The sequence below is a fragment of the Cellulosimicrobium sp. NPDC057862 genome (assembly GCF_042797035.1).
In the GTDB taxonomy this organism is placed as follows: domain Bacteria; phylum Actinomycetota; class Actinomycetes; order Actinomycetales; family Cellulomonadaceae; genus Cellulosimicrobium.
Genome location: NZ_JBHVMH010000024.1, coordinates 1 through 52,734, shown reverse-complemented (window position 1 = coordinate 52,734; position 52,734 = coordinate 1). Strand labels below are relative to the sequence as shown.

At 72.9% G+C, this 52,734-nt stretch carries 32 protein-coding genes; 23 read left to right on the top strand and 9 right to left on the bottom strand.

Annotated elements, in window-relative coordinates:
• Positions 1-341 precede the first annotated feature (341 nt).
• Entirely contained in the window at positions 342-677 is a 336-nt protein-coding gene (locus ACFVN3_RS19335; RefSeq protein ID WP_378234610.1) for a hypothetical protein, read from the top strand.
• A gap of 7 nt (positions 678-684) precedes the next feature.
• Here ACFVN3_RS19335 and ACFVN3_RS19330 read toward each other — a convergent pair whose 3' ends face one another.
• The gene (locus ACFVN3_RS19330; RefSeq protein WP_378234609.1) at positions 685-2,913 is read right to left on the bottom strand and encodes a prolyl oligopeptidase family protein; all 2,229 of its coding nucleotides are present in this window, start codon (positions 2,911-2,913) and stop codon (positions 685-687) included.
• 209 nt (positions 2,914-3,122) lie between these two features.
• Between ACFVN3_RS19330 and adhE the strand changes: the two genes are divergently transcribed.
• Positions 3,123-5,867 carry a bifunctional acetaldehyde-CoA/alcohol dehydrogenase gene (gene adhE, locus ACFVN3_RS19325; RefSeq protein WP_378234608.1) on the top strand — a complete coding sequence of 915 codons (2,745 nt, stop codon included), beginning with the start codon at positions 3,123-3,125 and terminating at the stop codon, positions 5,865-5,867.
• 114 nt (positions 5,868-5,981) lie between these two features.
• Here the strand turns inward: adhE and ACFVN3_RS19320 are convergent, their stop codons facing one another.
• Both ACFVN3_RS19320 and ACFVN3_RS19315 read right to left on the bottom strand, forming a co-directional pair.
• The gene (locus tag ACFVN3_RS19320) at positions 5,982-6,725 is read right to left on the bottom strand and encodes a response regulator (RefSeq protein WP_378234607.1); all 744 of its coding nucleotides are present in this window, start codon (positions 6,723-6,725) and stop codon (positions 5,982-5,984) included.
• Positions 6,722-7,945, bottom strand: coding sequence for a sensor histidine kinase (locus tag ACFVN3_RS19315; RefSeq protein ID WP_378234606.1), 1,224 nt, complete (start codon positions 7,943-7,945; stop codon positions 6,722-6,724). The genes ACFVN3_RS19320 and ACFVN3_RS19315 overlap by 4 nt, the downstream gene beginning before the upstream one ends.
• A gap of 196 nt (positions 7,946-8,141) precedes the next feature.
• Between ACFVN3_RS19315 and ACFVN3_RS19310 the strand changes: the two genes are divergently transcribed.
• Positions 8,142-8,720: a M15 family metallopeptidase gene (locus ACFVN3_RS19310; protein ID WP_378234605.1), complete on the top strand. Its 579-nt coding sequence runs from the start codon at positions 8,142-8,144 to the stop codon at positions 8,718-8,720.
• An 18-nt stretch (positions 8,721-8,738) separates the two neighbouring features.
• Here ACFVN3_RS19310 and ACFVN3_RS19305 read toward each other — a convergent pair whose 3' ends face one another.
• Positions 8,739-9,692: an alpha/beta fold hydrolase gene (locus ACFVN3_RS19305; RefSeq protein ID WP_378234604.1), complete on the bottom strand. Its 954-nt coding sequence runs from the start codon at positions 9,690-9,692 to the stop codon at positions 8,739-8,741.
• A gap of 113 nt (positions 9,693-9,805) precedes the next feature.
• Between ACFVN3_RS19305 and ACFVN3_RS19300 the strand changes: the two genes are divergently transcribed.
• Complete coding sequence (locus ACFVN3_RS19300; RefSeq protein WP_378234603.1) at positions 9,806-10,777, top strand: helix-turn-helix transcriptional regulator; 972 nt, start codon at positions 9,806-9,808, stop codon at positions 10,775-10,777.
• A gap of 119 nt (positions 10,778-10,896) precedes the next feature.
• Positions 10,897-13,269 carry an NAD-dependent DNA ligase LigA gene (ligA, locus tag ACFVN3_RS19295; protein WP_378234612.1) on the top strand — a complete coding sequence of 791 codons (2,373 nt, stop codon included), beginning with the start codon at positions 10,897-10,899 and terminating at the stop codon, positions 13,267-13,269.
• A gap of 59 nt (positions 13,270-13,328) precedes the next feature.
• On the opposite strand, the gene ACFVN3_RS19290 is transcribed toward ligA, so the two are convergent.
• The 4 genes from ACFVN3_RS19290 to ACFVN3_RS19275 all read right to left on the bottom strand — a co-directional run bounded on the left by ACFVN3_RS19290 (position 13,329) and on the right by ACFVN3_RS19275 (position 16,665).
• Positions 13,329-13,796: an NUDIX hydrolase gene (locus ACFVN3_RS19290; RefSeq protein WP_378234602.1), complete on the bottom strand. Its 468-nt coding sequence runs from the start codon at positions 13,794-13,796 to the stop codon at positions 13,329-13,331.
• A complete protein-coding gene (locus tag ACFVN3_RS19285; RefSeq protein ID WP_378234601.1) occupies positions 13,793-14,707 on the bottom strand; it encodes a dihydrodipicolinate synthase family protein in 915 nt (304 codons plus the stop codon). The genes ACFVN3_RS19290 and ACFVN3_RS19285 overlap by 4 nt, the downstream gene beginning before the upstream one ends.
• A gap of 40 nt (positions 14,708-14,747) precedes the next feature.
• The gene (locus tag ACFVN3_RS19280; protein ID WP_378234600.1) at positions 14,748-15,413 is read right to left on the bottom strand and encodes a ThuA domain-containing protein; all 666 of its coding nucleotides are present in this window, start codon (positions 15,411-15,413) and stop codon (positions 14,748-14,750) included.
• A gap of 70 nt (positions 15,414-15,483) precedes the next feature.
• Complete coding sequence (locus tag ACFVN3_RS19275) at positions 15,484-16,665, bottom strand: ROK family protein (protein ID WP_378234599.1); 1,182 nt, start codon at positions 16,663-16,665, stop codon at positions 15,484-15,486.
• A gap of 409 nt (positions 16,666-17,074) precedes the next feature.
• On the opposite strand from ACFVN3_RS19275, the gene ACFVN3_RS19270 reads away from it, so the two are divergent.
• The 16 genes from ACFVN3_RS19270 to ACFVN3_RS19195 all read left to right on the top strand — a co-directional run bounded on the left by ACFVN3_RS19270 (position 17,075) and on the right by ACFVN3_RS19195 (position 49,062).
• Entirely contained in the window at positions 17,075-18,595 is a 1,521-nt protein-coding gene (locus tag ACFVN3_RS19270; RefSeq protein ID WP_378234598.1) for a sugar ABC transporter ATP-binding protein, read from the top strand.
• A 23-nt stretch (positions 18,596-18,618) separates the two neighbouring features.
• Entirely contained in the window at positions 18,619-19,632 is a 1,014-nt protein-coding gene (locus ACFVN3_RS19265) for an ABC transporter permease (RefSeq protein ID WP_378234611.1), read from the top strand.
• Between the two features lie 100 nt (positions 19,633-19,732).
• Positions 19,733-20,800, top strand: coding sequence for a substrate-binding domain-containing protein (locus ACFVN3_RS19260; protein WP_378234596.1), 1,068 nt, complete (start codon positions 19,733-19,735; stop codon positions 20,798-20,800).
• A 110-nt stretch (positions 20,801-20,910) separates the two neighbouring features.
• Positions 20,911-22,083 carry a Gfo/Idh/MocA family protein gene (locus tag ACFVN3_RS19255; protein ID WP_378234595.1) on the top strand — a complete coding sequence of 391 codons (1,173 nt, stop codon included), beginning with the start codon at positions 20,911-20,913 and terminating at the stop codon, positions 22,081-22,083.
• Positions 22,084-22,363: 280 nt separating this feature from the next.
• Positions 22,364-27,349 carry a ThuA domain-containing protein gene (locus ACFVN3_RS19250; protein WP_378234594.1) on the top strand — a complete coding sequence of 1,662 codons (4,986 nt, stop codon included), beginning with the start codon at positions 22,364-22,366 and terminating at the stop codon, positions 27,347-27,349.
• Between the two features lie 256 nt (positions 27,350-27,605).
• Positions 27,606-28,328: a hypothetical protein gene (locus ACFVN3_RS19245; protein ID WP_378234592.1), complete on the top strand. Its 723-nt coding sequence runs from the start codon at positions 27,606-27,608 to the stop codon at positions 28,326-28,328.
• Positions 28,329-28,369: 41 nt separating this feature from the next.
• Positions 28,370-29,371 (top strand): sugar phosphate isomerase/epimerase, encoded by a 1,002-nt coding sequence (locus tag ACFVN3_RS19240; protein ID WP_053369958.1) that lies wholly within the window; start codon positions 28,370-28,372, stop codon positions 29,369-29,371.
• Between the two features lie 272 nt (positions 29,372-29,643).
• Positions 29,644-30,891 carry a Gfo/Idh/MocA family protein gene (locus tag ACFVN3_RS19235; RefSeq protein WP_378234591.1) on the top strand — a complete coding sequence of 416 codons (1,248 nt, stop codon included), beginning with the start codon at positions 29,644-29,646 and terminating at the stop codon, positions 30,889-30,891.
• Positions 30,888-32,540, top strand: a complete 1,653-nt coding sequence (locus ACFVN3_RS19230) for a sugar ABC transporter ATP-binding protein (protein ID WP_378234590.1) — start codon at positions 30,888-30,890, stop codon at positions 32,538-32,540. Before ACFVN3_RS19235 ends, ACFVN3_RS19230 begins: the two co-directional genes overlap by 4 nt.
• Positions 32,537-33,583 (top strand): ABC transporter permease, encoded by a 1,047-nt coding sequence (locus ACFVN3_RS19225; RefSeq protein ID WP_047234093.1) that lies wholly within the window; start codon positions 32,537-32,539, stop codon positions 33,581-33,583. The genes ACFVN3_RS19230 and ACFVN3_RS19225 overlap by 4 nt, the downstream gene beginning before the upstream one ends.
• Positions 33,580-34,662 (top strand): ABC transporter permease, encoded by a 1,083-nt coding sequence (locus tag ACFVN3_RS19220; protein ID WP_378234588.1) that lies wholly within the window; start codon positions 33,580-33,582, stop codon positions 34,660-34,662. The genes ACFVN3_RS19225 and ACFVN3_RS19220 overlap by 4 nt, the downstream gene beginning before the upstream one ends.
• A gap of 146 nt (positions 34,663-34,808) precedes the next feature.
• Positions 34,809-36,038, top strand: coding sequence for a substrate-binding domain-containing protein (locus tag ACFVN3_RS19215; RefSeq protein WP_378234587.1), 1,230 nt, complete (start codon positions 34,809-34,811; stop codon positions 36,036-36,038).
• Positions 36,039-36,275: 237 nt separating this feature from the next.
• Positions 36,276-37,181, top strand: coding sequence for a sugar phosphate isomerase/epimerase family protein (locus tag ACFVN3_RS19210; RefSeq protein WP_378234586.1), 906 nt, complete (start codon positions 36,276-36,278; stop codon positions 37,179-37,181).
• A 99-nt stretch (positions 37,182-37,280) separates the two neighbouring features.
• Positions 37,281-42,863 carry a ThuA domain-containing protein gene (locus ACFVN3_RS19205; RefSeq protein WP_378234585.1) on the top strand — a complete coding sequence of 1,861 codons (5,583 nt, stop codon included), beginning with the start codon at positions 37,281-37,283 and terminating at the stop codon, positions 42,861-42,863.
• A gap of 110 nt (positions 42,864-42,973) precedes the next feature.
• Entirely contained in the window at positions 42,974-43,867 is an 894-nt protein-coding gene (locus tag ACFVN3_RS19200; RefSeq protein WP_378234584.1) for a hypothetical protein, read from the top strand.
• Between the two features lie 203 nt (positions 43,868-44,070).
• Complete coding sequence (locus tag ACFVN3_RS19195) at positions 44,071-49,062, top strand: ThuA domain-containing protein (protein WP_378234583.1); 4,992 nt, start codon at positions 44,071-44,073, stop codon at positions 49,060-49,062.
• Positions 49,063-49,143: 81 nt separating this feature from the next.
• On the opposite strand, the gene ACFVN3_RS19190 is transcribed toward ACFVN3_RS19195, so the two are convergent.
• A complete protein-coding gene (locus ACFVN3_RS19190; RefSeq protein WP_378234582.1) occupies positions 49,144-49,749 on the bottom strand; it encodes a GNAT family N-acetyltransferase in 606 nt (201 codons plus the stop codon).
• An 80-nt stretch (positions 49,750-49,829) separates the two neighbouring features.
• Between ACFVN3_RS19190 and ACFVN3_RS19185 the strand changes: the two genes are divergently transcribed.
• Together ACFVN3_RS19185 and ACFVN3_RS19180 are read left to right on the top strand one after the other, a co-directional pair.
• Positions 49,830-50,624 carry a LamB/YcsF family protein gene (locus tag ACFVN3_RS19185; RefSeq protein ID WP_378234581.1) on the top strand — a complete coding sequence of 265 codons (795 nt, stop codon included), beginning with the start codon at positions 49,830-49,832 and terminating at the stop codon, positions 50,622-50,624.
• Positions 50,621-52,294, top strand: coding sequence for a 5-oxoprolinase/urea amidolyase family protein (locus ACFVN3_RS19180; RefSeq protein WP_378234579.1), 1,674 nt, complete (start codon positions 50,621-50,623; stop codon positions 52,292-52,294). The genes ACFVN3_RS19185 and ACFVN3_RS19180 overlap by 4 nt, the downstream gene beginning before the upstream one ends.
• Positions 52,295-52,734 lie beyond the last annotated feature (440 nt).

Sequence of the window (52,734 nt, the reverse complement as noted above, 5' to 3'; positions counted from 1 at the left end):
TCTACCATCCGCCGCTCGTTCCTCGCGGCTCCCGCCAGGCCCGCCACGACGCGGCACCACCACCCACCCCGCCCGGCGTCGTCTCGCCCTGGTCGTCGCGCACCCGGGCGACCGCCCGCGGTGTCGGTCTCGCCCCGAGACCACCCCCGCCGCGGACCCGGCCTGCGGGCTTGAGAGCGAGCGCACGCCGCCGGCCCGATCACGCCGGCACCGGACCTGGCCACGCGCCGGGGGCGCTCCTCGGGAACTGCCCGGAACGTCCCCGCGTCGTCCCCGGTCGCGGTGCGCCGACGGCGGTAGGTTGCCGACGAGAGTGGGTCGGTCGAGCGCAGGGGGAAGAGATGAACGGTCGTCGGTACGGGCGCGCGTGGGTCGTCGCGGTCGCGGTCGTCTGCGTGGGGGCGGTGCTGTCGGCGTGCGACGGCGGCGGGGACCTGGAGGTCGCCAACGACAGCGGGGGTGACGTGATCGTCCGTACGGGGGACGAGGAGGCCGAGGTGACCGCCGACGGCGGCGTCGTGCTCCTCGACTACGGCTGCACGCCGGGTGCCGTGACGGTCGTGCGGGCGTCGGGCGCCGAGGAGGTCGTCGACGGGCCGGTGTGCCCGGACCAGAGGATCGTGGTCCGCGACGACGAGGTGGTGCTGGTCCCCGTCGTCGCGGACGACGACTCCTGAGCCGGGTTCAGGCGAGGCGCTCCGCGAGGAAGCGGTAGTGGACCGCGGCCATGTGCGCGGCCTGGGCGTTGTTCGCCGCGCCGCCGTGACCGCCCTCGATGTTCTCGTAGTACGTGACGTCCTTGCCCTCGCCGAGCATCTTCGCGGCCAGCTTGCGCGCGTGGCCCGGGTGGACGCGGTCGTCCTTGGTCGACGTCGTGAACAGCACGGGCGGGTACTCGCGCTCCGCGTCGAACAGGTGGTACGGCGAGAAGGTGCGGATGAACTCCCACTGCTCCGGGTCGTCGGGGTCGCCGTACTCCGCGGCCCACGACGCCCCGGCGAGGAGCTTCGTGTACCGGCGCATGTCGAGCAGCGGGACGCCGACGATCACGGCGCCGAAGAGCTCGGGGTACTGCGTGAGCATGTTGCCCGCGAGGAGGCCGCCGTTGGAGCGGCCCTCCATGCCGAGGTGCTCGTGGGTCGTGATCCCGCGGGCCACGAGGTCGCGCGCGACGGCGGCGAAGTCCTCGTACGCGCGGTGCCGGTTCGCCTTGAGCGCGGCCTGGTGCCAGCCGGGGCCGTACTCGCCGCCGCCGCGGATGTTCGCGACGACGTACACGCCGCCGCGCGAGAGCCAGGCGCGGCCGAGCGCGCCGGAGTAGGCGGGGGTCAGCGAGATCTCGAACCCGCCGTACCCGTACAGCAGGGTCGGCGCGGTCCCCGCGCCGTCGTCACCGACGCCCTCGACGAGGTCCGCCCGGCCCACGACGAAGTACGGGACGCGCGTGCCGTCGGCGGACGTGGCGAAGTGCTGGGCGACGGTCATGCCGTCGGCGTCGAAGAACGCGGGGTTGGACTTGACGACCTCGGGCGTCCCGGCGTCGCCGGGGTGCTCCCCGAGAGAGAGGAGCGAGAGCGTCGTGGGCGTGAGGTAGTCGGTCGTGACGAGCCACAGGTCGTCGGTGTCGACGGGGTCGACGGCCCCGACGGCGACCGTGCCGAGCGCCGGCAGGCCGGGGATCTCGGAGCGCACCCACGGCCCGTCGGCGGTCTCCTGCCCGACGGCGGTCCCGGCGCCCCCGGGAGCGGCGGCGTCGGGCGGCGTCAGCACGTGCAGGCGGTTCTTCACGTCGTCGAGCACGTTGACCACGAGGTGGTGGCGCGTCCACGTGGCGCCGGCGAGCGACGTCGTGGCCGTGGGCTCGAACAGCACGGTGAAGCCGCGGTCGCCCGCGAGGAAGTCGTCGAACCGGGCGACGAGCAGCGAGCCCGCGCGGTAGGTCGTGCCGCCGACGGTCCAGTCGTCGCGCAGCTCGACGAGCATCCACTCGCGCCGCACGCCGACCTCGGCCGAGTCGGGCACGTCGATCTTCGTGAGGCGCTGCTCGGGCGTGCCGGTGCGCTCGGCGAGGTAGAGCTCGTCGGAGTAGAACGCCTTGGAGCGGTGCACGAAGTCGCGCTCGAAGCCGGGCGTGTGCGAGCGCCAGGCGGAGATGTACATGTCCTCCTCGGTGCCCGCGTAGACGGTCACCGCGGCGTCGAGCGGTGTGCCGCGCGTCCAGCGCTTGACGACGCGCGGGTACCCGGACGGCGTGAGCGTGCCCTCGCCGAAGTCGGTGAAGACGTAGACGGTGTCGGCGTCGATCCAGCCGAGCGAGCCCTTGGCCTCCGCGCGGTGGAAGCCGCCGTCCTCCGGAGCGACGAACCGCTTCTCGACGAGGTCGAACTCGCGGGTCACGTCGGCGTCCGAGCCGCCGGGGGAGAGCTCGACGAGCGCGTGGCGCCACGGCTCGCCCGCGGCGAGCTGCGCGGGCGTCGGGCGCAGGACGCTCGCGCCGTGCCAGACCCACGACTCGTCCTCGGACGCGGCGAGCGCGTCGAGGTCGAGCACGGTCTCCCACTCGGGGTCGTCCGTGCGGTAGGAGTCGAGGGTCGTGCGGCGCCAGAGCCCGCGCTCGTGCTGCGCGTCGCGCCAGAAGTTGTAGTACCGGTCCCCGATCTTGGAGACCTCCGGGATCTTGGCGTCGGAGTCGAGCACCTCGCGGATCGCGCGCTCCGTCGTCGCGAACTCCTCCGCCACCTCGAGCGTGTCGGCGACCTCGGCGTTGCGCGCGCGGACCCAGGCCAGGGCCTCGTCGCCCTCCACGGCCTCGAGCCAGAGGTAGGGGTCGTGGGGCGCGCCGTCGTCGGGGAGAGCGGTCTCGGTGGGGTTCTGGGGCGCGGGCGCAGGGCTCGTCGTCTGCTCGGCGGTCATGGTCCCCCACCCTACGGCGGCGCGGACGGTGGTGCGGAGGTCACCGGGGGACCGGGACCTTGGGCCTCGAACGGTCGCCGGGCCTTGTCGGACCCGGAGGCTTGTGAAAACATTCACAAGTAGAGAGACCGCTGAAGGAGCCGGGGCAATCCGGCCCCGGCAGCACCCGCGGCCCGACGCCCGGCCTGACCGGGCACCGGAGGGGACGCATGAGCGCGAAGAGCGCCGGCACGAAGGTCGAGAACCGCACCGAGGACACCCGCACGACGCAGGAGATCGACGTCCTCGTCGAGCGAGGCCGCAAGGCGCTCGACCAGTACATGAGCCTCACGCAGGAGGACGTCGACCGCATCGTCCTCAAGGCGTCCGTCGCGGGCCTGCACCAGCACGGCCACCTCGCCCAGATGGCCGTCGCCGAGACCGGGCGCGGCGTCTTCGAGGACAAGGCGACCAAGAACATCTTCGCGTGCGAGCACGTGCCCAACTCGATGGCGAACCTCAAGACGGTCGGCATCATCGGCCGCGACGAGCTCACGGGCGTCGTGGAGATCGCCGAGCCCGTCGGCGTGGTGTGCGCCGTGACGCCGGTGACCAACCCGACGTCGACCACGATCTTCAAGTCGCTCATCGCGCTCAAGACGCGCAACCCCGTCGTGTTCGCCTTCCACCCGAGCGCGCAGCGCTCGTCGGTCGAGGCGGCCCGCATCGTGCGCGACGCCGCGGTGGCGGCCGGCGCGCCCGAGGACTGCATCCAGTGGGTCGAGCACCCGTCGATCGAGGCGACCAACACGCTCATGCACCACCCGGGCGTCGCGCTCATCCTCGCCACGGGCGGCAACGGCATGGTCCGCGCGGCGTACTCGGCCGGGAAGCCCGCGCTCGGCGTCGGGGCGGGCAACGTCCCCGCCTACGTCGAGAAGAGCGCCGACCTCGGCCGTGCGATCAACGACGTCGTCATGTCGAAGGCGTTCGACAACGGCATGGTCTGCGCGTCGGAGCAGGCGCTCATCCTCGACGACGTGATCTACGACGACGCGATGCGCGAGCTGGCCCGTCTGCACGCGTACCGCACGACGCCCGCCGAGAAGGCGATGCTCGAGCGCCTCATCTTCGGCGTCGAGGCGAGCGGCGCGAACTGCGCCGGCGCCAAGCTCAACCCGAAGGTCGTCGGCAAGTCGCCCGTGTGGATCGCCCGCGAGGCCGGCTTCGAGGTCCCCGACGACACGTCGATCATCCTCGCGGAGATCGACGACGTCGGCCCGGACGAGCCGCTGAGCCGTGAGAAGCTCACGCCCGTCCTCGCGGTGCTGCGCGCGCGGGACACCGAGCACGGCGTCCGCCTCGCGGAGCGCATGGTCGAGCTCGACGGCCTGGGCCACTCGGCCGCCATCCACACCGCCGACCAGGAGCTCGTCGAGCGGTACGGCTCGCGCGTCAAGGCCGTGCGCGTGCTGTGGAACAGCCCGACGTCGCTCGGCGGCATCGGCGACATCTACAACGCGCTGCTCCCGTCGCTCACGCTCGGGTGCGGCAGCTACGGCGCGAACTCGGTGTCGAACAACGTGTCGGCGGTCAACCTCATCAACGTCAAGCGGATCGGGCGGCGCAACAACAACATGCAGTGGTTCAAGGTGCCCGCCAAGACCTACTTCGAGCCGAACTCGATCCAGTACCTCGCGCAGATGCGCGACGTGCACCGCGTCACGATCGTCACCGACAAGGTCATGAGCCGCATCGGCGTCGTCGACCGCGTGCTCGACGTCCTCGCCCGCCGGGAGGAGAAGGTCGCGATCCAGATCATCGACGCCGTCGAGCCGGAGCCGAGCGTCGGCACCGTGAACCGCGGTGCCGAGTCGATGCGGGACTTCGAGCCCGACACGATCATCGCGATCGGCGGCGGCTCGCCCATGGACGCGGCCAAGGTCATGTGGCTGCGGTACGAGCACCCGGAGATCGAGTTCTCCGACATGCGCGAGAAGTTCTTCGACGTGCGCAAGCGCGCCTACAAGTTCCCCGAGCTCGGCGGCAAGGCGAAGCTCGTGTGCATCCCGACGTCGTCGGGCACCGGCGCGGAGGTGACGCCGTTCGCGGTCATCACCGACCCGGAGACGGGCTTCAAGTACCCGCTCGCGGACTACGCGCTGACCCCGACCGTCGCGATCGTCGACCCGGTGCTCACGGACACCATGCCCGCCAAGCTCGCTGCCGACTCGGGCTTCGACGCCCTCACGCACGCGACCGAGGCGTTCGTCTCCGTGTACGCGAACGACTTCACCGACGGGCTGTGCCTCCAGGCGATCAAGATGGTCTTCGAGCACATCGAGGACTCGGTCACGCAGGGTGCGGCGGCCCCGAAGGCGCGCGAGAAGATGCACAACGCGGCGACCATCGCGGGAATGGCGTTCGGCTCGGCGATGCTCGGCATCGTGCACGCCATGGCGCACACCGTGGGCTCGACGTTCCACCTCGTGCACGGGCGCACCAACGCGGTGCTCCTGCCGCACGTGATCCGCTACAACGGCCAGGTGCCCACGAAGCTCACGAGCTGGCCCAAGTACGAGCGCTACGTGGCCCCCGAGCGCTTCCAGGAGATCGCGAAGCACCTCGGTCTCCCGGCCTCCACCCCGGAGGAGGGCGTCGAGTCGTACGCGAAGGCGGTCGAGCAGCTGCGCGCCAAGGTGGGCATCGAGTCGACGTTCGCCGCGCAGGGCGTCGACGAGACGGCGTTCCTGAGCCGCCTCGACGACCTCGCGCTCCGGTCGTTCGAGGACCAGTGCGCCCCCGCGAACCCGCGGATGCCGGTCCTGGAGGACATGCGCGACATCCTCGTCGCGGCCTACCGCGGCAGCAGCCGCGAGGTCGTGCGCGCGGAGCGGCTCGCGGCCCACGCGGCCGCGAGCGCCGAGGACGGGCAGGCGGCGACCCCGCCTGCCGAGACCGTGGCGGCCGGCTGACGCGACCAGCGACAGGGTCCGACCCCACGAAACCCGGAGCCCGACGGCGCGAGTCCCCTTCCGCCGTCGGGCTCCGTGCGTCTTCCGGGCGTCCTCTGCGCGCTCCCGGGGACGTCAGTCGCGCGTCCCCGGGCGCACGAGCCCGGCCTCGTAGGCGAGGATGACGAGCTGCACGCGGTTGGTCAGCCCGACCTTGGTGAGCAGCGAGCGCACGTGGCTCTTCACGGTCGCCTCGGTGAGGTGCAGCTCTGCGCCGATCTCGCGGTTCGACAGCCCGCGCGCGACGGCGAGCAGCACCTCGCGCTCGCGGGGTGTCGCCGCGTCCAGCCCGGTCGCGGGCGCGCCGGTCCCGGCCGCGTCGGGCGCGAGCGGCGCCGTCCGCGCGAGCTCGACGTACGTCGAGATGATGCGTCCGGTGACGGCCGGGTCGAGAAGCGAGTCGCCCGCGCGGACGCGGTGCACGGCGTCGACGAGCGTCTGCGGGTCCGCGTCCTTGAGGAGGAACCCGGCCGCCCCGGCGCGCAGCGCGCCGTACACGTACTCGTCGTCGTCGAAGGTCGTCAGGACGAGCGTGCGCACCTCGGCGAGGTCGGGGTCGGCGACGATGCGCGCGGTCGCCTCGATGCCGTCGAGCCGCGGCATGCGGACGTCCATGAGCACGACGTCGGGCCGCAGCGCGCGTGCCATCGTCACCGCGGTCTCGCCGTCCCCGGCCTCGCCGACGACGGTCACGTCCGGCTCGTTGTCGAGGATCATGCGCAGGCCGAGCCGGATCGTCGACTGGTCGTCCACGACGACGACGCGGACCGGCCCGAGCGTGTGGTCCTCCCCGGTCGTGGCGGGCGACGTCGCGCTCACGCCGCCTCCCGGGGGATGCGCGCCTCGACGGTCCAGCCGCCGCGCCCGTCCGGCCCGGCGGCCAGCTCGCCCCCGGCGGCGAGCGCGCGCTCGCGCATCGACGTCAGGCCGTGCCCCTGGCGCCCCTCGGCGCTCGGCAGGGGAGGGCCCGGGTCGTGGACGCGCAGGCGCAGGTCGGGGGCGTCGTCGGTCAGCGTCACGGTGACGTCGCGGGCGAGCGAGTGGAGCAGCACGTTGGTCAGGGCCTCCTGAGCGATGCGGACGACCGCGAGGCCGGACTCGGCGCTCGTCGTCGGCCACGGGCGGGGGAGCGTGAGGTCGACGTCGCGGCCCGCGTCGCGCAGGCGGCGCGCGGCCGCGCGGAGCTCGTCGGGTGCGCGGGCGCCGTCCGGTGTCGGCGCGAGGGCCGCCGTCCCGCCGTCCGCCTCGGTGCCGCGGCGCAGCACCTGCACGACCGAGCGCATCGCGGTCAGCGCCTGCTTGCCCTCGTCGCTGATCCAGCGCACGGCCTCGGCGGGAGCCTCGGGCTGGTTCGCCGCGACGCGGTCCGCGGCCTGCGCCCGGACGACGATCGCGGACATGTGGTGCGCGACGACGTCGTGCAGCTCGCGCGCGATGCGCGTGCGCTCGGCGAGCACGGCGCGCTCGGCCAGCTCGGCCTGGAGCGCCTGGAGCTCGGCGTTGCGCTCGCGCAGCCGGTCGGACGTCTGGGCGAGGCGGCGGAAGAAGTAGCCCGCCGCGACCGCGCCCAGGACGAGCGCGAGGGCGAGGAGGACGTCCGACGGCGACTGGGCGAGCCCGGTCCATCGTGGGAAGAACGGGGTCGGGGGGAACGTCAGGTGCGGGCGCTCCCAGAGCTGTGTCGCGAACGCCGAGAGCCCGCCCGCGAGGCCGGCGAGCGCCCACGGGACGGCGCCCGAGCGGGTCGCGGCGAACCCGGCGACCAGGAGCGGGAGGAGCTCGAACGGCGTCTGCATGGTCCACGGCAGGGCCAAGGGGTAGAGCATCGCCGTCGCCCAGAAGAGCGGCCCCGGCACGACCCGGCGCAGGGCGAGGGTCAGGACGATCCAGAGCCCCGCCACGCGGTACGACTCGGGGTGGCGGGGGTACCAGTAGTCGCCGCTCTCCATCACCGTGATGACCGCGAACCACACGAGGCCCGCGGCGAGCGCGGTCATGAGGTCCTGCGCCCACACGGGCAGACGGGTGAGCCGGTGCACCCGACCACGGTAGCCGGGGCCCGGTCCGCGCGGCACCGCCCGGGGTGGGAGAGCCCGCCGCGGACCCTCCGCCCTGGGGCGGACCGGCGTCGGGCCGGGGACGGACCCCGCGGCGCGCCCGTGCGCCGGACGGCGGGGCCGAGGAGTCGCCGTCGGGCCGATGCGACGACGGGTCGCGGCGGGCGAGCCTCGGTGCATGACCACGACACCCCTGCGCCCCGCCCGCCCTGCCCGCCACGTCCCGGGTCGTCCCGGTCCCCGCCGCGGCGCCCGCTCCGTGGCCGGCGTCCTGGTCGTCGGGGCGCTCGGAGCGGTGGGGGCGTTCACGTACCTCACCGTGACCCGCGACGGCAGCGCCGTCGCCGACCCGTCGCCCACGCTGCGCCCGCAGACCGCGACCGGTCTCGACCCCGAGCTCGAGCGCCGCTTCGACGCGGCGCGCTCCGCCGCGGACGCCGACGGCGTCGAGCTCACCCTCACGTCCGGGTGGCGCACCGCGGCCGAGCAGCAGGAGCTCGTGGACGCCGCGCTGGAGCGCTACGGCTCCGCCGAGGAGGCGCACCGCTGGGTTCTGCCACCCGAGTCGTCCGAGCACGTCGCGGGGCTCGCGATCGACGTGGGACCGACGGACGGCGCGCTGTGGCTCGAGCAGCACGGCGCGGAGTTCGGGCTGTGCCGCACCTACGCGAACGAGCTGTGGCACTTCGAGGCCGCCGCCGAGCCCGGAGGGACGTGCCCGCCGATGCACGACGACGCGTCCCACGGCTGGGGGTGACCGCGCGTCGGCCGGGTGTCACGACCTGACGGCGACCTCTCGCCGCTGGAGCCATCCGAGGATCAGGCGACTGGTCTCCTCCGGGAGCTCCTGCTGGATCCAGTGGCCGCAGTCCAGCTCCACGACCTCGACGCGCGGGACGAACGCCTCGAGGTTCGGCGCCCTCATGACCGTGTCCCGTGCGCCGTAGACCATCAGCGCGCGCTGGCGGACGACCGGGTCGACCTCCTTCATCAGCTCCCAGTTGCGGTCGACGTTGCGGTACCAGTTCACGCTCGGGGTGAAGCCCGACGCCTCGAACGCGTCGACGAACACCGCCAGCTCGGCGTCGGTCATCACCGGCTCGCCGCGCGGGGTCTCGGCGTGGGCGAGGTCGAGGAGCCACGTGCCCGGTTCCGGCTCGGAGGCGGGCTCGCTCGTGCGGTACAGGTTGCGCAGGAACCGGCGGGCGTTCGCGTCGAAGACGGCGTCCGCCACGCCCGGCCGGCGGTTGAAGTGGACGAAGTACGAGTCGCTGCCGACGACCGCCTCGATGAACGCGAGAGGCGGGACGTCGCCGGGCTCCAGGTACGGCACGCTGAGCGCGACCACCTCGTGCACGCGGGTCGGGTGCAGCACGGCAGCGCTCCACACCACGTTCGCGCCCCAGTCGTGGCCCACGAACGTGGCGTCCTCGTACCCGTAGTGGTCCAGGAGCCCGACGAGGTCGCCGGTCAGGTGCACGACGTCGTAGTCCGAGACCTCGGCGGGGCGGGACGACCTGCCGAAGCCGCGCTGGTTGGGGGCGATGACGTGGTAGCCGGCGGCGGCGAGCGCGGTCATCTGGTGGCGCCACGAGTAGGCCAGCTCGGGCCAGCCGTGGCAGAGGACGACGGGTCTGCCCGCGTTCTCCTGCCCCGCCTCGAAGACCTCGAGCTCGATGCCGTTGACGGCGACCATGGTCGGTTCCGGGAAGTCGATGGCGTGTGACACGGGTGTGGGTCCTTCCGGTGACGTGCCGATGCGCGCGGTGCGGCGATCGATCGGTGCGACCGTAGAGACCATCGCGGACAGGAGCTGTCCGCGGTGCGCGGGAGGCTGAGCACATGTCGACGGATCCCACCGGCCGCGCGCTCGCGCTGCTCTCGCTGCTCCAGACCCACCGGTTCTGGCCCTGCGCGGAGCTCGCCCGGAGGCTCGACGTGACCGAGCGGACGGTGCGCCGCGACGTGGACCGTCTCCGGGGGCTCGGGTATCCCGTCGCCGCCACCCCGGGCAGGTACGGGGGCTATCGCCTCGAGTCGGGAGCGCACCTGCCGCCGCTCGTGGTCGACGACGACGAGGCCGTCGCGCTCGCCGTGGGGCTCGGGTGCGCGGCGGTCGCCGCCGTCGACGGCATGGAGGAGACGTCGCTGCGGGCTCTCGCCAAGGTCGAGAGCCTCCTGCCGCACCGGCTGCGCCGGCGGGTGGCGGCGCTGCACTCCAGCGTCCGGTCCGTACCGTCGCCGACCGACCAGGACCGGGTCGACCCGGGGTCGCTCAGCGTGCTCGCGGCCGCGTGCCGCGACCACGAGCTCGTCCGCTTCGCCTACCGTGCCGGCGACGGCACGCCCACCCGACGCCTGGTCGAGCCGCACCGGCTCGTCACCGCCGACCGCCGCTGGTACCTCGTCGCGTGGGACCGGGACCGCGACGACTGGCGCACCTTCCGGCTCGACCGGCTCGCGCGTCCGCAACCGACCGGTGGCCGCTTCACGGCCCGGGAGATCCCTCGCGGTGGTGCGGCCGCGTTCGTCGCCCACGCCCTCGGCGCGACCCCTCGAGAGCGGGTCGCCACCCTCGTCCTGGACGCCGGGCCCGACGACCTCGCCGAGGTGCTCCGATGGGTGGACCACGACGTGGTCGACGCCGCGTCGGGGGCCGTGGTGGTCCAGGTCCGGGGCGAGGACGTCGGGCGGCTGGCCATGACGGTCGCGCGGTTGGCCCTCAGCGTCCCCGTGCGCGTGGTCGAGCCCGACGACCTCGCGGAGGCCGTCGACCGCCTCGCCGCCCACCTCGCGAACCGGCGTCGACCCTGAGCGCGACGACCTCGCGGTGGCTCCGCCCGACGGAGAGGGCGGCGGATGTCGGCGGTCCGCGCGATGATGTGCGGGTGAGCGAGAGCACCCCCGCGACGTCCGCCCCGACCCCCCCGACCGTGACGGACGAGGAGGTCCCCACGGCCACGTCCGCCGCCGAGCTCGACGAGGCCGCCGCGCAGCGGCGCTGGGCCGAGCTCGTGGCCCAGGTCGAGGCCGACCAGCGCGCGTACTACGAGGAGGACCAGCCCGTCTCCTCGGACGCCGAGTACGACGCCCGGATGCACGAGCTCCAGGCGCTCGAGGCCGCGCACCCCGCGCTCCAGTCGCCCGAGTCGCCGACGCAGCGTGTCGGGGGCCGGGCCGCGGCGGGCTTCGCGACGGTCCAGCACCTCGAGCCGATGCTGTCGCTCGACAACGCGTTCAGCGAGGAGGACCTCGCGGCGTGGGCGGCGCGCGTGCACCGCGACCTCGGCGTGGCCGCCGACGCCGAGGTGGACTACCTGTGCGAGGTGAAGATCGACGGCCTCGCCATCGCTCTGCTCTACGAGAAGGGCCGGCTCGTCCGGGCGGCCACGCGCGGGGACGGGCGCACGGGCGAGGACGTGTCCGCCAACGTGCGGACGATCGAGAGCATCCCGCAGCGTCTCGGCGGCGACCCGGCGACCCACCCCGACGTCATCGAGATCCGCGGCGAGGTGTTCATGGGCGTCGCCGACTTCGCGGCGCTCAACGAGAAGCTCGTCGCCGCGGGCCAGGCGCCGTACGCCAACCCCCGCAACACCGCGGCCGGGTCGCTGCGGCAGAAGGACCCGGCGGTCACGGCGAGCCGCAACCTGCGCATGTACGCGCACGGCGTCGGCGCGCTCCAGTGGGAGGCGGGCGAGCACGCCGAGCTCGCGCGGCAGTCCGACGCGTACGCGCTGTTCGAGCAGTGGGGCGTGCCCGTCTCGCCGCACAACCGGGTGGTGCGCGGGCTCGACGAGGTGATGGAGCGCATCGCGTACTTCGGCGAGCACCGGCACGACATCGAGCACGAGCTCGACGGGATCGTCGTCAAGGTCGACGAGCTCGCGCTCCAGCGCCGGCTCGGCGCCACGAGCCGTGCGCCGCGATGGGCCATCGCGTACAAGTACCCGCCCGAGGAGGTCAACACGCGCCTGCTCGCGATCCAGGTCGGCGTGGGTCGCACGGGCCGCGCGACCCCGTACGCGGTCATGGAGCCGGTCAAGGTCGCGGGCAGCACCGTGCGCCAGGCGACCCTCCACAACCAGGACGTCGTCCGGGCCAAGGGCGTGCGGATCGGCGACATGGTCGTGCTGCGCAAGGCCGGCGACGTCATCCCCGAGATCCTCGGGCCGGTCGCGGCGCTCGCGGACGACGGGTACCCGCGCGAGGACTTCGTCATGCCCGCGGACTGCCCGGAGTGCGGCACGCCGCTGCGGCCGATGAAGGAGGGGGACGTCGACCTGCGGTGCCCCAACGCCGAGTCGTGCCCGGCGCAGGTGCGTGGCCGTGTCGAGCACGTCGGCTCGCGCGGGGGCCTGGACGTCGAGGTGCTGGGCGAGGTGACGGCGGCGGCGCTCACGCAGCCGCTCGAGCCCGCCGAGCCGCCGCTGCGGACCGAGGCCGGGCTCTTCGAGCTGAGCGTGGACCAGCTCGTGCCGATCCGGGTCGTGGTGCGCGACTCGGAGACGGGGCTGCCGCGCGAGTACGACGGCGCGGGCGAGCCCGCCGAGATCACCATGCCCGACGGCTCGACCGCGACCGTCAAGTCCGTCTGGCCGTTCCGCAAGAAGCGCAAGCTCTCCAAGGCCGCGGAGCGCGAGGCGGTCGAGGCGGGGGAGCCGCTCTTCGAGGCGTCGACGAACGCGACGAAGCTCGTGGAGGAGCTCGAGCTCGCCAAGACCAAGGACCTCTGGCGCATCCTCGTGAGCCTCAACATCCGCCACGTCGGACCGGTCGCTGCGCGCGCCCTGGCGGACTGGTTCGGCTCGCTCGACGCGATCCGCGCGGCGTCGCGCGACGAGCTCGCGGCGGTCGAGGGCGTGGGCCCGGTGATCGCGGACCAGGTCGTCGAGTGGTTCACGGTCGGTTGGCACGTCGAGATCGTCGACCGCTGGCGCGCCGCGGGCGTGCGGTTCGACATCCCGGGCCACCCGGGACCCGGTGCGCGCCAAGAACCGACGGGCCCGCTCGCGGGCCTGACCCTCGTCGTCACGGGCTCGCTCGAGGGCTTCAGCCGGGACGGCGCCAAGGAGGCCGTGATCGCCGCGGGCGGCAAGGCGTCGGGATCGGTCTCGAAGAAGACCGACTTCGTGGTCGTCGGTGCGAACGCGGGGTCGAAGGAGACGAAGGCGCGCGACCTCGGCCTGCCGATCCTCGACGAGGCGGGCTTCGCCGCGCTGCTCGCCGGGGGCCCGGACGCCGTGGCCGACCGCGTGCGCACCGGCGACGCCTCCGACGAGGAGGGTCCGGGCGCGGACGGCTGAGCCGGCCGGACGTCGCGCCACGGTGCCGCGGACAGACTGACGTCGCCGAGCGAGATCCCCTACCCGACGAGCGGCCACCAGTGGCGCTCGACGAGGTCGCCCGGTGCTGCCAGAGGTACCCAGGCGCCCGGGACACGCACGTCGGCGGTGCCGGAGCGGAAGACGACGAAGTGCGCGTGCGGACTCGGCCAGGGGTAGTCGGGGTATCCCGGGCCCGGGCGCACCGTGTTGCGGACGTAGCCGACGACCGTGAGGTCGCGGGCGGTGCCGAGCACGTCACCGGCCAGCCGTCGCGCCGCGCTCCACCCGGACTCGCCGGTCGCGACCCGCGTGGTCGGGAGGTCCAGCTTCCCGGTGCCGTCCCGGGGGACGCAGAGCACGGCGTCGTCGCGCGCGACGAGGAGCCGGACGAGGCTCGTCGGTTCGGGGCAGCTCCCGCCCCCGGTCCGCACGACGTCGGCGCGCCCGCCGGGCGGTAGCCACGGCGCGTCCGCGACGGTCCGGACGATCTGCTCGGACGCCGTCATCCGGCGGCCCGGCGTCCCGGCCGCCGGGCCACGACCTCGCGCAGCCGCGCGACGCCGTCGGGCGGGACGGGGAGCGACGGGCCGCGCGGGGGAGCGGTCGGCACGCCCAGCAGGGTTGCGAGCGCGTGGAGACCGCTCACCGGGCGCAGTCCGGCGAGGACCGCCGCGAGGTCGCGCAGCCAGGCGACGAGCGGCGCGTCGGGCTCTGCGCCCGCGGCCCGGGCCCGCCGGAGCGCCACGTACTCCGACGGGACGAGCGCGGCGAGACCGGTGTGCCAGGCGTCGGCCGCCTCCGCCCCGCCGACGATCGCCGCGTCGCCGCTCAGCCCGACGCTCACGCCGAGGCCCTCGGTCGCCGCCCGGAGCGTCGCGACCCGGCCGATCGGTCGCGCGGGCGTGGACGCCGGGTCCTTGACCGCCGAGACGGTCGTGGCGCGCGCGAGCCGGGCGAGCGCCTCGGGCGAGAGGTCGTACGCGGTCTGCACGCTCCGGTTGTAGTAGCAGACCGGCAGGTCGACGGCGGTCGCCACGGCCTCGAAGACCGCGACCACCTCGTCCTCGTCGAGGGGGAGGTAGGAGAACGGCGCGAGGACGAGCCCGTCGGCCCCGTCGTCCCGCGCCGCGCGGGCGCGCGCGACGACCTCGCGTGTTGACGCGCCGCTCACCGCGACGTGCACGGCGACGCGCGCCGAGGCCGCGACGGAACCGGCCGCGACCGCCGCGCGCACGACGGCGTCGCGCTCCTCGGGCGCGAACGTCACCCCGGCACCCGACGACGCGAGCACGACGACGCCGTCGACCCCTGCACGCGCCGCGTCGCCCACGAGGGCGGCGAGCGCGTCGAGGTCCGGCGCGTCGCCGGAGGTGAGGGGCGTGATCGGGTAGGCGAGGAGGCCGCGGAACGAGGTCACGCGCCGAGTGTAGGGAACGCTGCGGGCGGCAGGCAGGGCGTCAGCGGCTCGCCCAGAGGATGCCGCGCTCGACGATCGTGCGGACGGGCGGCACCTCGAGGTCGGCGAGCTGGTGCCCCGCCGCGCACACGAAGATGCGGCCGGCGCCCCAGCGACGCGTCCACACGGCGGGAGAGACGACGGGCTCGTGCCAGGGGTCGCCGTCGCGCGGGACGATCGTCGTCGTCGCGAGGACCTCGTTGTAGGAGTCGGCGAGCACCCAGTACTGCTCGGAGTGCAGCGAGATGGAGCTGATGCCGGCGACGATCGGGTGGTCCGCGTGCTCGGGGGCGATCTCGATCGTGTGGTCGATGAGGTCGTGCGCGTGGGCGGCGAACTGCCCGCCCACCATCTGCAGGTAGTCGGTCGCGAGCCGGAACGAGTCCACGATCCCGCCGTGCCAGCCGGCGAACCCCGTGCCGTTGGAGATGGCGGTGCGCAGCCCGCGCATCTCGTCCGGGAGGATCTCGCCCATCGTCCAGCACTGCACGACGAGGTCCATGCCCGCCATGAACTCCTCGTCGGCGTACGACTCGAGCGATCCCTCGAGCGTCACGTCGTAGCCGGACGCCTCGAGGAACGGGACGAACAGCTCCGCCGCCTCCTCGGGTGCGTGCCCGGGCCAACCGCCCCGGACCACGAGCGCTCGACGGTCCCGCTCGGTCATGACTCCTCCTCGTGCCTCGTCACACTCGTCACGCCCACGTGTCGCGGGCAGCGGCCCCCGGCGACCGCGCTCAGGCGATGAGCGCGTCGATCGCTGCGGGCGAGAGTACGTGATCCACGGCCATGGCGCTCGCACCGAGCACGCCGGCCTGGCCGCGGGCCTGCGAGGTGACGATGCGCAGGTGCTGCGTCGCGAGGGGGAGCGACCGCTGGTACACGATCTCGCGGATGCCCGCGATGAGGTGCTCGCCCGCCTCGGCGACGATGCCGCCGATGACGATGAGCGAGGGGTTGAGCAGGCTCACGCAGGCCGCGAGCACGGAGCCGATGTCGCGTCCGGCCTGGCGCACGGCCTGGCTCGCGGCGAGGTCGCCGCCGCGCACGAGCGCGACGACGTCGGAGCTGTTCGTGGCGTCGAGGCCCGCGGCCGCGAGAGCCGCGGCGACCGCCTGGCCGCTCGCGACGGCCTCGAGGCACCCGACGTTCCCGCAACGGCACGGGACGTCGGCGGCGCTCGGGACGGCGACGTGGCCGATGTCGCCCGCGGCGCCCTGGGCGCCGCGCCGCAGCTCACCGTCGGCGATGATGCCGGAGCCGATGCCGGTGGCCACCTTGACGAACAGCATGTCGGTGACGGCAGGCCAGGCGGTCCGGTGCTCTCCGAGCGCCATGATGTTCACGTCGTTGTCCACCAGGACGGACGCGTTGAACCGCTTCTGGAGGATCCCGGGGACGTCGACGTCGTCCCACGCGGGCATGATCGGCGGGTTGATAGGCCGACCGGACGAGTGCTCGACGGGGCCGGGCAGGCCGACGCCGACGCTCACGAGGTCGTCGAGGCTGCGTCCCGTCGTCGCGACGAGCTTCTCTCCCGTGTCCGCGACCCACGACAGCACGACGTCCGGGCCGTCCGCGATCGCGAGCGCGGCGTCGGTCTCCGCGAGCACGTTGGACGCGAGGTCGGTCACGGCCAGGCGAGCGTGCGTCGCCCCGAGGTCGACGGCGAGCACGATGCGTGCCTCAGGGCTGAAGGCGAAGGTCACGGGCGGTCGACCGCCCGTCGAGCTCGCCTCTCCCGCGGGGGCGATGAGACCCGCCGACATGAGGAGGTCGATCCGGGCAGCGATGGTCGACCGCGCCTGCCCCGTGATCGCTGCGAGGTCCGCGCGGGTGCGCGGCTGACCGTCCCGGAGCAGCTGGAACATGTCGCCGGCGCCGGTCGGGCGCGGCGCGAACTTCAGCAGTTCCTCCATGGGCACAGTGAATCACGGGGCCTCTCGTCGGTCGTCCGTACGTGCCGGACGAGTCATCGGCTTTTGCTTGACGATCGCCAAAAGGTACCCTACTGTCCCCTCCCAAGGCGACATAGACGTCGTCGGAAGGTGTGGAGGTCCGAGGAAGGGCCTCTCGTCCGGGCGGGCACCGCCCCTCATCCTCTCGTGCAGACCCGACCGCAGGCCGACTTCCCGCCCGTCGTGGCTCGTCACCGCCCCGTCGTGGCGTCACCCCGTCCGTGCTCCGCCCCGGCTCGCCCCGCCGCGGGGGAGCGTTCCCACCGGGCGTCCAGGGCTGCTCACTTTTGCTGGTAACGAAGTTGTAACAGCGGCAAAAGACCGAGACCTTATGATTGACCGTCGTCAAAAGGTCCGCTAGGTTCACCGCATGGTCACCGCAGACCCTCCCCAGCCGCTCCTGCAGATGCAGGGCATCGTCAAGGTCTTCCCCGGGGCTCGAGCGCTCGACGGCGTCGATCTCGAGATCCTCCCGGGCGAGGTCCACTGCCTCCTCGGGCAGAACGGCGCAGGCAAGTCCACCCTCATCAAGGTGCTCGCCGGTGCCCACCAGCCCACCGAGGGTCAGATTCTCCTCGACGGCGAGCCCATCACCATCTCCGATCCCGTCGCCGCGCTGAAGCACGGCGTCGCGACCATGTACCAGGAGCTCGACGTCGTCGACGGCCTGACCGTCGCGGAGAACGTGTACCTCGGGCACGAGCTGTCGACGCTCGGGTTCTCCCAGCGCCGCGAGGCGGTGCGCAAGACGCGCGAGCTGCTCAAGCGGCTCGGGCACTCGGAGATCTCGCCGACCAAGGAGGTCGAGCACCTCTCGGCCGCGGGCAAGCAGATCGTCTCCATGGCGCGCGCGCTGTCCCACGACGCGCGCGTCATCATCATGGACGAGCCGTCCGCCGTGCTCGACTCCGAGGAGGTGAGCAACCTCTTCCGCGTGGTCAAGGAGCTCACCAAGGCCGGGGTCGCGGTGGTCTACATCTCGCACCGGCTCGAGGAGATCCGCGAGATCGGCGACCGCATCACCGTCCTCAAGGACGGCCGGACCGTCGCGCAGAACCTCCCGGTCTCCGAGACGCCGACGGCGAAGCTCATCACCCTCATGACCGGACGCTCCGTCGAGTACCTCTTCCCCGACTCCCCGGAGATCGACGACGACACGCCCCTCGTGCTCGACGTCGCGGGCCTGGCCCTGCGGGGCGTGTTCGAGGACGTGTCGCTCCGGGTCCGCGCCGGGGAGATCGTCGGCCTGGCGGGCCTCGTCGGCGCGGGCCGCTCCGAGATCATCGAGACGATCTACGGCGCGCGACGGGCGACCGCGGGCACGGTCACGGTGGACTCGAAGCGACTTCGCCCGGGCTCGGTGGCCGCTGCCGTGGGCGCCGGGATCGGACTGGCGCCGGAGGAGCGCAAGAGCCAGGGCCTGCTCCTCGACGAACCCGTCTACCGCAACGTCACGCTCTCGACGTTCGCCCGCTTCGCGCGCTTCAGCCTCCTCGACGAGCGCGCCGAGCGCAAGGCGGCCAAGGAGCAGGCCGACTCGCTCGAGCTGCGGCCCGCCGGCGTCGACCGCGCGATCCGCACCCTCTCGGGCGGCAACCAGCAGAAGGCGATGCTCGCCCGGTGGCTCGTCCACGGCTGCCGTGTCCTGCTCCTCGACGAGCCCACGCGCGGCGTCGACGTCGGGGCGCGCGCCGAGATCTACGCCCTCATCCGCAGGCTCGCCGACGAGGGTGCCGCCGTCGTCGTCGTGTCCAGCGAGATCCCCGAAGTCCTCGGCCTCGCCGACCGCGTCCTCGTCGTCTCCGAGGGTCGCGTCGTGCACGAGGGGCCCTCGAGCTCCATCGACGAGCACCAGGTGCTCGACATGGTCATGGAAGGAAGTGTCGCGTGAGCGAGCAGCAGGTGTCGGCCCCGATGCCGACGGGAAAGCCGGACGCCGACGAGTCGGCCCGGGTCGAGAAGGCCGCGAGCGAGCGCCGCACGGGCGGGTTCCTGTCCGGGGCGGCGGGCCGGAACATCGGCCTCGTCGTCGCGCTGCTGCTCCTGTGCGTCGTGGGCTTCGCGACGGGCGGCGAGCGGTTCCTGAGCGTCAGCAACCTCATGACGATCCTCAGCCTGGGGTCGGTCCTCGGCGTCGTGGCCATCGGGATGACGTTCGTCATCACGACGGGCGGGATCGACCTGTCGGTCGGCTCCGTGCTCGGGCTCGCCTCCGTCTGGGCGACGACGCTCGCGACCCAGTCGTACGGATGGGTCGTCATGGTCGTCTGCGCGCTCGCGGTCGGCATCGGCGCCGGGCTCCTCAACGGCCTGATCATCGCCTACGGCAGGGTCGTGGCGTTCATCGCGACGCTCGCGATGCTCGTCGCCGCACGCGGCCTCGCCGAGCTCATCGCGCAGAAGCGCACGCAGATCGTCGACGTCGCGGCGTTCAACGACATCTTCCGGGGCAACCTCCTCGGGGTCCCGAAGATCGTGTGGATCTTCGCGGTCGTCGCGGTGCTCGGCTGGTTCCTGTTCAACCGCACGACGTTCGGCCGCCGGACGATCGCGGTCGGCGGCAACCCCGAGGCCGCACGCCTCGCGGGCATCAAGGTCAAGCGCCACCTCATGTACGTCTACGCGCTCTCGGGGCTCACCGCGGGCATCGCCGGCGTCATGATCCTCGCCCGTACGAGCGCGGGCTCCTCGACCAACGGCCTGCTCCTCGAGCTCGACGCGATCGCCGCGGTGGTCGTCGGCGGCACGCTCCTCGTGGGTGGCCGCGGCACGATCGTCGGCACGGTCCTGGGCGTCCTCATCTTCACGACGCTCACGAACGTGTTCATCATCAACAACGTCGACAGCTCGGTCCAGCAGATCGCCAAGGGCGCGATCATCGTCGGCGCCGTCCTGCTCCAGCAGCGCCTCTCCCGACGGACCACCTAGCCACCCACCCGTGGCACGACCTCGTCGTGCCTCACCAGCACTGACAGCACCCCACAGTTCCGCAGAGTTCCTCCAGCAGGACAGCATCGAAGGAGATCCCATGTCCGCACGTACCACCCTCCGCCGTCGCATCACGCTCGCGACGGTCTCGGCCGCCTCGATCGCGCTGGTCGCCGCGGCCTGCACGTCGAACACCCCCACCACCGAGGAGACCGGCGACGGTGGCGGTGGCGGGAGCGCGAACGAGGCCGTCTCCGACAACGACGCCCCCGGCGACCCGATCGTCATCGGCTTCTCGGCCCCCGCCGCCGACCACGGCTGGATGGGCGCCATCACGACCGCCGCCGAGGCCGAGGCCGCCGAGTACGAGGACGTCGAGCTCCGCGTCGCCGACGGCACGAACGACGTCAACGTCCAGATCAGCCAGATCGAGGGCTTCATCAACGACGGCGTCGACGCGATCGTGCTCCTGCCGTTCGACGGCGCCGCGCTCACCGAGGTCGCGACCAAGGCGATGGAGGCGGGGATCCCCGTCATCAACGTCGACCGCGAGTTCTCCAGCCCGTTCGCGGCGCGCGCCACGATCCTCGGCGACAACTACGGCATGGGCGTGAGCGCCGGCCAGTACATCTGCGAGCAGCTCGGGGACAACCCCGACGCCGTCGTCGCCGAGATCGCGGGCATCGACTCGCTGCCCCTGACGCAGGACCGCAGCCAGGGCTTCGCCGACGCGCTGGGCGACTGCGGCCTGGACGTCGACAACCGCGTCGCCGCGGACTTCACCGTCCAGGGCGGCGAGGCCGCGACCGCCAACCTGCTCCAGGCCGCGCCGCAGATCGACGCCATCTGGAACCACGACGACGACCAGGGCGTCGGCGTGCTCTCCGCGATCGAGAACGCGGGTCGCGACGAGTTCTTCATGGTCGGCGGCGCCGGCTCCCAGCAGGTCATGGAGCACATCAAGGCCGAGGACTCGGTCCTCCAGGCGACCGTCGTCTACCCGTCGACCCAGGCCGCGGACGGCATCAAGCTCGCGCGCCTCGTCGCGCACGACAAGAGCATGAGCGACCTCGCGTCGTCCGGCGTGCCGCGCACGACCCAGCTCTTCGCGCCGGTCGTCACCAAGGACAACGTCGACCAGTACCTGCCCACCGCGTTCCAGTCCTGACGGACCGGTCCCGCACCTCGCAGGAAGCACGCGGACCACGCCCACGGTCCGCCCGGGTGACCCCCGGCCGGACCGTGGGCGTGCGCCGTGAGAAGCACGGAAGGAACGTCATGGCAGGAAACGACGGCGCGCAGCTCGGCGTCGGCATGGTCGGGTACTCGTTCATGGGGGCAGCGCACTCGCAGGCATGGCGGACCGCCCCCCGGTTCTTCGACCTCCCCCTCGACCCGCGCATGCGGGTGCTCGGCGGCCGCAACCCGGAGGCGCTGGCCGCCGCGGCGGAGCGGCTCGGCTGGGAGTCCACCGAGACGAGCTGGCAGGCGCTCGTCGCGCGGGACGACGTCGACCTCGTCGACGTGTGCACGCCCGGCGACACGCACGCCGAGATCGCGATCGCGGCACTCGAGGCGGGCAAGCACGTGCTGTGCGAGAAGCCGCTCGCCAACACGGTCGCCGAGGCCGAGAAGATGGTCGCGGCCGCCGAGGCCGCGGCCGCGCGCGGTCAGGTCGCGATGGTGGGCTTCACCTACCGCCGCGTCCCGGCCATCCAGCTCGCGCGCCAGCTCGTCGCCGACGGACGCATCGGGACCGTGCGCCACGTCCGCGCGCAGTACCTCCAGGACTGGATCGCGGACGAGAACGCGCCGCTGTCGTGGCGGCTCGACAAGTCGAAGGCCGGCAGCGGGGCCCTCGGCGACATCGGCGCCCACGTCATCGACCTCGCGCAGTTCATCACGGGCGAGCGCATCACCGACGTCTCGGGTCTCCTCGAGACCTTCGTGAAGGAGCGCCCGGTCGCGACGGAGTTCGCCGGGCTGTCCGGCCAGGGCGGCACCGAGCGCGGCCCCGTCACGGTGGACGACGCGGCGGTCTTCCTCGCCCGGCTGTCCGGCGGGGGCATCGGGACGTTCGAGGCCACCCGCTTCGCCTACGGCCGCAAGAACGCGATCCGCCTCGAGATCAACGGCTCGAAGGGCTCGGTCGCGTTCGACTTCGAGGACATGAACGTCCTGCACTTCTTCGACGCTGCGGACGACGCGGTCGTCGCCGGCTTCCGACGCATCGTCGTGACGGAGCCGGAGCACGCCTACGTCGCGCACTGGTGGCCCGCGGGCCACGGGCTCGGGTACGAGCACGCGTTCACGCACCAGGCGGTCGACCTCGTCGAGGGGATCGCGGCCGGCACGCACCCGGCTCCGACCTTCGCGGACGGCCTCGTGGTGCAGCGCGTGCTCGACGCGGTCGAGCGGAGCGCGGCGTCGGGCGGCTGGGTCCAACCGTAGTATCGAGTCCGGGTCGGCCCGCGGGGCGGAGGGTTGACCCGGACACCGGCCCGACGGTGTCGGCCGTTGCAGCGCTGCACGGCCGGCCGAAACCGGTTTGGAGGAAGGAGGCTGGACGCGCAGCGATGGCGCGCATTTAGTACGACGGGCAATCAAAATTGTCGGTCGAGAAGATCCCGGGACGGCGGCCGGCCGATGGCGGCACCCGGCGGAGCGCAGCACTGATTCCCCATCTCGACGAGGAGACCTTGTGAGAAACGTGCTAGGAGGATCGCTCGCCATGAGGCGGACGGTCGCGGCGGCTGCCGCGGCAGCGGTCGCTCTCCCCCTGACTCTGGCGGCGGCGACGTCGGCGAGTGCCGCGACGGTGCCCGCGGGCGTCGCGGCGGCGCCCATCGTCACGGCCGCTGACACCGTCCCGTTCGACGTGCTCGTCTTCAGCAAGACCGGTGGCTTCCGCCACGGGTCGATCCCCGCGGGCATCGCGGCGATCCAGCAGCTCGGCGACGAGAACAACTTCGAGGTCACGGCGACCGAGGACGCGGGAGCGTTCACGGACGAGAACCTCGCGCAGTACGACGCGGTCGTGTGGCTGTCCACGACCGGTGACGTCCTCAACGACGACCAGCAGGCCGCGTTCGAGCGCTACATCCAGAACGGGGGCGGGTACGCGGGCATCCACGCGGCGTCCGACACCGAGTACGACTGGCCCTGGTACGGCGGGCTGGTCGGCGCGTACTTCAGCGCTCACCCCCAGAACCAGGACGCGACCATCAAGGTCGAGGACCACGCGCACGAGTCGACGGCGCACCTGCCCTCGCGCTGGGACCGCTACGACGAGTGGTACAACTTCCGCACCAACCCGCGCGACACGGTGCACGTGCTCGCGAGCCTCGACGAGACGTCGTACTCGGCGGGCTCGGGTGCCATGGGCGCCGACCACCCGACGGCCTGGTGCCAGGTCTACGACGGCGGCCGGTCCTGGTACACCGGCGGTGGCCACACCGACGAGTCGTTCCAGGAGCCGGAGTTCCTCCAGCACCTGCTCGGCGGCATCCAGACCGCCGCGGGCGTCGTGCCGTCCGACTGCAACGCCACGCAGTCCGACAGCTACGAGCTCGTGCCGCTGGACGAGAACACCGCGAACCCGATGATGCTCGACGTCGCCCCGGACGGGACGGTCTTCTACGTCGAGCGCGACGGGCGCGTGCGCGTGATCGACCCCGCGACGAACCAGACCACGACGGCGGCGACCCTCGCGGTGACGCAGGCCAACGAGGACGGGCTCACGGGTGTCGTGCTCGACCCGGACTTCGCCACGAACGGCTGGGTCTACCTCTTCTGGTCGCCGCAGGACGTCGGTGCTGACGGCCCGCACAACCGGGTGTCCCGGTTCGACTACGACGCGGCGACGAAGACGGTCTCGCTCGCCTCGGAGAAGGCGGTCCTCAAGATCCCGACGCAGCGCGAGACGTGCTGCCACGCGGGCGGCGACATGGTGTTCGACGCGGACGGCAACCTGTTCGTCGTCACCGGCGACAACACGAACCCGTTCGAGTCGGGCGGCTTCACGCCGATCGACGAGCGCGCCGGGCGCCAGAACTTCGACGCGCAGCGCACGTCGGCCAACACGAACGACCTGCGCGGCAAGGTCCTGCGGATCCACCCGGAGGACGACGGCACGTACACGGTCCCCGCGGGCAACATGTTCGCGCCGGGCACCGCGCAGACGAAGCCCGAGATCTTCGCGATGGGCTTCCGCAACCCGTTCCGGATCGGCGTCGACCCGACGACCGGCAACGCGCTCGTCGCGGACTACGGTCCCGACTCCGGCGCGGCCGACCCGGCGCGCGGGCCGCGCGGCGCGGTCGAGTGGAACGTCGTGAGCGACCCGGGCTTCTACGGCTGGCCGTACTGCACGGGCTCGAACAACAGCTACGTCGACTACAACTTCGCGACCGGCCAGTCCGGCGCGGCGTTCGACTGCGCCGCGGGCGTCGTCAACAACTCGCCGAACAACACGGGCCTGCAGCAGCTGCCCCCGGCGATCGAGGCGGAGGTCTGGTACACCGGCGGCGGGAACCCTGAGTTCCCGGAGATCGGTGGCGGCGGGGCGCCCATGGGCGGCCCGGTCTACCAGTACGACGCCGAGCTCGACTCGGACGTCAAGTGGCCGGAGTACTGGGACGGCAAGGCCCTGTTCGGCGAGTGGAACCAGGGCAGGATGTACTCGTTCCAGCTCGACGGCGAGAAGCGCGACGACCTCGTCGACATCAACCGCGTCCTGCCGAAGATCTTCGACCCCTCGGCCGGCTTCGACCGGCCGATGGACTTCGACTTCGGTCCTGACGGCGCGCTGTACGTCGTCGACTGGGGCTCGGGCTTCGGTGGCAACAACGACTCGAGCGGCGTCTACAAGGTCAACTACGTCCAGGGCGACCCCGCCCCGATCGCCCGCGCGAGCGCGGACGTGACGAGCGGCGCCGCGCCGCTGACGGTGCAGTTCTCCTCCGAGGGCACGCGCCACCCGGCGGGCGACCCGATCACGCTGCAGTGGACCTTCGGCGACGGCTCCGCGCCGTCGACCGAGGCCAACCCCGTGCACACGTACACGGAGAACGGCAGCTACACCGCCCAGCTCGTCGCGACCGACGAGTCCGGCGCCGTGGGCGTGGCGAACGTGTCGGTCGTCGTGGGCAACCAGGCCCCGACCGTCTCGATCACGTTCCCGGAGAACGGTGGCTTCTTCGAGTGGGGCGACCAGGTGAAGTACGAGATCGCCGTGGACGACCCCGACGGCGAGGTCACGTGCGACAACGTCACGCTGTTCACGTCGCTCGGCCACGACTCGCACGCCCACCCCATGGAGGAGCTCTCCGGCTGCTCGGGCACGCTCCAGACGGCGCGTGACGAGGGGCACGGCATCGAGTCGAACATCTTCTGGGTGGTCGAGGCGATGTACACCGACGACGGTGGCGAGGTCGGCGTGCCGCTCCCGGCGAACGACCTGCAGATCCTGCAGCCGAAGCTGCTCCAGTCGGAGTTCTTCACCTCGACGGGCCGCCTCGCCGGCTCCACGAGCGGGGGCGACCCCGGCGTCCAGACCGAGACGACCGGCGACTCCGCCGGCGGCGGCCTGAACATCGGCTTCATCGAGCCCGGTGACTGGTGGGCGCACGAGCCCGTCTCGCTCGCGAACGTCGACTCCATCACCCTGCGCGCGGCGTCGCCGGGCGGCGGCGGTCCGATCTCGCTGCGGTGGGACGACCCCGAGGGCCCGGAGATCGGCAGCGTCACGGTCCCGGCGACGGGCGACTGGCAGGTCTACACCGACGTCACCGCCGAGCTGCACGACGTCCCGTCGGGCAGCGGCACGCTGTACTTCGTCCAGACCGCCGGCCAGTCGAACGTCAACTGGATGGTCGTCAACGGGCGCGGCGTGACGGACAACGTCCGGCCGACGATCGACACGTTCGACGTCACCCCGACGACGGGCACCGCCCCGCTGACGGTGACGGCGACGGCGACCGCCTCCGACCCCGAGGACGACGCGATCACGTTCGCGTGGGACGCGGGGCTGGGCGACGGGTTCGTCGACGGCACGGACTCGTTCGAGGTCACGTACGACCAGCCGGGCACGTACCGGCTCCAGGTGCGGGCCACGGACGCGCGCGGCGCGTACTCGGTGGAGTACACGACCGTGACGGTGAAGGAGACCCAGACGGGACCGGGGATGTGCTTCTCGGGCCGCTCGGACGACTTCCTCGGCACGGACCTCGACGAGGACCACTGGACCGTGGCCAACCGCGACCAGAACCTCGCCGTGCGCGACGGTCACCTCGTCATCCCGACGACGGCGACCGACTTCTACGGCACCGACAACACCACGGTGCCGAACCTGGTGCTCCAGGACCTTCCGGACGGGCCGTTCACGGCCACGGCCAAGCTCACGCTGCCGGCTCGCCAGCAGTACCAGCAGGCAGGCCTGCTGATCTGGGAGGACCAGGACAACTACGCGAAGATGGTGCTGCAGGGACGCTCCAACCCCGCAGACCCGGCGACGCGCATCTTCCAGTTCATCCGTGAGGAGAACGCTCAGCCCAACGAGGTCGGTGCCTCCAACACCGCCGCCCTCGGCGCCGCCTACCCGGACACGGTCTACGTCCGGTTCGTCAGCAACGGCGAGAACCTCCAGGCGGCGTACTCGGCCGACGGCGTCGACTTCACGACGATGTCGGAGACCAAGTCGATCGCCGACCTGGAGAACGCGAAGATCGGCCTCGTGTCGCTCAAGGGGAACGGCACCGCCGCGCCCGTGGTCGACGCCGAGTTCGACTGGTTCTCCATCACGCCCGACGACACGGCGTCCGCCCCCGGGCCGGACGACGAGTTCGACGGCAGCGCCCTCGACGCGTGCCGCTGGTCGATCGTCCGCGAGGACCCGACCGGCTACCGCGTGGCGGACGGCTCGCTCCAGATCGACACGACCCCGACCGACATCTACGGGACGGGCAACACGGCCGTGCCGAACATCCTGCTCCAGGAGCAGCCGGGCGACGAGTGGACGGTCGAGACCAAGGTCGACGGCTCCGCGTTCGACCGCCAGTACCAGCAGGGCGGTCTGATCGTGTACGGGGACGACGACAACTACGTCAAGCTCGACTACGTGGTCGACAACCAGGCGGGTCAGGCCAAGAACGCCCGGATCGAGCTGCGCAGCGAGGTCGGCGGGGTCGTCCAGGACCCGCAGCCGCAGACGGCGAGCCTGGCCGAGACGGTCTGGCACCTGCGCCTGACGCGCTCCGGTGACACGTTCACCGGCGCGTACAGCGCCGACGGCGAGACGTGGACCACGTTCGACCAGAGCGTGACCAACGCCGCCGCGGCGGACGCCCAGGTCGGGCTCTTCGCGCTCGGTGCGTCGGCTGCCACGGGCGCACCCGCGTCGTTCGACTACTTCCGGGTGGTCGGCGACGAGGCCGAGCCGATCGCGGTGACCATCACCGCGGAGACGCGCTGCATGGCCGGCAAGGTGTTCGTCGCGGTCCGCGCGGCGAACGACGACGCCGTGCCGCTCGCGATCACTCTCGAGACCCCGTACGGGTCGAAGGAGTTCGCGGACGTGGCGCCCGGGGCGAACGCCTACCAGTCGTTCGCGTCGCGTGCCGCAGGGGTGGACGCGGGCACCGTGACGGTGACCGCGACCGACGCCGAGGGGAGGACGTTCTCCGGGACGGCGGACTACGCCGCCCGGGCCTGCTCCTGACAGGTTCCGGCGGGTCGGTGCCCTGAGCACCGGCCCGCCGGGCACCGCGCTCGGCGTGCGGGCGCTCGGCGGACGGGCGGCCCATCGGCCGGGCCGACCGTACGCTGCCCGCACGACGAGCACGACGGGGACCTCCGGGTCTCCGGCCCCGGCGCCCGGGAACGGGCGCTCCGGCCCGGCGCCGGGGCACCCCGGGGACCGACGACCGCCGTCGGCCCCGGAGCCACCACACGGACCACGACGAGGTGATGACCCGATGTCCAGTACGTCTGCGCAGCCCAGCGGCACCACCCGCTCCAGCACCCGATCCCGGGTCGGGGCGCGCGCTCTTCTCTCCGCGGTGCTCGGCGTGCTGCTCGGCGCCGTCGTCGCGCTGCTGGGCGTCGCGGCCCCGGCGGCCGCGCACGGCGGCGACGTCGTGATCTCCCTCGGCACCGACGGTGAGGGCGGCATCTCCGCCAACCTGACCTGGAAGCTCGACGGCCACCCGGTCGAGGAGGCGGCCGACGTCTCCGTGACGGCGGAGTCCGCGGACGGCGAGACGGTCGGCCCCCTCACCCTCTCGTCGGCGTCGGAAGGCGTCGGCTGGTACACGTCCGAGCCCGGCGTCCTCGCCGAGGGCAACTGGACCCTCACCGCCAAGATCACGCACCCGTCCGAGGCGACCGCGTCCGCGCAGGTCGACGTCGTGCCCCTGCCCGAGCCGGCCCCGGACGCGGACGACGAGGCCGCGGCCGGTGCCGAGGACGCTTCGGCCGGCACGGGCGCCGAGGACGACGCCACCGCGGCGGACGGGCCCGGCACCACGGCCGAGGAGTCGACCGGCGGCGGCGCCGGCGTGTGGATCGCCGTCGCCGTGGTCGCCGTGCTCCTCCTCGCCGGCGGCTACGTCGTCCTCCGCCGCCGCTCGCGCGCTGCCGCAGCCGACGAGTCGTCGGACGGCAAGCCCCGCTCCCTGACCAGCACGTCCGCCCGGTGACCCCGGGCGCGATACCGAGAACGACCGAAGGAGACACGACCATGGCACGACCGATCACCCTCTTCACCGGGCAGTGGGCCGACCTGCCGTTCGAGGAGGTGGCGCGGCTCGCGTCCGGCTGGGGCTACGACGGGCTGGAGATCGCCTGCTGGGGAGACCACCTCGACCCGTGGCGCTGGGACGACGACGAGTACGTCCAGGGCAAGCTCGACCTCCTCGCCAAGTACGACCTCAAGGTCTACGCGATCTCGAACCACCTCAAGGGCCAGGCCGTCTGCGACGACCCGATCGACCAGCGCCACCGCGACATCCTCCCGGACGTGGTGTGGGGCGACGGCGACCCCGAGGGCGTGCGCCAGCGCGCCGCCGAGGAGATGAAGCACACCGCGCGGCTCGCCGCGAAGCTGGGCGTGAAGACCGTCGTGGGCTTCACGGGCTCGGCGATCTGGAAGTACGTCGCGATGTTCCCGCCGGTCTCCCAGGAGGCGATCGACGCCGGCTACCAGGACTTCGCCGACCGGTGGAACCCGATCCTCGACGTCTTCGACGAGGTCGGCGTGAAGTTCGCCCACGAGGTGCACCCGAGCGAGATCGCGTACGACTACTGGACGACCGTCCGTACGCTCGAGGCGATCGGGCACCGCGAGGCGTTCGGCCTCAACTGGGACCCGAGCCACATGGTGTGGCAGGACCTCGACCCGGTGAGCTTCCTGTGGGACTTCAAGGACCGCATCTACCACGTGGACTGCAAGGACACGAAGAAGCGGATGCACAACGGCCGCAACGGGCGCATGGGCTCGCACCTGGCCTGGGCGGACCCGCGCCGCGGCTGGGACTTCATCTCGACGGGCCACGGCGACGTGCCGTGGGAGGACGCCTTCCGCATGCTCAACACGATCGGCTACGAGGGCCCCATCTCCGTGGAGTGGGAGGACGCCGGCATGGACCGCCTGGTCGGCGCGCCGGAGGCCCTCGAGTTCGTCAAGAAGTACGCGTTCGACGCCCCGGACGCGGCGTTCGACGCCGCGTTCTCGACCAAGTAGCAGGCGCAGTCTCCCCGTCGGCCGGCTCGGCCGGCCGGCGGGTGGGGGAGAACAGTCCGACACGCCACCGCCCCCGGCCCTCGACGGCCGGGGGCGGTGGCGTGCCCGCGTCCGGCAGGCCGCCCGTGCCTGCGCCGCGCGCAGCGGGCGTCTCCGCAGGCAGGGCCCATGTGATCCTTCACATTTGTTTTGCGGCTTGGGTTATATAACCGTGACGATTGATGTTCGGCTTTTGCTTGACGCTCGACAGAAGTGCCCCTACGTTGTCATCCATGCGAGCCGACGACGTCGCGCAGGACGTGCGTACCCCGGTGCTGGACCCGGGTACGCCCCTCCCGGGAGCGACCACCACAGGGGCCCCTGCCGCCCGGAGCACCTTCCCCGCCAGCACCCCGGACGAGGGCGGCCTGCCGGCCGTCGGCTACCGCGCGGGGATCCTCGGTGCGGGCTTCATGGGCGGCGTCCACGCGCGCGCCGTGCGCACCGGTGGCGGACGGGTCGTGAGCGTCGCGGCCGCGGACCTCGAGATCGCCCGCGCGGCGGCGCCGGGCCTCGGCGCCGAGCGTGCCGTCGCCACCGCGGAGGAGCTGCTCGCGGACCCCGAGGTCGACGTCGTGCACGTGTGCACGCCCAACCACCTGCACGTCCCGCTCGCCCGCGCCGCGCTCGCGGCGGGCAAGCACGTCGTGTGCGAGAAGCCGCTCGCGACCGACGTCGAGGGCGCGGTCGAGCTCGCGGCGCTGGCCGCCGAGGCGCGCGCCGCCGACGGCCGGGTCACCGTCGTGCCGTTCACCTACCGGTTCCACGCGATGGTGCGCGAGGCGCGCGAGCGCGTGCGCCAGGGCGAGGTCGGCACCATCTCGCTCGTGCACGGCTCCTACCTTCAGGACTGGCTCCTGCGGGAGTCGGACGACAACTGGCGCGTCGATCCCGCGCTCGGCGGCGCGAGCCGGGCCTTCGGCGACATCGGGTCCCACTTCTGCGACCTGCTCGAGTTCACCACCGGGCACCGCATCGCCCGGCTCGTCGCGCAGTCGGCCACCGTCAACCCGCGTCGTCGGGGGGCGGACGGCGTCGTGCACGAGGTGGCGACCGAGGACGCGGTCACGCTCCAGTACGCGACGGACGGCGGGGCGCTCGGGACCGCGGTCATCTCCCAGGTGTCGGCGGGCCGCAAGAACCGGCTGTACCTGGAGATCTCGGGCTCGGAGTCGACGCTGTCGTTCGACCAGGAGCAGCCCGAGACGCTGTGGGAGGGCCGCCGCGACGTGTCGCGCCTCCTCGTGCGCGACCCCGAGGCGCTCTCCGCGGCCGCCGCCCGCTACTCGCGCCTGCCCGCCGGGCACGCGCAGGGCTACCAGGACTGCTTCGACGCGCTCGTCGCCGACACGGCGACGGCGATCGGCGGCAGCGTCCCGGACGGCCTGCCCACGTTCGACGACGGCCTGCGCGCCGCCCGCCTCGCCGCCGCCGTGAGCGAGTCGGTGCGCTCGGGCGGCTGGGTGGAGGTACCGGCATGACCGCGACGACCACGCGCGAGCCCCGGCCGCCGGCGGCGGGGGAGGGTGGCGACGAGCCGATCCTGCGGCTGCGCGGCATCGGCAAGGAGTTCTTCGGCAACTCCGTGCTGCGCGGCATCGACCTCGACGTGCGGCCGGGCGAGGTCCACGCGCTCGTCGGCGAGAACGGCGCGGGCAAGTCGACGCTCATGAAGATCATCGCGGGCGTGCACCGCCCCGACGCGGGCACCATCGAGCTCGACGGGCAGACCACGACCTTCGCGTCGCCCCTCGCCGCGCAGCACGCGGGAGTCTCGACCGTCTTCCAGGAGTTCAACCTCCTGCCCGAGCGCTCGGTCGCCGAGAACGTCTACCTCGGTCGCGAGCCGCGCCGTGCGGGGCTCGTCGACCGCCGCCGCATGCACGCGGACACCACGGCGCTCCTCGCCGACCTGGGCCTCACCGGCCTCGCGTCGTGGACGCGCGTCGGTTCGCTCTCGGTCGCCCAGCAGCAGATCGTCGAGATCGTCAAGGCCGTGTCGTACGACGCGCGCATCATCTCGATGGACGAGCCCACGGCCGCCCTCGCCGACCAGGAGGTCGAGCTGCTCTACGAGCTCGTCCACCGGCTCAAGGAGCGCGGCGTCGCGATCCTCTACGTGTCGCACCGCCTCAAGGAGATCTTCGACCTCTGCGACACGATCACGGTGCTCAAGGACGGCAACCACGTCCTGACGACCCCGACGGCGGACATCGACCCCGACGGGCTCGTGCGCACCATGGTCGGCCGCGACTTCGCCGGGTACTTCCCGGACAAGGACCCCTCGACCGTCCCGGGCGAGGTGCGCCTCGCGCTCGAGGGCGTGGGCAACACGCAGGTCGACGACGTGTCGCTCGAGGTGCGGGCGGGCGAGATCGTCGCGCTCGCCGGTCTCCAGGGCTCGGGCCGCACCGAGATCGCGCACGGCATCTTCGGCATCGCGGGCTTCACGCGCGGCCGCGTGCTCGTCGGCGGCAAGCCGGCGGACGTGCGCTCGCCGCGCCAGGCGGTGCGTGCCGGGCTCGCGCTCGTGACCGAGGACCGCAAGGCGGAGGGCCTCGCGCTCGGGCAGTCGATCCTCGCGAACGCGCGGCTCGTGCTCGACGCCGTCGTGCCCGGCCAGGCGGACCGGCGCGCGAAGCGCATCCCCGGCATCCTCTCCTCGTTGGAGCTCGTCGCGAGCTCGCAGGAGGCCGAGGTCCAGTACCTGTCCGGCGGCAACCAGCAGAAGGTCGTCCTCGCGAAGTGGCTGGTCACCGACCCGCAGGTGATCGTGCTCGACGAGCCGACCCGCGGCATCGACGTCGGCGCCAAGCGCGCCGTCTACGACCTCATGCGCGAGCTCACCGCGAGCGGCGTCGCCGTGCTGTTCATCTCGTCCGAGCTCCCCGAGGTCGTCGCGATGGCGGACCGCGTGCTGGTCATGCGCGACGGCCGCCTCGCGGGCGAGCTCCCCGCCGGCAGCGACGAGGAGACCGTGATGGCCCTCGCCACCGGCGCGGGGGAGGACACGTCGGGCGAGCACGTCCAGGTCGACCTCGCCGCCCTCGCGGACGCCGACGACCTCCCCGGCGCCGAGCCCGGCAGCCCGCACGACACCGACACCGACGGCCCGCAGGAGGACCGATGAGCACCGCGGTCGCGACCGCCGCCCCCACCGCGCGCCGCGCCCCCGCGCGCCGGCGCCGCCTGGGGTCGACGGAGATCGTCTATCTCGCCCTCGTCGGGATCCTCGTGATCGCCGGCGTCCTCGTCGCCGTCGGCGGCGGCAACCTGTTCAGCACCGCGAACACGGCGTACATGCTCACGCAGACGAGCCTGCTCGGGTTCGTCGCGATCGGGCAGACGTTCGCGATCCTGTGCAAGTCGCTCGACCTGTCCGTCGGGTACGTCGTCGCGCTCAGCTCGATCGTCGGCGCGACGACCATGGCGGGCGACCCCTCGCGCGTCTGGCTCGGCGTCCTCGCGGCGGTGGGCGTCGCGGCGGTCGTCGGCCTGGTCAACGGGCTCGTCATCGCGAAGCTCCGCGTCAACGCCTTCATCGCGACGCTCGGCGTCGGCCTCATCATCAAGGGCTACCTCGACACGCAGTTCAAGGGCCCGGCGGGGGAGGTGCCCGCCTCGTTCCAGATGTTCGGGTACACGCGCGTCGGCCCGGTGCCGGTCTCGACGATCGTCATGCTGCTCGTCGCGGCCGTGGGCGTCGTGCTCCTCACGCGCACCCGGCCCGGGTACCACATGTTCGCCGTCGGCGGGAACACCGACGTCGCGCGGCTCTCGGGCATCCGGACCGACCGGACACTGATCCTCGCGCACGTGCTGTGCTCGGTGTGCGCGGGCGTCGCCGGCCTGCTCATCGCCGCGCGCTTCGGCACCGGCAACGCGCTCGTGTACTCCTACGGGCTCGACCTCGACTCGATCGCCGCCGTCGTGCTGGGCGGAACGCTCCTCATGGGCGGGCGCGGCTCGATCGTCGGGACGGTGGGCGGCGTGCTCATCCTCGCCGTGCTCGACACGGTGTTCAACGTGCTCGACGTCGACCCGTTCTTCAAGGACGTGCTGCGCGGCGTCATCATCATCGCCGCGGTCGCCCTGTACGCCCGGCGCCAGATCGACCCGGCGAGCAGCCGGGCCCGCTTCCGCCCGACCCGCACCGGAGGTGCGTCCGCATGACCACCGACACCACGCGCCGGACGATCCCCGCGCGCGCGCCGCGGGCCGGCTGGCTCGAGCGCCTCACCGCCGGCGGGAGCTGGACCGTGTTCGCGCTGCTCGTGCTCGTCTTCGCGGTCATCCTCGTGATGAACCCATCGTTCGGCGAGCCCATGTCGCTCATGGCCTTCGTCAAGAAGGCGGCTCCGCTCGTCATCCTCGCCATCGGGCAGTACTTCGTCATCGTCTCGGGCGAGTTCGACCTCTCGGTCGGCTCCCTCGTCGGCGCCCAGGTCGTCATCGCGGCGAAGCTCATGGACGGCGAGGACTCGATGACGTGGCCCGTCATGGCGCTCATGATCGTGTTCGGCCTCGCGGTCGGGCTCGTCAACGGCCTCGTGACGACGCTCCTCAAGGTGCCGTCGTTCATCACGACGCTGGGCATGATGCTCGTGCTCTACGGCGCGATCCGGCTCTGGACGGGCGGCGCCCCCACGGGCGCGCTGACCGACGGCTTCCGGCAGTGGGGTCGCGGGGGCATCCCCGACACCCCGGGCCAGTTCCAGGTGCCGTACGCGCTGCTGATCGTCGTGGTCCTCGGCGTCCTCGCCGCCCTGCTCATGCGCCGGCCGTTCGGCCGCACGCTCGTCGCCACGGGCGACAACGACGTCGCGGCCGGCTACGCCGGGAGCTCGGTCTGGTGGGTGCGCACGCGTGCCTTCCTCCTCTCGGGCTTCATGGCGACCGTCGCGGCGATCCTCATCGGCGGCTACGCGGGCGTCACCGCGCAGGTCGGGCAGGGCCTGGAGTTCATGGCCATCACGGCCGTCGTGCTCGGGGGCGTCGTGCTCGGCGGCGGGCGGGGCACCGTGATCGCCGCGATGGCCGGCGCGCTCACGCTCGAGGCGCTGTTCACGCTGTTCAACCAGCTCAGCCTCCCGTCGACGATCCGTCCGGCGATCCAGGGCGTGATCATCATCGCGGCCGTCGCCTACGCCGCGCTGCCGCGCCGGTCGCGGCGCCGCACGTCCACCCCCGACGTCCCGCCTGCCGCGGGCCCGACCACCGCACCGAAGGAGCCCGCCCCCGCGAACGCCTAGCCCCTCGCGCCGGCGGGACCTGCTCCCGCGCGCCGTCGACCACGACCGAGCACGACCCCCAGAAGAAGTCCCCACCCTTCCGAGCTGTACCCCCTTCCCCCGCACGCTGCGGGACGACGACGTCTCACCCCCAAGGAGAGAAGGACATGCGACGTACACGAGCACTCCTGGCCGGCGCGGCGGTGGCCACGCTGTTCCTCACGGCCGCCTGCACGACCGACACCCCCACCGACAGCGGCGAGGGTGGCGAGACCTCGGCCGAGGAGAGCCCCGCGAGCGAGGAGTCCGGCGGCGCCGACTCCGAGTGGTTCGTCCAGGCGGACTACGACCGTCAGCTCGCCCAGCGCGAGGTCGTCCCCGAGGGCCCGGCCGACCAGCCGTGGCTCCAGGCGATCGAGCCCGAGTACGTGGACACCGCGGAGTACGCGAGCGAGGGCGGCGGCAAGACGCTGTGCTTCTCGAACGCCTCGGTGTCCAACCCGTGGCGCGTCACCGGCTGGATCACGATGCAGCAGCAGGTCGACGTCCTCACCGAGGAGGGCGTGATCGGCGAGTTCCGCGTCTCGGACGCGGCGGACGACGACAACAAGCAGATCTCCGACATCCAGGCGTTCGTCGAGGCGGGCGACTGCGACGCGATCGTCATCTCGCCGTCGACGACGGCGACCCTGACGCCCGCGGTCGAGGCCGCGTGCGAGTCGGGCAAGCCGGTCATCGTGTTCGACCGTGGTGTCAACACCGACTGCATGGTCACGTTCATCCACCCGATCGGCGGCTACGCGTACGGCGCCGACGGCGCCGAGTTCCTCGTCGAGAACCTCGAGCCGGGCTCGAAGGTCCTCGCGCTGCGCATCCTGCCCGGCGTCGACGTGCTGGAGAACCGCTGGGCCGCGGCCGACAAGATCTTCTCGGAGTCCGAGCTCGAGGTCGTGGGCGCGGAGTTCACTGGCGGCGACGGCGCGAAGATCAAGGACATCGTCACGCAGTACCTGCAGCGTGGTGACGTGGACGGCATCTGGATGGACGCGGGCGACGGCGCCGTCGCGGCGGTCGAGGCGTTCGAGGACGCCGGCAAGCCCTACCCGGTGTTCATGGGCGAGGACGAGATGAGCTTCCTGCGCAAGTGGAAGGACACGGACATGACCGCCCTCGGCGCCGTGTACTCGAACTTCCAGTGGCGCACCCCGATCCTCGCGGCGCAGATGATCTGGGCCGGCGAGCAGGTGCCGTCCGAGTGGGTCCTGCCGCAGGCGCCGATCGACGCCGAGGAGCTCGACGCGTACCTCGAGGCGAACAAGGACATGCCGTCCCTGCACTACGCGAAGTTCGGCGGCGAGGACCTGCCGGGCTTCCCGGAGGCATGGACCGACCGCTGACCGGACCGCTGACCGGACCGCTGACCGGTCGTCCGCACCGGGCCTGAGAGGGTCCGGAGAACCACCCGGTCCGACCTCCGCGGTCGGGCCACCAGGGCCGCCCGGTCGCCGTCCGACCGGCCGGGCGCCCCGCCCGCCCGCCCGACGACGCGGCGCACCTCCCGTGGGGAGGTGCCCCGCGGCGTCGGGCACGCGGGCGGGACGGCCGAGCGCTCGGGCCCGACGAGAGAGAGCGACGTGGCTCTTCCTACCCCGACCCTGCCGCTGCGCCGCCGAGCGCTCGGCGTCAACACGTGGGTCTGGACCTCCCCGCTCACCGACGACGCGCTGCGCGGCATCGCGCCCCGCGTCGCGGGGTGGGGCTTCGACGTGCTCGAGCTGCCCGTGGAGAACCCGGGCGACTGGGACCCCGCGACCGCGGCGACGGTCCTCGCCGACCACGGCCTCGACGCGAGCGTCTCGCTCGTCATGGGCGAGGGCCGCGAGCTCGTCGCGGCAGACGCCGCGACGGTGCGCGCCACGCAGGACTACCTGCGGCACGTCGTCGACGTCGCGCGCACGGTCGGCGCCCCGGTGATCGGCGGGCCGGCGTACGCGTCGGTCGGGCGTACGTGGCGCCTGAGCCCCGCCGAGCGCGCGGCGGCGTACGAGGAGCTCGCCGAGAACCTGGCCCCGGTCGTCGAGCACGCGATCGCGGCGGGCGTCGTCGTCGGGCTCGAACCGCTGAACCGCTACGAGACGAGCCTCGTCAACACCGTCGACCAGGGGCTGGAGGTCGTGCGGCGACTGCCCGCGGCCGGCATCGGCCTCATGCTCGACGTCTACCACATGAACATCGAGGAGACGGACCTGCCCGCTGCGGTCGCGCGCGCGGGCGAGCGCATCGCGCACGTCCAGGTGTGCGGCAACGACCGGGGCGCACCCGGCAACGACCACCTGGACTGGCCCGCCCTCCTCGCCGCGCTCGACGCGACCGGCTACGACGGACCCCTCGTCATCGAGTCCTTCACGGCCGACAACGCGACGATCGCCACGGCCGCCTCCATCTGGCGGCCGCTGGCACCGACCCAGGACGCCATCGCTGTCGATGGCCTGGCCCACCTGAAGGGACTGATGCCCACGCCGGAGCACCCGCAGCCGTAGTCGATCCTCGACCGCAGCGCCGGCACGCCGCGGGATGACGACCACCCTGCCCGGACGACGACGTCCGGGTCCGCACGTCATGCCCCTGGAGGCAGCACGATGACCGCACGACGCCCACGCAGGGCGAGGTCCGTCGCGGCTCTGACCATCGGAGCGCTCGCGTTCACGCTCGCGCCCGTCACGATGGCCAGCGCCGCCGACGACCCCGTCCCCGCGGACGAAGAGCACAAGGTGCTCATCTTCACCAAGACGACCCAGTTCCGGCACAGCGAGGCGATCACGCAGGGCACCCCGGTGCTCGAGGCGGCGTTCGCCGAGGTCGGCATCGCGTCCGACCACACGGAGGACTCGACCGTCTTCAACGACGAGACCCTCGCGCAGTACGACGCCCTGGTCATGTTCCAGACGTCGGGCGACCCGTGGAACGCCGACGAGAAGGCGGCGCTCGAGCGCTACCAGCAGGCGGGCGGCGGCATCGTCGCGATCCACAACGCCACGGACATGCGCGGCAGCTACGGCTGGTGGGACGACATGATCGGGGCGCTCATGCCCGGTCACGCCGCCACCGGCAACAGCCCGGGCCTGCCGGGCACGGTCCGCGTGGAGGACCGCACGCACCCGTCGACCGAGCACCTGTCCCAGCGCTGGACGCGCGCGGACGAGTGGTACAACTACTCGGCCAACGTCCGCGGCAGCGCGCACGTGCTCGCCACGATGGACGAGTCCACGTACGACGCGGGCAGCAACAAGATGGGCTACGACCACCCGATCTCGTGGTGCAAGCCCTACGACGGCGGCCGTGCCTGGATGACCGGCATGGGCCACTTCGGGGCGCACTACACCGACGAGCCCGACCTCGTGCAGCACATCGTCGGCGGCGTGCAGTGGGCCGCGGGCCTCGTCGAGGGCGACTGCGGCGGCACCGACTGGGGCTCGTTCGAGAAGATCGCGCTCGACTCCAACACGAGCGCGCCCTTCGGCATGGACGTCGCGCCCGACGGCCGCGTGTTCTACACCGAGCTCGTGCGCGGGCAGATCCGCGTGTACGACCCGCGGACGCAGAACACCACGACCGCCATCACTATCCCGGTGTACTCCGGTGGCGAGGACGGCCTGCTCGGCATCGCGCTCGACAAGGACTTCGCGGAGAACGGGTACCTGTACCAGTACTACGCGCCGGCGAGCTCGAACGACTCCGACCCGGCGAACTTCTTCAGCCGCGTCTCGCGGTTCACGGTGTCCTCGGAGGGCCCGGGCTCGACGGTGATCGACCCGGCGTCCGAGAAGGTGCTCATCGAGATCCCGGCCGGGCGCCTGCCCGACGAGCCGGGCCACACGGGCGGCGGCCTCACCGTCGACCACGAGACCGGTGACCTGTACATCGGCGTCGGCGACGACGTGAACCCGCACTCCGAGCCCTCGGGCGGCTACGCGCCGATCTCCGAGCGCGACGGCACGTTCCACGACGCGCGCGCGACGTCCGCGAACACGAACGACCTGCGCGGCAAGGTCCTGCGCATCCACCCGGAGGCCGACGGCACCTACTCGATCCCCGAGGGCAACCTGTTCGCCCCGGGCACCGAGAAGACGCTGCCCGAGATCTACGCGATGGGCTTCCGCAACCCGTTCCGCTTCACGATCGACGCGAAGACCGGCAACCTCGGCGTCGCCGACTACTCGCCGGACAACGGGTCGGACAACCCGGCCAACCGCGGCCCGGCCGGCATCGCCGAGTGGAACCTCATCAAGGAGCCCGGCTTCTACGGCTGGCCCCTGTGCATGGGCAACAACGAGCCGTTCCGCGACGTCGACTACCGGACGAACCCCGTCACGGTCGGCGACTTCTTCGACTGCGACGCGCCCGTGAACGACTCCGTGAAGAACACCGGCCTCACCGAGCTGCCCCCGGCCCAGCCGGCGGACATGTGGTACGGCTACCAGCGCTCGTCCGTCCCCGGCGCGATCAACGCCGGCGGCGGCCTCGCGCCCATGGGCGGCCCGTTCTACCAGTTCGACCCGGAGCTCGACTCCGACACGAAGTTCCCGGCGTCCTACGACGGCAAGGCCTTCTTCTACGAGTGGGCCCGCAACAAGATGTACACGATCGACCTCAAGGACCCCGAGGCCGCGCCCGGCGCGACCGACGTCGAGAAGGTCAACCCGTTCCTCCCGCAGGAGCAGTTCCTCGCGCCGATCGACTCCAAGTTCGGCCCCGACGGCGCGATGTACGTGCTCGACTGGGGAGGCGGCTTCGGCCGCGACAACCCGAACTCGGGCCTGCACCGCATCGACTACCTGTCGGGCTCGCGCTCGCCGGTGTCGAAGCCGGTCGCGACGCCGGACTCCGGCATCGCGCCGCTCGAGGTGACGTTCGACGGCACGGGGAGCACCGACCCCGAGGGCGAGGAGCTCACGTACGCGTGGGACTTCGACGGTGACGGCACGACGGACTCGACGTCCGCCGCGCCCAGCCACACCTACACCGAGAACGGCGTCTTCGACGCGCGCCTCACGGTGACCGACCCCGCCGGCAAGGTGGGCACCGCGACCGTCCCGATCACGGTGGGCAACACGCGGCCCGAGGTCGACTTCGGCCTGCCGCCCACCGGCTCGTTCTTCACCTTCGGCGACGACATCACGTGGGACGTGTCGGTGACGGACGCGGAGGACTCGCCCGACGGCGAGGCGATCGACGACGAGCAGGTCATCATCCAGCCCGCGCTCGGGCACGACGCGCACGCGCACCCCGCCGAGCCGCTCCACGGCCGCACGGGCACCGTGGCGACGAGCCTCGGCGGCGGTCACGGCGAGGACATGAACGTCTTCTACGTGATCGACGCGCGCTACACCGACCGCGGCGGCGAGGGCGACGTGCCCGCGCTCACCGGGTCGGACACGACGCTGATCTTCCCGAAGAAGCGCGAGGCGGAGTTCCACGCGGCCTCCGACGGCACCACGACGATCCCGAGCCGGGACGTCGAGGGCGGCGGCTCCGTCATCACGGGGTCCAACGGTTCCTGGGCGTCGTACGACCCCGTGAGCCTGTACGGCGTGCAGGCGCTGAACCTGCGCGTCGCGGCGGCGGCCGAGGGCACGATCGAGCTGCGTCGCGACGCGGCGGACGGCGAGCTCCTCGGCACGGCCGAGATCCCGCAGACCGGGCTCGGCACGTTCACGGACGTCACCGTCGAGGTCACCGACCCGCTGGAGCCGTTCACGCTCTACGTCGTCTTCCCGGGCGAGGGCGAGCGTCGCCTCAACTTCATCGAGGCCGACGGCAAGGGCGTCTCGGGCACGACCCGACCCAAGGTCCGCATCACGTCCCCCGAGGCGGGCGTCCGTCTCGAGCAGGGCGAGATGACGGTCACCGCGGAGGCGGACGACACCGAGAACACCGTGACGCAGGTCGAGTTCTTCGTCGACGGGGAGTCCATCGGCGTCGACGACACCGCTCCGTACGAGGCCACGTGGAACCCCACGGCGGACAACTACTACGAGCTGACCGCGCTCGCCACGAACGACAAGGGCCTGTACACGCGCTCGCGCGTCGTCCTCGCCCAGGTCGGCGACCTCTTCGCGGGGATGAAGACCTTCACCAACGCGAACGGGACGTTCGAGCAGCTCGCCGAGGGCAAGTACCTCGTCACCTCGGGCGGCGCGAACATGTGGCAGGGCACCAACGAGTACTCGACCATCTACCGCGAGCAGGGCGCCGACGAGAACTGGTCGGCGACCGTGAAGATCAACAGCCAGGGCAACTCCAACGGGTCCGCCAAGGCCGGGATCATCGTCCGCAACGACGTCACGCAGACGGCGAGCTCGCAGGGCTACGCGGCCCTGGGGATGCGCCCGAGCGGTGGCTTCGAGTGGCTGCGCGGCAACTCGAGCGGTCAGCTCACGACGTCGAGCGCCGCGAGCTCGACGAGCTACCCCGCGTGGGTGCGGATCGTGCGCGACGGCGACCTGTACACGGCCTCCTGGAGCAAGGACGGCGAGAACTTCACGCAGATCGGCGAGCCGCAGGCCCTGCCGGGTGCGGCGTCCGTCCAGGACGTGGGTCTCTTCGTCACGGCGCACAGCACGACGGCGACGAGCGCGGTCGAGTTCCAGGACTTCGCGTTCGACGACGACCCGCAGACCGAGGAGCCCGGCGGCGAGAACCCGCCGCAGTGCCTCGCGGACTCGTCCGACGAGTTCGACGGTGACGCGCTCGACCCGCGGTGGACGGTCGTCCGTCAGGCCGAGGGCCAGCCGATCACCGTCGCCGACGGCCACGCCGTCCTGCCGGTCGTGCAGGGCGACATCAACGAGGCCGTGACCGGGCCGATCAGCTACCTCGGTCAGCCTGCACCCGCCGGGGCGTGGACGCTCGAGACCAAGCTCGACGTCCCGCTCGCCCGGCACTGGCAGCACGCCGGCCTCCTGGTCCACGTGAACGACGACGAGTACACCAAGCTCGCGTTCACCAAGAACCAGAGCGGCGCCCGCTTCCTCGAGTTCCAGACGGAGACCGGCGGGTCCCGGACGTGGCACGGCCAGACGGACGTCGCGACGGGCTTCCCGTCGGCGATCTACCTGCGCCTCGTCTCGGACGGGTCGGCGATCACGGCGGCGTACTCGGCGGACGGCCAGGCGTGGACGGCGCTCGCGGGCTCCGCGCCCGTCAAGCCCGACGCGACGTTCGGCGTCATGGCGGGCGGCGACACGGCGACCGCGAACACGGTCGCGAAGGTCGACTACGTCCACGTCACGGGTGCCGAGCCCGACGACGGCGTGCGCGAGCCGAGCGACGAGTTCGAGGGCGACGCCCTCGACGGCTGCCGCTGGGACGCGATCGTGCGCTACGACGGGTCGAAGGTCGCCGTCGCCGGCGGCGAGCTGCGCATCACGACCCAGCCGGGCGACATCAACGCCGGGAACAACGGCGACCCGCGCAACTTCGTCCTCCAGACCGCTCCGGAGGGTGACTGGGTCGTCGAGACGCGGTTCAAGGCGCCGCTCGTGCACCGGTGGCAGCTCGCGGGCCTCATCGCGTACGGCGACGACGACAACTACGTCAAGGCCGACGTGCTCGCGAAGAACGCACCGGGTGCGGCGCTCAACCTCGGTGCCGAGCTCGTCTCGGAGAAGGGCGGCCAGTTCGGCAACGGCGGCAACCGCCAGCTCGAGCTCGCCGACTCGACGGAGTCGGGCTACTGGTACGTGCGCCTCGAGAAGGTGGGGAGCACGTACCAGGGCTGGGTCAGCGACGGCGGGGTGAACTGGACGCCGCTGGGCGCGCCGGTGACCAACGACGCGGCGCTGACCGAGGTCGGCCTCATGGCGATCGGCCCGGAGCAGGAGACGCCGGTCACGGTGGCGTTCGACTGGTTCCGTCTCACGACGGAGTCCGAGCCGGAGCCGACCGTCGACGTCGAGGTCACCGCGTCCGCCCGCTGCCTCGCGGGCAAGGCGTACCTCGCCCTCCGCGCGACGAACGCCGACGAGGCGCCCGTCGCGATCACCCTGACCACGCCGTTCGGCTCCAAGGAGTTCGGCGCGGTCGAGGTGGGCGGCAACGCCTACCAGTCGTTCGCGTCGCGTGCGACGTCGTTCGACGCGGGCACGGCCACGGTCACGGCGACGCTCGGCGACGTCACGACCGAGATCGAGGTGCCGTACGACGCCGTGAGCTGCGGCTGACGGCGGGCCGGTGACGGGCGACCCGCTCCCGTCATCGGCCACCGCGCCGGCCCGGCCTCGCGGCCGGGCCGGCGCACACCGAGCGGGACGACCAGGGACAGGAGCGACAGGTGGCACAGCGCACCGCAGGACGGACGTCCGCGGACCGGACGCCGGCGGCGAGGGACGCCCGGAAGGGCTCCGGCCGCACGGGCCGCGCGACGACGACGCCCGCCCGCTCCCGTCCCGCAGACCGGGGCGGTGCCGGCCGCCCCGAGCCCCGACCGCCGGCGCGCGTCCGCGCGCGCCGGTGGTTCGCGGGTCTCGACCCCTGGCGCCGGGTGCTCCTGGTCCTCGCCGCGCTCGCCGTCGTCGCGGTGGTGGTCGCCCTCGTCGTGGTGCTGACCCGAGAGGCGCCGGCGGCGACCGACGAGGGTCTCGCCGCCGACCCCGCGCGCGTCGCCGAGCTCGAGGCGGCCGAGGAGGCGCGCGACGCCGACAACCTCGTCGCCTCGATCGAGCACGCCGGGCACGTGCAGACCGAGCTCGTCCCCGTCCTTCACGGGCTGCACGCGGTGCTCCCCGTCGACGGCTCGACCGCCGTCCCGGCCGACCCGGCCGAGATCGCGGAGTGGCGAGCGACCGTCGACGGCCTCGTGGCCGAGACCGAGTCGCTCCAGAGCGGCTCCTCCGAGCACAACATCGTCCGCAACGGGATGCTCACCTCGCTCCAGCTCGTCGGGGACACGCTCGACGCCGTCGGCCTCGCGGCCGCCGCGGACGCGAGCGACCCGACGGCCGCGTCCGACCTCTACGCCCTCGCCGGCGAGCTGCGCACGCGCGCCGTCGACGCGTGGGGCCTCGCCGCGATCCAGCTCGACCTCCGCTCGACCGCCGGTGGGCAGGGCCACGTCCACGTGTTCCTCCCCGTGCACCCGGACGACTCGCTCGACGGCGGCATGGACCTCGGGCACGACGGCGGTCCCGCGGACGACGAGGACGCGCACGAGGACCACGACCACTGACCGACGGCGGCCCCGGGAAGGGGCCGCCCCACCGACCTCCCGGTCGGGCGCCCTCCGGGGTGCAGGCCGAGCCCGACCGGGACCTGACCGGAGCGCCCCGCGCGACGACGCGCGGCACCGACGACGCACCACGAGGAAGGAGAGCACGACCCGCGGCCCGGCAACGGCGCCGAGCCGCACCGATCAGTTCTCAAGGAGGAGAAGTGACAGCACGACCTTCGAGAGGTCGGCGCCAGGGGGTCGCGGCGGTCACCGCCGCGGCCCTCGTCGCGCCGGCGCTCACCCTCGCGACGGCGGCCCCCGCCGCCGCGCACGACGAGTTCTCCGTCATGGTCTTCAGCAAGACCGCCGGGTTCCGGCACGGCTCGATCCCCGCGGGCGTCGCGGCGATCCAGCAGCTCGGCACCGACCACCACTTCGCGGTGACCCCGACCGAGGACGCGGGAGCCTTCACGGACGAGAACCTCGCCCGGTACGACGCCGTCGTCTGGCTGTCCACCACGGGCGACGTCCTGAACGACGAGCAGCGGGGCGCGTTCGAGCGGTACATCGCCGCCGGCGGCGGGTACGCCGGTGTCCACGCGGCGTCCGACACCGAGTACGACTGGCCCTGGTACGGCGAGCTCGTCGGCGCGTACTTCAACAGCCACCCGCAGAACCAGGACGCGACGGTCGTCGTCGCCGACGACGAGCACCCCTCGACCGCGCACCTGCCGGCCGCCTGGGACCGGTACGACGAGTGGTACAACTACCGCGAGAACCCGCGCGGCCAGGTCCACGTGCTCGCGAGCCTCGACGAGGCCTCGTACTCCCCGGGGTCGGGCGCCATGGGCGCCGACCACCCGATCGCGTGGTGCCAGGAGTACGACGGCGGCCGGTCCTGGTACACCGGCGGCGGACACACCGACGAGTCGTACACCGACCCGGCGTTCGTCCAGCACCTGCTCGGCGGGATCCAGACCGCGGCGGGCGCGGTCGACGCCGACTGCGGCGCGACGGTCGACGCCTCGTTCGAGCAGGTGACGCTCGCCAAGGGCGCGGCCAAGACGGGCGAGCCGATCGCCATGGCCGTCCTGCCCGACGGCGACGTCCTGCACACCTCGCGCGACGGGCGCGTCTGGTACACGACCGCGGACGCCACGACGGCGCTCGCGGGCACCGTCCCCGTGTACACGCACGACGAGGACGGCCTCCAGGGCGTCGCGATCGACCCGGGCTTCGCGGAGAACCGCTGGGTCTACCTCTACTACGCGCCCAAGCTCGACACCCCGCCGGGCGACGCGCCCGAGACGTCGGCCGACCCGGCCGCGTTCGAGGCGTTCGAGGGGTACAACCAGCTCTCGCGGTTCCGGCTCACGGAGCAGAACCTGCTGGACCTCGCCAGCGAGCAGAAGATCCTCGAGGTTCCGGCCGACCGCGGGCTGTGCTGCCACGCGGGCGGCGAGATCGACTTCGACGCCGAGGGCAACCTCTACCTGTCGACGGGTGACGACACGAACCCGTTCGCGTCGGACGGCTACGCGCCCATCGACGAGCGGGCGACCCGCAACCCGGCGTTCGACGCCCGCCGCAGCTCGGGCAGCACGAACGACCTGCGGGGCAAGCTCCTGCGCATCACGGTCGCCGAGGACGGGTCGTACACGGTCCCGGAGGGCAACCTCTTCCCCGAGGGCGAGCACGAGGCCGGCAAGACCCGGCCCGAGATCTACGCGATGGGCTTCCGCAACCCGTTCCGCTTCGCCGTCGACAAGGCGACGGGCGAGGTCCACCTCGGCGACTACGGTCCCGACGCGGGTGGCGCGAACGCGAACCGCGGCCCCGGCGGCCAGGTCGAGTTCAACATCATCTCCGAGGCGGGCAACTACGGCTGGCCGTACTGCATCGGCGACAACCTCGCGTACAACGACTACGACTTCGAGACCAAGGTCTCCGGGCCGAAGTTCGACTGTGCGGCGCCCCGGAACACGAGCCCGCACAACACGGGTCTCGTCGACCTCCCGCCCGCCGTGCCGGCGTGGCAACCGTACGACGGCGGGTCCGTGCCGGCGTTCGGGACGGGCGGCGAGTCCCCGATGGGCGCCGTCGTCTACGACTACGACCCCGAGCTCGAGTCGGAGACCAAGTTCCCCGCGTACTACGACGGCAAGCCGCTGCTCTACGAGTGGGACCGCGCGTGGATCAAGGAGGCGATCCGTGCCGAGGACGGCAGCCCGGCGGGCTTCGTGCCGGCGCTGGAGTTCATGGACCTGCGCCGGCCGATGAACCTCGAGTTCGGCCCGGACGGCTCGCTCTACGTGCTCGACTACGGCGGCGGCTACTTCGGGGGCGACGCGCTCTCGGCCGTCTACCGGATCGACTACGTGCGCGGGAGCCGCTCGCCCGTCGCGCAGATCGACGCCTCGCCCACGAACGGCCAGGCGCCGCTCGCGGTGTCCTTCGACGGCACCGGGTCCTCCCACCCGGACGGCAAGGAGTTCACGTACGCCTGGGACCTCGACGGTGACGGCGAGACCGACGCCAGCGACGCCCAGGTCTCCCGGACGTTCACCGAGAACGGCCAGCACGAGGTGCGGCTCACCGTCACCGACGCCGACGGCAGGCAGGGCGTGGCGACCACGACCATCACCGTGGGCAACACCGCGCCCGAGGTGACGCTCGAGCTCCCGGCCGACGGCCAGTTCTTCGACTTCGGCGACCAGGTCCCGTTCCGGGTCACGGTCACCGACGCCGAGGACGGCGCGCAGGTCGACTGCAGCCGCGTCGTGGTCGAGTACATCCTCGGCCACGACAACCACGGCCACCCGCTGTCCAGCGCCACGGGCTGCGAGGGCGTCCTCACGACCGCCAAGGACGAGGGGCACGGCCTCGACGCGAACATCTTCGGCGTCGTCAACGCGACGTACACCGACGGTGGGGGCGCCGACGGCGTGCCCGCGCTCGCGTCCGACGACGAGGCCGTCCTGCACACGCGCACCAAGCAGGCCGAGTACTTCACCGACAGCCAGGGCGTCCAGGTCGTCGCGAAGGACGTCTCCGAGGGCGGCAAGCAGCTCGGGTACATCGCGGCCGGCGACTGGTTCGCGTTCGACCGGATGAACCTCGCGGGCATCGACTCGATCTCCGCGCGGTACAGCTCGGGCGGTTCCGGGGGCGTGCTCGACGTGCGGGACGGCGCCGTGGACGGCCCGGTCCTCGCGACGCTCACGCTGTCGTCGACCGGGAGCTGGGAGACGCCGGCGCGGACGCCGGCGGTCCCGGTCGCCGACCCGGGCGGGACGCGCACGCTCTACTTCGTCGCGCGCTCGACCACGGGGGCGACGGGCGACATGTTCGACGTCGACTCCGTCACCTTCACGGGTCGGGGCGCGGCGAACAACGTGGCCCCGGTGGTCGCCTCCGTGACGGCCGCGCCCGCCACCGGCGACGCGCCGCTCGACGTCGCGTTCGCCGCGCAGGCCTCCGACGCCGACGGCGACGCGCTCACGTACGCGTGGGAGTTCGGAGACGGCGGCACGGCGACGGGCGCGACGGCACAGCACACCTACACGGCGGCCGGGAGCTACACGGCCAAGGTCACTGTGAGCGACCCGTCGGGCGCGCGCGCGAGCGGCACCGTCGCGGTCTCCGTGTACGGCACGCTCCCGTGCACCGAGCCGGACCCGCAGCGCGGGCCCGCGGACGAGTTCGAGGGCGAGACGCTCGACGGCTGCCGCTGGGACGTCGTCGACCTCCGCCCCGACCTCGCGCAGGTGCGGGACGGGAAGTGGGTCGTGCGCACGACCGACGCCGACTTCGCCGGCACCGGCAACGAGCGCGTGCCGAACATCATCACGACCGACCAGCCGGGCGACTCCTGGACGGTCGAGACGAAGATGACGGCCGCGTTCGCGAACCAGTACCAGCAGGGCGGCCTCATCGTGCGGGCCTCGGAGTCCGACTACGTCAAGCTCGCCGTGGTCCAGCACCCCGGCAGCCTGCGCGTCGAGCTCCGCAGCGAGATCGGCGACGTCGTGCAGTCCACGAACGGCGACGTCCTCGACATCGCGAAGCCCGTCTACGGCGAGTACCTGCTGCGGCTGTCGCGCGACGGGGACTCGTTCACCGGGTCGTACTCGCTCGACAACGGCCAGACCTGGGTCCCGACCACGCGCGCCGTCACGCACGCGGGGCTCGGCGACGCGGGCGTCGGCGTGTTCGCGCTCGGCAAGGGCGCCGGCGCGAACCAGATCGACGTCGCGTTCGACCACGTGCGCGAGGTCGACGGCAGCGGCGTCCCCGTGTGCGAGGACGTCACCGCGAGCGACACGTTCGACGGCAGCGGGTCCGGCCTCGGCCTCGACCCGTGCCGCTGGTACGTCGTCGACGCCGACCCGTCGCGGCTCGCCGTCGCGGACGGCGCGCTGCAGCTCACCACGACCGACGACGACGTGTACGGCGCGACGAACTCCACCGTGCCGAACATCGTCCGCTCGAAGGTCGTGACGGGCGACGAGTGGACCGTCGAGACGACGGTGCGCGCCGACCTCACGCAGAACTACCACCAGGGCGGCCTCATGGTCTACAAGGACCAGGCCAACTACGTGAAGGTCGGCGTGATCCACAACGGCGGCACCGCCGGGACGGTCGGCTTCGAGCTCCGCAGCGAGAAGGGTGACGTCGTGCTCCAGCCGCAGCCCGGCGTCGGCTCGCTGCCCCGCGAGGAGGACGGGACGTACCACGTGCGCCTCGCCCGGTCCGGAGACACGTTCGTCGGATCGTGGTCGCTCGACGGCGAGCGGTGGACCGCGCTCGCCGCCGTGACGAACGACCAGCTCGACGGGATCGGGGTCGGGCCGTTCGCGCTCGGCAAGAACCAGACCCAGCCCACGGTCGTCGCGTTCGAGGACTTCGTCCTCGAGGGCGAGGTGGTCGAGCAGCCGCTCGACGTCACGACCGAGGTCCAGGTCCGGTGCCTCGCCGGCAAGGCGTACGTCGCGGTGCGCGCGACGAACGCCGACGGCGTGCCGGTCGACGTCACGCTGACGACGCCGTTCGGCACCAAGGCGTTCACCGGCGTCCAGCCGGGCGCGGCGGCCTACCAGTCGTTCGCGGCCCGGGCGACGTCCGTCGAGGCGGGCGTCGTGGGGATCGCGGCGACCGGTGACGGTCGCACGTCCGCGGCCGACGTCGCATACGACGCCAAGAGCTGCGGCTGACGCGGCGGCTCGGGAAGCAGGCCGAGGGCCGGTCGGGGACGTCCCCGACCGGCCCTCGGTCGTGCGGGTCGTCGCACCGCGTCAGGCGCGGGAGAGCGCCATGACCACGTCGGTGTGCGTCTCGCCGCCGACGACGTAGGTGCGTCCGCCGACGAGGTCGAACCGGTGCTTGCGGTAGAACGCCTGCGCCCGCGCGTTGAGACCGTTCGTGCCGAGCCACACGGGCAGGCCGGGCCCGAGCCGCGCCGCCGCCTCGGTCGCCGCCGTCATGAGCACGCTCGCCACGCCCGTGCCCTGGGCTGCGGGGTGCACGTAGATCTTCGAGAGCTCGACCGCCTCGCCGGTCCCGACGGCCGCCGCGACGTCGGGGTCGTCGGGAACGCCGCGGACGAGGAGCGCGTAGCCGAGGAGTCCCGGGGTTCCGTGTGCGGCCAGGACGCCTTCGCTGGCGTCGGAGCGGGCCGCCTCGACGAGGAGGAGCGCGTGCGCGGCGCTCGCCGCCCACGCGCGGAACCGCTCCGGCGAGAGCTGCGTCGCGACGTGCTCGGCGATCGCCTCGGGCGACGTGCCCGGCGGGCACGCGAGCGGGAACGTCAGGGCCGCGAGCCCGGCGAGCGCGGGTGCGTCCTCGGTCGTGGCGCGGCGGACGCGCACGGTCGCGGGAGCGGTGGGGAGGTCGTCGGGCATGCCCGCGAATCTACGCCCCGACGCTGAGGACGCGGTCGGCCCGCACCCGGGCGCCGGCCCGTTCCGGGCATGATGGTCGGGTGACGCGCATCGACCTCAACGCCGACCTCGGTGAGGGCTTCGGCCGCTGGACCCTCGCCGACGACGAGGCCCTGCTCGGCCTCGTGACCAGCGCGAACGTCGCGTGCGGGTTCCACGCGGGCGACCCGGCGACGATGCGCGCCGTGACGCTCGACGCCGTCGCGCGCGGCGTGCGCGTCGGGGCGCACGTGAGCTACCGCGACCTCGCGGGCTTCGGGCGCCGGTTCATGGAGGTCGACCCCGTCGAGCTCGCCGACGACCTGCTCTACCAGCTCGCGGCGCTCGACGGCTTCGCGCGCCTGGCGGGGGACAGGGTGCGCTACGTCAAGCCGCACGGTGCGCTCTACAACGCGATCGTCCACCACGAGGCGCAGGCCCGCGCGGTCGTCGACGCCGTCCGCGCCTACGACCCCGCGCTCCCCGTGGTCGGCCTCCCCGGGTCCGCGGTGCTGCGCCTCGCGGACGACGCGGGGGTGCCGACGGTGCGCGAGGCGTTCGCCGACCGGGGCTACCTCCCCACGGGCGAGCTGGTCCCGCGGGGCCTGCCGGGCGCCGTCGTGCACGACGCCGAGCAGGTCGCCCGGCGCGTCGTGGAGCTCGCCACGTCGGGCACGGTGCCGGCCGCGGACGGCTCGACACTGCGGGTGGAGGCCGACTCGGTGTGCGTCCACTCCGACACACCCGGGGCCGTCGGGCTCCTGGCCGCCGTCCGCGCCGCGCTCGAGGACGCCGGCGTCGAGGTGCGCCCGTTCGTCGACACGGGAGCCGGTGCGGCCGAGGGCGCGGACCCGTGACGGGAGCGGCTGGCGCCGTGCACCGGTTCGGGGAGACGGCGCTGCTCGTCGACCTGCCCGGCCTGGCGGCCGTGCGGTCGCTGCACCGCGCGCTCGCGACCGACGCCCCGGCCGGGGTCGTCGACGTGGTCCCGGCCGCGCGGACCGTGCTCGTCCGGTGCGCTGCGCCCGCCGACGTCGCGGGAGCCCGGGCCTGGGTCGAGGGCGCACTGCTCCGGGCGCCGTCCGACGACGGACCGGCGCCCGCCGGGGCCGTCGTCGAGATCCCGGTGCACTACGACGGCCCCGACCTGGAGGACGTCGCCCGCTGGGCGGGGGTGAGCGTCGAGGAGGTCGTCGCCCGCCACTCGGGGCGGGAGTACGAGGCCGCGTTCGGCGGCTTCGCGCCGGGGTTCACCTACCTCGCCGGCGTCGACCCCCTCATCGCGGCACCTCGGCTCGCGACGCCGCGCACGCGCGTCCCCGCGGGGTCCGTCGCGCTCGCGGGCGAGCTCACCGCGGTCTACCCCGGCGAGTCCCCGGGCGGGTGGCGGCTCCTGGGCCGCACGGACGCGCGGATGTTCGACGTCGAGCGCGACCCCCCGGCGCTCGTCGCGCCCGGCGCGCGGGTGCGGTTCGTGCCGTCCCGCGTCGGCGCCTCGGCGCTCGCGGCGCGTGCGGACGTCGTGCGCGGGGGCGACGGGCGCGGCACCGCGACGCCCGGTGCGACCACGGGGGAGGACCTCGCGGGCCGGAGGTCGGGGGAGGGTCCCGAAGGCCGTCGCGCGGGTGCGGGCGCCGGGACGAAGCCCGCCGTCGAGGTGCTCGCGACGGGCCCGCTCGTGCTCGTCGAGGACGAGGGGCGCCCCGGTCTCGCGGCGATCGGCGTCGGGCCGTCCGGGGCCGCCGACCGAGCGTCCCACGCGCTCGCGAACCGGCTCGTCGGCAACCCGGCGACCGCCGCGACGCTCGAGGTCGCGCTCGGCGGGCTCGCGCTCCGGTTCCGGCGGCGCGCGGTGGTCGCGCTCGCCGGGGCTGCGGTGCCCGCGACGGTCGACGGGGTGCCGGTGGGCATGAACGCACCCGTCCCGGTGCCGACCGGGGGCGTGCTGCGGCTCGGGCTCGCGGCGCGCGGGCTGCGGACCTACGTCGCGGTGCGGGGCGGCGTCACCCCGGACGCCGTCCTCGGGTCGCGGTCGCGCGACACCCTCGCGGGGATCGGCCCCGCGCCGCTGCTGCCGGGGGACGAGCTGACGGTCGGCGCCCCGATGGCGGGTCGCTGGCCCGTGCTCGGCGTCGCACCCGTGCGCCACGTCCCCGGGGAGCTGCGCCCCGGCGAGCGGGCGGGCGCGGTGCTCGAGGTCCTGCCCGGGCCGCGCGCCGACTGGTTCCTCCCCGGCGCGTGGCAGGCGTTGCGGGCTCTGCGAACCGTGAGCGCGGACAGCGACCGGGTCGCGATCCGGTTGGACGGGCAGGCGGTCCCGCGCCGTTCGGGCGAGCTGCCCTCCGAGGGCCTCGTGCGCGGAGCGGTGCAGGTCCCGCCCGACGGCCGACCGGTCGTCTTCCTGGCGGACCGCCCGGTCACCGGCGGCTATCCGGTCATCGGGGTGCTGCGTGCCGACGACGTCGACCGGGCGGCCCAGCTCCGGCCGGGTGACCGCGTGGTGCTGCGGGCGGCGCGGCCGTCGTGAGGGGCCGGGTCCTGTCGCAGCGCTGTCGGCTCGAGGAGCGAGGCGAGACGCGAGGCGTCCGGACCTGGGGCGGGACCGCGGACGGTGGGCCGAACCCCTGTGTGCCGGGTCACCCGAGCCCGGCTTGACCCTGGCGCGACGGGCCGCGTACTGTTCTGGATGTCGGCCCGACAGGGAGGAACAGACACCGCCTCGAACGATCGAGGGTGGCTGGTCCCGGGGTCGAAACCCTTCCACTGCATGGCGTAGGATGTTCTCCTGCCCGCAACGAGAAAGACCACGGTGACTGGACTACGGCGAACAGCCGGGGTTGAGGAGCCGGGGAAGACCTGGTAAGGTTGAAGGGTTGCCCCAAGCGAGGTTCTGCCCGGTCGGGTGGTGCTGAGTTGGTGTGTGTCGGTTGTTTGAGAACTCAACAGTGTGCTTGTTAGTCAATGCCA

Excerpts from the sequence above, each read along its gene's own strand:
- ACFVN3_RS19240 (WP_053369958.1), top strand. The coding sequence starts at position 28,370 with ATGGCACGACCGATCACCCTCTTCACCGGGCAGTGGGCCGACCTGCCG.
- ACFVN3_RS19290 (WP_378234602.1), bottom strand. The coding sequence starts at position 13,796 with ATGACGGCGTCCGAGCAGATCGTCCGGACCGTCGCGGACGCGCCGTGG.
- ACFVN3_RS19270 (WP_378234598.1), top strand. The coding sequence starts at position 17,075 with ATGGTCACCGCAGACCCTCCCCAGCCGCTCCTGCAGATGCAGGGCATC.
- ACFVN3_RS19235 (WP_378234591.1), top strand. The coding sequence starts at position 29,644 with ATGCGAGCCGACGACGTCGCGCAGGACGTGCGTACCCCGGTGCTGGAC.
- ACFVN3_RS19190 (WP_378234582.1), bottom strand. The coding sequence starts at position 49,749 with ATGCCCGACGACCTCCCCACCGCTCCCGCGACCGTGCGCGTCCGCCGC.
- ACFVN3_RS19205 (WP_378234585.1), top strand. The coding sequence starts at position 37,281 with ATGACCGCACGACGCCCACGCAGGGCGAGGTCCGTCGCGGCTCTGACC.
- adhE (WP_378234608.1), top strand. The coding sequence starts at position 3,123 with ATGAGCGCGAAGAGCGCCGGCACGAAGGTCGAGAACCGCACCGAGGAC.
- ACFVN3_RS19300 (WP_378234603.1), top strand. The coding sequence starts at position 9,806 with ATGTCGACGGATCCCACCGGCCGCGCGCTCGCGCTGCTCTCGCTGCTC.
- ACFVN3_RS19255 (WP_378234595.1), top strand. The coding sequence starts at position 20,911 with ATGGCAGGAAACGACGGCGCGCAGCTCGGCGTCGGCATGGTCGGGTAC.
- ACFVN3_RS19335 (WP_378234610.1), top strand. The coding sequence starts at position 342 with ATGAACGGTCGTCGGTACGGGCGCGCGTGGGTCGTCGCGGTCGCGGTC.
- ACFVN3_RS19250 (WP_378234594.1), top strand. The coding sequence starts at position 22,364 with ATGAGGCGGACGGTCGCGGCGGCTGCCGCGGCAGCGGTCGCTCTCCCC.
- ACFVN3_RS19310 (WP_378234605.1), top strand. The coding sequence starts at position 8,142 with ATGACCACGACACCCCTGCGCCCCGCCCGCCCTGCCCGCCACGTCCCG.
- ACFVN3_RS19330 (WP_378234609.1), bottom strand. The coding sequence starts at position 2,913 with ATGACCGCCGAGCAGACGACGAGCCCTGCGCCCGCGCCCCAGAACCCC.
- ACFVN3_RS19265 (WP_378234611.1), top strand. The coding sequence starts at position 18,619 with ATGCCGACGGGAAAGCCGGACGCCGACGAGTCGGCCCGGGTCGAGAAG.
- ACFVN3_RS19245 (WP_378234592.1), top strand. The coding sequence starts at position 27,606 with ATGTCCAGTACGTCTGCGCAGCCCAGCGGCACCACCCGCTCCAGCACC.
- ACFVN3_RS19220 (WP_378234588.1), top strand. The coding sequence starts at position 33,580 with ATGACCACCGACACCACGCGCCGGACGATCCCCGCGCGCGCGCCGCGG.
- ACFVN3_RS19260 (WP_378234596.1), top strand. The coding sequence starts at position 19,733 with ATGTCCGCACGTACCACCCTCCGCCGTCGCATCACGCTCGCGACGGTC.
- ACFVN3_RS19275 (WP_378234599.1), bottom strand. The coding sequence starts at position 16,665 with ATGGAGGAACTGCTGAAGTTCGCGCCGCGCCCGACCGGCGCCGGCGAC.
- ACFVN3_RS19225 (WP_047234093.1), top strand. The coding sequence starts at position 32,537 with ATGAGCACCGCGGTCGCGACCGCCGCCCCCACCGCGCGCCGCGCCCCC.
- ACFVN3_RS19230 (WP_378234590.1), top strand. The coding sequence starts at position 30,888 with ATGACCGCGACGACCACGCGCGAGCCCCGGCCGCCGGCGGCGGGGGAG.
- ACFVN3_RS19280 (WP_378234600.1), bottom strand. The coding sequence starts at position 15,413 with ATGACCGAGCGGGACCGTCGAGCGCTCGTGGTCCGGGGCGGTTGGCCC.
- ACFVN3_RS19215 (WP_378234587.1), top strand. The coding sequence starts at position 34,809 with ATGCGACGTACACGAGCACTCCTGGCCGGCGCGGCGGTGGCCACGCTG.